A 57438-nucleotide genomic window follows, 5' to 3' on the forward strand; every position below is an offset into this window, starting at 1 on the left:
TTGCGCCATCAATGATGGCCACATAGCGCTTAATCACGCCAGCTTCTTGCAGTAATTTCACACGGCGCAAGCAAGGTGAAGGCGACAATCCCACAAGTTTGGCAAGATCAGTATTCGCTAAGCTTGCATCCTTTTGTAATGCCCTTAAAATGCGGCGATCAATGCTGTCTAATTTTATCGGTGTCATATGCTAATTTTTCATCAATATTTGAAATAAAATGGCAAAATATCATTGATGAATGATAACTACAATCAAAAATTTCAACAATGAAAGACTACAATAGCAGCCGTTTTGTATTGGGGTGGAACTCATGGCTTTTGATAATGTGTTGTTGTTTGGGATCGCGGTTTTTCCTTTGGTGTGTACGCCAGGGCCCGATGTTTTATTCATTGCTTCTCAGGGTTTAACGGCAGGGAAGCGCGCGGTGATGATTGCCAATGCAGGGATTTTAACCGGTTATTGTGTGCATGCCATTTTAAGTGCCCTTGGCGTGGCGGCATTGGTGGCAGCCTCTCCGATTTTATTTAATGTGATCCGTTGGGTGGGTGTTGCATATTTACTATATTTAGCGGCATGCATGATCCGTTCTGCCATGAAGCGCGGGATTTTAGAGATTGCCAAAGATGCTAAAATCACGCAGCACCTTTTTCGTAAGGGCTTTTTAACGAGCTTTTTAAACCCGAAAGGTTTGCTCATTTATTTGGCGATTTTACCGAATTTTATTAAATCCTCAGAGCCTTATGCATTGCAAGCCTTAATGCTTGCGGGCATCTTCATTGTGAGCTGCGCCGTTGTTTATAGTTTAATCGGTTTAAGCTTAGCGAGCCTTGGCAATAAGGGCGCGCCAAGCGATACGCGCCGCAGAGTCGTGGAAGGATTTTCAGGGAGTTTATTGTTAATTGCCGCAGGATACATTGCAGTGAATTAATGCATTGAACAGATTGAAAAAGCCGCAATCCTCAGGGTTGTGGCTTTTTTTTATGATTGACTTTCGAAAAAAGAGGCATAAAATACGAAACTTATTTTTCACTGAATACAGCGCACAAGGAAGAAAATGTTCTATCGCATTTTGATACCCCCAAAGATACCGCGACCGCGGGATCAGCATCGCTGTATCCTCCTCCTTTCTAACATTCGCTAGGCGACGCTAGATTAAATAGGTGAAGGAGGTGACTTAAAGACATACCCATAAGAAAAACAAACTTAAGTTACCTTCTCGCGCATCACACATGATGCAACATCTATTATCTAGGAGTCACCCGTGTTAGCTTTTATTGAGCGATACTTTGAACTAAAGCGCCACAATACATCCCTCAAGCAGGAACTCATCGCTGCTTTCACCACCTTCATTACGATGGTCTATATCGCGTTTGTGAACCCAAAAATCTTGGGCGCCGCCGGTATGGACACACAAGCTGTTTTTGTCACTACGGTGTTAATCACCGCCATTGCCTCTGTGTTGATGGGCGTGGTGGCAAAACTGCCGATTGCGCTCGCGCCCGGTATGGGCATCAATGCTTATTTTGCTTATGTATTAGTGGGGTCAAATGGCCTGACTTGGCAAACCGGCATGACGCTCATTTTCCTAAGCGCCGTCTCTCTTTTTCTATTGTCGCTTTTTAAAATCCGTTATTGGATGGTTTCAAACATTCCTCATTCGCTGCGCATTGGCATCAGTGTGGGTTGTGGGCTATTGATCACGTTGATTGGTCTACACAATGCTCACATCATTGTGGCGAATCCTGACACGATGGTGGCACTTGGTGATCCAAAAAGTTTGTCATTCATTTTGGGATCTTTAGGTTTCTTGATTGTGATTGCCTTAGCGCAGCGCAATGTGTATGCCTCTGTATTGATCTCCTTTGTGGTGATCACAGCCATTGCTTTAGTTGTGGATCCTGAGGTTTCTTATCATGGTTTAGTCAGCATGCCGCCTTCCATTGCGCCAGTCACCGGGCAATTGGAATTTAAAGAGATCGCAAGTTTCTCGATGGTGGGCGTCATTGTATCCGTCATGTTGATTAACTTATTTGAATCATCGGGCACGTTCATTGCCGTGACTACAAAAGCCGGTTTAGCCGATGACAAAGGGCATTATCCGAATCAACAAAAATCCCTATTGATTGACAGTAGTGCTTCTGCCGTGGGCTCATACATGGGCACATCTGCAGTGACGGCATACATTGAAAGCGCCTCAGGCGTTGCAGTCGGTGGGCGCTCAGGTTTGATGTCTTTTGCAGTGGGCATTTTATTTTTAGCGCTCCTCTTTTTCTCACCCCTTGAGAAGATGATTCCCCTTTATGCCACCACAGGGGCATTGCTTTACATTGGTGTTTTGATGATTTCCGAGCTCTCTAAAATTGATTGGGATGATCTCACCGAAGCCACACCCTCTTTTGTCGCAGCTGTTGCGATGCCCTTTACTTTCACCATCACAGAAGGCATTGCCTTAGGTTTCATCACCTATGTGGTGCTGAAATTGTTGGCTGGAAAATTCAAAGACATTACGGTTTGTACCGGTTTAATGGCGCTCTTATTTTTGTTGCGCTACATTTTTTTATAAGTATTGATTGTTAGGAGTTCATAATGAGAAAAGAATCCATTCAAGAAATGATTGATGCAGGTGCTGCAAAAATCCCCGCAGATCGTGTCGTTAAAAACGGTTTATTGGTGAATGTCACATCCAGCGAAATTTATCCCGCGGATGTGGCCATTTACAAAACACAAATTGTTGCCACTGGCAATGTGGATGCTTACATTGGGCAATCCACAGAAATCATCGATGCTAAAGGTAAATATTTGGTGCCAGGCTTAATCGATGGGCATTTGCACATTGAATGCAGCAAATTGTCCATGACCAGTTTTGCTAAAGCGGTGGTTCCACATGGAACCACGAGCATTGTCTCTGGGCTTGATCAATATGTGGTGACCACAGGTTTAGAAGGCATCAAAGAGGTTTTGGCAGAGATTGATGAATTACCACTGCATGTGTTCTGGGGCTTACCTTTTTTCACGCCGTATACATTGCCGCAAAGCAATGTGGCGTTCAATGTGACGGCAGAAGTGCATGAAACGGTACAAAAATGGCCAGAAGTGTATGGCGTTTGGGAAACTGTGTCCGAATTTGTGGAAAATAAGCATCCGGATGTGATGCGTGCTTTAGAGCTCGCACGTGACAATCGCTTGCCCATTTTTGGTTGTGCCCCCATGAATCGCGGTGAGAAACTCAATTCTGTCTTATGCGCCGGCGTGCGCCTTGATCATGAAAGCTATAATCATGAAGAGATGATGGAAAAAGTGCGTAAAGGCATGTTTGTCATCATTCGTGAATCCTCCATTTCTCATTTTTTAGAAGAGAACATGAAGATCGTCACCCATTTAAATCCACGTGTGGCGCGCCGTGTGAGCTTTTGTACGGATGATGTGGTGGCCTCAGAAATCTTGACCAATGGGCACATGGATAAATTGATCCGCATGGCCATTCAAAGCGGCGTTGATCCATTGACTGCCATTCAAATGGGCACCTTGAACTCAGCCGAAGCTTATCGCATTGACCATTTAGTGGGTTCAATCAGCCCAGGGCGCTATGCGGATATTCTCTTGGTGGAAGATTTGGTGAAATTTGAGATCGATGGCGTGATTGCCAAAGGGGAAACCGTGGTCACCGATGGCAAAATGAGTAAAACATTGACGCCGCCCGTGCGTAGTCCTTTATTATTGAACACCATGAAAATGCAGCCTGTTCAGGCTGCTGACATGTGTGTGCGCACAGAAATTGAGAGTGATCGCGTGCATGCTTTATCGCTTGCTGTGGATTTTGATGTGCCCTTTGTGCGTAAAGCCCGCGATGTGGAATTGAATGTCGAAAATGGCATCGTCCTGCCAGACATTGAGCAAGATGTGTTATATGCCACGGTGATTGAGCGCTTTGGTATCACGAATGTGAAGCCTGCGGTGGGCTTTGTGTCTGGTTGGCAATTGAATGCGGGCGCGATGGCAAGCTCGTGTGCCCCGGATGATAACAACGTGGTGTGCATCGGCACAAACAGTGAAGATATGGCATTGGCAGTGAACCATTTAGCCAGCAATGGCGGCGGGCAAGTGATCGTCAAAGATGGCGAGATTTTAGGCTTCTTACCCTTACCGATTGCCGGGATTGTCTCTGATTTAGAGCCTGAAGCGATGGCTAAAGAAGAAGAGAAACTCTTAATGCTTGCCCGTCAATTAGGGTGCAATTTACCGGATCCGCTCTTTTACATGTGTTGTTTACAAATTACGGCGATTCCAGATTTTGCCATTACGGATTTAGGCGTCATTGATTTTGCTGCCCAAGCGGTGACAGAACCTGTTTTAAAATGTAGCTGTAGCCATGGCCGCATCAAAGGTTAAGGAGGAGAATATGTTGGATAAAGAGAATCTCAATGCTGTGATTGACATGGCCGCCGGGCGCATACCGGTTGATACCCTCATCATCAATTGTCAGGTGGTGGATGTGTATAACCAAAGGTTGATGCCAGGACCGCTCGCCATTGGGCGCGGTAAAATTGTCGGCGTTGGCCATGATTATGATGCCAAAAACATTGTGGATGCCAAAGGTGGCATTGTGATGCCAGGGCTCATTGATGGGCACGTGCACATTGAGTCTTCCTCATTAACGCCTGTGCAATTTGCGCGCACCATTTTACCGTTTGGCACCACAACCATCATTGCCGATCCGCATGAGATTGCCAATGTATGCGGCGTGAAGGGCATTCAATATATGCTCGATGCCAGCCGCAATTTGCCGCTGCATGTGAAAATTCAATTACCCTCTTGCGTGCCGGCCACACCTTTTGAATCTGCGGGCGCTGTGTTAGAGGCAGAAGATCTTGAGCCGCTGTTGGCCGATGATGGCGTATTAGGCTTAGGTGAAGTGATGGATTATCCAAGCGTCACGCATCATGAAGATAAAATGATGAACAAAATCATGATGGCAAAGCGTCACAATCGTGTGATTGATGGTCATAGCCCCGGCATGAAAGGGCTGGATTTAACGGCGTATGTGGCAGCGGGCATCATGACGGATCATGAGTGTTCAGACACAGAAGGCATGTTAAAGCGTTTGACGATGGGGCAATACATTTTGCTGCGTGAAGGTTCAACCTGTAAGGATTTATTGAATCTATTGCCTGCAGTGACGCCAAGCAATGCGCGCCGCTGCGTATTTTGTACGGATGACCGTGAGCCCGATGATATTTTGACCACAGGGCACATCAACAAAAGTCTGCGCTTAGCGGTGGAATATGGGGTCGATCCTTTATTGGCTGTGACGATGGCAACCCTCAATGGCGCTGAATGTTTCCGCTTGTATGACAAAGGCGCGATTGCACCGGGTAAGGATGCGGATCTGTTGATCGTCAATGATCTGATAGAATTTGCGCCACGCCATGTGTTTTCCATGGGGCAAGAAGTGGCGCGCGATGGCAAAATGTTGGTGGAGTTGCCGGAATATCATTGTGAAGATGTGCTCAATACCATCAACATCGCGCCCATTTGTGAAGCGGATTTTGCTTTGCCCTTAACGAGTGATCAAGTGCGTGCCATCGGTGTGATTCCTAAAAGTGTGGTGACCAAAAATCTCACATTAACAGTCGCGCGTGATGCAGCCGGGCAATTTCAGGCTGATTTAAATCCCGGGCTCAATAAGTTGGCAGTGATCGAGCGCCATCATGCCACGGGCAATATGGGGCTGGGCATTTTGTCTGGTTATGGCTTGAAAAATGGTGCGATTGCTGTTTCTGTGGCCCATGATTCCCACAATATTGTGGTGGTGGGTGACAATGATGCAGACATGCTTTGCGCGGTGAAAGACATTGAAGCCATGGGCGGCGGTTTTTCTTTAGTACAACATGGAGAAGTGTTGGCGCATTTACCCTTACCGATTGGTGGCTTGATGACAAATCAAAGCGCAGAAGAGGTGGCGACAGTGATTGATCATCTCATTCACACAGCGCGTGAAAAATTTGCCCTCTCAGATGCTTTTCATCCTTTGATGACGCTCGTCTTTATGACATTGCCAGTGATCCCTGAGATTAAACTCACGTCTAATGGTTTATTTGATGTGAAAGCCTTTGAGCTTGTGGATGTGTCCACATCTGTTTAGGTGCAAAAAATTCATCAAAAGCGCTATCGGTGACCATTGATTTCATGGATAATCAATGGTCACTTTTATCGGAATTAAAGTCATGAAATTATTTAAAATCAGTGGTTTAATGTTGTCGATCATGCTTGTGCTGGGTGGATATGCCTCAGCCGTCGCACTGACTGAGTGTGCAAGTCTTAAAGCTGCGGCTGATGCTGGCAATGCAGCCGATCAAGTGCGTTATGGGCAGTGCCTTGCAGACAATACGCCCCGTGAATATGTGGAGTGTGACGCCGATACATTGTGCAGTCATGCGGATTATCGGGCAGGGGAGCAGTGGTTCAGTGCCGCCGCTCAGCAAAACAATGCAGAAGGGTGGATGGGTTTGGCACATGCACACTTTCAGCAAGCCGAAGGCATGGATGATGAGTATCAAGCGGGCATTGCTGCATTGCAGGCGGCGATGGCGTTGGGCTCAACCGATGCTGCGTATGAATGGGCGCGCCAGCAATATTTTAACGGGGAGACTCAGCTTTCTAAAGAAGCGGCTGATGCTATGATCACTGCCTTAACACAAGCGGCACAGGCTGGGAACTATAATGCCGAGCGCATGCTTGGCATCATTTATGCAGAAGGGAAAATTGTGCCAAAGGATATGCATCAAGCTGATGCCTTGTTTGAGTCCTCCGCTAAAATGGGCGGCGCTCCTGCAATTGATCGCTTAATGACACTCTTTGCATGGAGCCCGGATTGGTATTACCTCAATCCTTTAAATGATGGCAGTGAGATGGATGAGGGGCGTTTTTATACGTGGCTTGAGCGGGCAGCCGAAGCGGGTAATGTTGATGCATTAGAGCGCTTATTGACAGAAACCACTACGATCAATGGCACAATCCGAACCGTTGCCCCGAAACATCAAGCATTGTTGGCTACGCATTTAGCCAATATAGTGAACAGCAGTGATCCTTCAGCATTGATGAAAACGTATGAAGCATTGAGTGGTTATGTCTTCAGTCAAAATGATGTGGCAATGCAGCAGCAAATGTTGGGCATTGTGGAGAAGGCGGCGAATCTCAACCATGATCCCGCCCTTTATCATTTAGGCGGATTATATGAAATGGGCACAATTGTGTCGCAAAATGCAGACAAAGCACATGCGCTATATGAACGCATTCAGTCCCCAGAGTGGCAATACAATGTGGCGATTGACGCTTTAATGATTGATGATCCCACCATGCAGCAACAAGGATTGATGTTTTTGAAAAAAGCCGCCGCTGGGCGGCATCCACGAGCCATGATGCGCTTATCAAGACATTACATTAATGGTGAAGGCGTGGCGCAAGATCTGAAACAAGCGCTACATTTGCAGGAAGGGGTTGCAACATCAAATGATGTCACTGTTAAGCATGAGTTGTTGTCTTTCTATTTAGATCAAGAATATGGGGATCATTTTGATGCAGAAAAGGGCATCTATTTTGCCAAACTCATGCAATGTGATCTTGAGGATGATGCATGGTATTGTTATCCATATTATGGGTTTTTGCGTGATCATTAGGGCTTGGGCTTAAAATCACGTAAAATCATCGTCAATATTTAAGGAGAGAGAAATGCACAATCCCACCATTGATCAACGTTTAAACAGCGCTGAAGCTTTATTGCATGAAGAAAAATATCTTGATGCCATTGCACTATTGAGTGATTTAGAGACTGAATTTCCCTTTGATTCGGCGCGCCGTTACATGTTGCTTGGCATGGCGCATGCGAAAGCTCATGATGCTGAATCTGCCTTTGTGGCCTGGCGCATGATCGAGATGAGTTGGAGTTTACCCATTTATGCGGTGGCTCAGCTTTATCTTGGGGATTTGGCAGAATCTGCGGGCGATTTAGAGGGTGCAGAATATTATTGGCAAACCATTGCCCTTGAGTGGGATGCCACTTGTTATGCTCGCGCGCAGCTCAATTTAGGCGAGCTTGCGCTTGATCGCGGTCATGAGGCTGAGGCGATTCACCATTGGCAATCAATTGATGCCGCGTGGGATCGCAATTGTTATGCCAAAGCGCTTTTCCATTTAAGTGAGTTAGAAGAGCAGCGCGGCAACCTAGAGAAAGCAGAACATTATTGGCGCGCCATTCATCGAGAAGATGATGCACAATCCTTTGCTTGGGCGCAACTCTATTTGGCAGATTTGGCAAAATCAAAGGACAATATGGCAGACGCTGTGCGTCATTGGCAAGCGATTGCCCTTGAGGATCAAGCATGGTGCTTTGGGCAGGCACAATTGAATTTAGGTAAACACTATCAAGCGCAAGGTGATTTGGCAGCAGCGCGTGCCCATTTAAGCAGCATCCAACCTGAATGGAACGATACGGCGCACGCATGGGCGGAGCTTTATTTAAAACAATCATCATAGTGTCGGTGTGGTTTTAGGGCGAAAGAAATAGATAATGAATCCAGCTGCAACCATTAGGGTTCCAATCACAGAGTGTTTCCAATCCATTAAAAATAGTTGAGAGGTTGCTGTGATGCCAGCAAGTGTTGGAATGAGAATGCCAAAGGGCAATTTCATTCCAATGTTGCCCCATTTATTCCAAGCGATTTTACCTGCACAAATATTCATCATGACCAATCCCCAAATACCTGCAACACTACAGTAAGCAATAATGCTAGAAATATCACCAGTTAGCATTAAAATCAAAGCAATACAGCCAGATAATAAAACACTCATTTGGGCATGCCCTGATTGACTTTTACGACCTAAAAACTTTGGAATCGAACCTTGTTGAGACATACGTATGATTAACTCGCTGATTCCCAGTAATGATCCATTAGAGCCTGATAAGGTTGATACACAGGCTGTAAAAGCGACAAGTAAACTTCCCCAATTGCCCATTAAAATATTGGCTGCAGATGCAAGGCTTGCATTGTTATTATAATTGCCCCTGGCCATTAAGAGAGCAAAAACGATGCCCATATAAACAATCGTGACAATTGCAATACTGATCATTAAAGCTAAAGGCACAGTTTTTTGTGGATTTTTAACGACATCTGCCATATTGGTAATGACACTGAAACCTAAGTAAGCACTGAAGAGCATTGCTGTTGATGATAGTACAGGTGCTTGTCCATGTGGTAAGAACGGTGTGAGCTTTTGTGATGAAAAAGCTGCCAAGCCAAAACCTATCATGGTAAATAAGACTAAGAGTTTAAAGCCAACCAGTAAATTTTCTACTTTTCCAACGGTTGCGGTCGATGTGAGATTTAAAATAACTAAAAACACCAGTGCAAAAACAGCGAGCAATAAAGCATTGCTTGAGGATAAAAAGTATTGTAGATAATTGCCAAATGAAACGAGCATAAATGCGACGGCAGTCACAGTGGAGATATAAAAAGCCCACATTGTGATGAATTGCCATATTTTTCCAAGTTCAACACCAAGTGTGTAATAACTTGATTGGCCTTTAGGTGCTCGGCTTGCGACGACAGAAAAACTAACCGCGGATAGAGAGACAATAATGCCTGCAAATAAATAGGATAAAAGTGCGCCAGGTCCTGTATCTTTAACCACGACTCCCGCTAGGGCAAATACACCGCCGCCGATCATAGATCCTACTGCAAAGGCGACACAAGAGATTAATCCTAGCTCAGATGTGATGGGACGATGAGCGTTTGACATATTCGTACCTCTAATTTTTAGTTTTATCAGTTTTTAAATTAAAAAAACCGGAGGAATAGATCAATCTATGCCTCCGGATATTTTTAATTAATGTAGGCATTCTTTATGCTTGAGTTTTAGAAAGTGTTGCGCCTGGTTTAGGTGTTGGTAATAAATGCTGTTGGTTTAATGCAGTTAATTGTGCCTCCACTTGGGTTTTCCAAATGGGTTTTCTAATGTGATGCACATATAGCGGGATGAGCACCATAACGGCAGTAATGATGATCACAATCAAAGCATCTACGGCAGAAAACGTGACTAAAGTTAAGATGACAGAGATTGCAATGGTCAAGAGTAATACAACAACAACAAACCAGATCCAAAAGTTACTTTTATTTTTAGAACCACCGATACGAAATGGTCGCGCAGCATCCGCAGCAGTGTAACGCATGCGTAAGATACCAATCGCCATGAGTACATAAACCACACAGTAAATCACTGAGGTTGAGGTGACAAGTAATAAGAACGCAGAGTTAACGGCAGGGATTAATAAATAAACTAAAGCAAAAATGGAGATGATGACAGCTTGTGTAAGGATAATAGAGCGAGAAACACCGTATTTATTTTCACGCCAGAAACCTAAAGAAGGGGGATATAAGCCTCTTCGTGCACTCGCTTGAATGGTTTTAGAAGGACCAGATGCCCAAGCAGACAATTGTACAACCACACCAATGAATACACAGGCAGCAAAGACATTCGCAAGCCATGAAGGAAGACCTAAGACGTGAATCCAAATCACAGGCGCTTGTGCAATATTATTGAGTTCAATTTTGCCAAAAGATACGCTATTTGCTACAAAGAAAGCATTAATGAGGTTGAATAGCAACATAAAGATTAAGGCAATGAAAATACCTTTAATATATGTTTTAATTGGATTATTCAATCGAGTGATATAAACAGATGACATTTCTATGCCACTAAAAATAAAGCAAATGGCAGCTAGATATTGTAATGTCCCTGTGGTTGAGAATGAATCTGGGAATAATTTACTTGCACTGAACTCACCAAGATAATTATTCACTTGAACACCCGTTTTGAATGTTGCAGCAATTCCTAGTATCAATAGGATAATGACAGGAATATAAACGCCAAACCATGCACCCACTTTGCCGCCAATTTTTGCCATATCAAAGAAGATATTGAGAATAGAAATGGCCCAATAAACAATTAGAATACAAGCTAAGGTAAAAATATTACTCTCACTCAATGAGTTATCACCAATAGCGATGGCTAATAAAGGTGCAAGTGCGGAGCCGACCATCACCATGCCAGGGAACATCTGTACCCATAATAACCATGATGTGATGAATCCACAGCGTTCATTTAAGCTATCAGTAACCCATAATTCAGGTCCGCCGGCTTCTGGCTTCATGCCAGCGAATTCTCCCGATATGAGTGTAATGGGCAGTGCAAAAGCAAAAGTAGCAATGCCCATGAATAAAAACATATTCCATCCTGTGGCTGCAAGATCAGGAATATTACGCACGCTGGCGACTAAAGCACAGGTCATACCGATAAAGGTAAGTAAACCTATGGTATTACTTTTAGATTGAGTGACCATCATTCTTCTCCTTCAATTTCTATTTATATGAAGATGAAAGGTACGGACGGCTGACTGAGATGATGTATTAACATCTCAGCCAGTGACCTTCAAAGATTATTTTTGATTGCCAAGAACTTCTGTAATTCTTTGCTCTAAGGCTTGTTTAATAGATGCCGCATAATAATCGAATAAAGCATCATTGGTTAAATATGGTGTCATGATTGCAGCCCTTAAGAGAGTAACAGATTTAACATTTTTCCATTCTTGTGCAGAAAAACCGATAGAGGTTAAGAATGGAAGTGGACTATCTCCATAATCCTCTGTTGAGAAGGCTGTGTGAGATGTCAGGAATCTATTATTGAAGTCATTGCCATGAAGATAAGATGAGTATTTGAAAATCTCTTCATTGAGATTATTTGTTGCCGCTAAGCTCGTTTCGCCTTCAATTTTAAAGACCCAGTCAACCATATTAAGATCAGGATGATTTAAAGGATGTGCTTTAATGGTCATGCCATTAATATTGAATGTTAAGGTCGAGAGGAAATCTCTAAATCGCCAAGCGGCTTCTATAGATGTTGCAGTTAAACGGCCATAACCTGTAATGTCTAAGGGAACGCAGCGATGTGCAGCCCAAACAGCTGCTGCAGTTGCCCCAGCCCTAGAGCCCTCAAGGGTAAATGCCCCCAACATATCTGGCGCTTTAATACCTTTTTCAAATACATAGGGTGCAAAATAAGAAATAATATTTCGCATGGCTTTATATTTGATGGCAATGCCGCCAGCAGCATATGGAACATAGCCCATTTTATGTGGATCAATGGTCACGGATTCTACATCTTTGATGGCTTTGTAGCCGTTATAAATGTCTTCTGAAATTTTAACATCATATGAGAAAACATTATGTTGTTTGTATAATTCAGGCAGCTCATCATATTCAGCGAATTCGCCAGTTTCTTTAATGAATAGAGATCGGCCATAACCACCATAAGCAGCATCACAATGGATATAGAAATAAATGCCTTCTGCTTTTAATTTTTCACGTAATGCAACAACTTTATCCACTTCATCAATGGCGCCTTCTTCTGTTGTACCAACCACCACAACGACACCAAGAATGGGTGTTTTCTGCGCAGCTAAGTCACGAATAATTTTTTCCAGTTCCTCAACATTTTGTCGGTAGTTTGTTTTAACAGGGACTTGTACAATTTGATCTAGACCGACACCAATAATATCGGCTGCTTTGACCCATGAATAGTGTTTTGTTTGTGGCACAATCCATTTTCCAAGTTTAGGAATATTGCGACCACTGCGTGAAGAAGCAGCTTTGACTGCATCGTATTCTTCTGGTGTTAATGACTCACAAATTTCTAAAATTTCTTCGACTGACATATTCAGTAATTGCCACTCAGATTTACCAGCGACTTTCTCTGGTAAGACTTTTTGTAAGGCTAAAGGGATGGATTTAACACAACGAGCATACCAAATGCCCTCTAAGTTAGCGATTGAACCATCAGCAGAGATATGACCCCAGCCCTCATTAAAGTCAAATAATTTTGCGAAATCTGCTCCAATTTCTGCTTCCATTTCTGAAGTTGCCATTGAGGATTCAAGAGCAACGTTGTTAGGATTCCACAACATTGCAAAACTATATGCTGCAATTGCAGGTAATAAAGTTTCAGAGTTCATTTGACCCCAATAACGACCTGCACTATTCCAAGGTACAGAACCTGATCTTAAACGTCTAGAGAGTTCATTCATCACGCCACTCATACGCTCATCTGTGGCAATAAAGTCAGGAGTTTTTTGCTCGGCCTCTGTAATGCCTGGGCGGTCTGTGGGTAAATAATCTTTGCGCCAACTTAAATGATCTTGTACTAGTTGATTAAGAATTTTAGCAAAACGATCACCATTTTCTGCCTGATCACCGATAAATACAGCATGGATATTAGTATTAATAGTCATTTTTTGTACCTCGTAGTGTTATTAATAGGCTTAAGAAATATTATTTAATATAAATAATAATCTTGTATTAATAATACTCCTTTATTTTATTTGTTATCAGTTAAAAATGATTTAATTATTAAATAGTATATTATACTAATATTAGTGTTAATTGTGCGCCACCCCATTCACTCTCACTGACTTCAATGGCGCCTTGATGGGATTTGGCAATGAGTTCCACATAAGCAAGCCCAAGGCCATGGCCGCCGGTTTCTCGTGTGCGGCTGTTGTCTAAACGGGAAAATGGGCGGAAAATCTCATCATAAGCCTCTTTTGGGATGCCTGCGCCATCATCACTGACGGCGATGTGTAATTCATCGTCCACCGTGAAGATGGCGAGTTTCACGCGGCTTGATGTATATTTAAAGGCATTGAGCAGTAAATTATTGACCGCTAATGTGGCCAATTTCGTGTCGAGCATAAAGGACACATCTTCAATGGCAAGCGTCACTTGTACATGACTTGGCTTCATGGGGATTAAGGCATCGCACAGTTGATGCGCCCATGTGACAATGTCTGTGGCATGTTTTTTGGGCAATACATCTTGTTGCTGCATTTTAAAAAAGTTCAGGCTCGTATTGATGAGGGCTTCGAGCTCCTCTAAATCATGATGAATGCCGGGCAATTGGCGGTTAAAATTCTCTTTAGTTTCTGACTCCGCCATCATGGTGAGCCCAAAACGCAGGCGCGCAATCGGGGTGCGTAGTTCATGCGCCATGGCATGGAAAATGATTTTACTGTTGCGCACTTGTTGATCGAGCCGATCTGCCATGGTATTGACCACTTCCGTCAATGTTTTAAATAACCAACTGTGGGCTTTAGGCGCGCGGGCAGAGAGATCGCCAATGGTGAGCTGTTCAGCCGTTGCACGTAGGCGCATGGCATCTCGCCATAAGGGCAGCAGTGCCATAAACAGCAAACAGACAAAGATCAAGGCGCTGACCACAGAACAGACCAAAATAAAAATGAGCAGGGCAGAGGTGTCCGCATCTAAAATGTCATTATTGGCAAGCGGGCCAATTTGCAGCAATTGGTCATTTGGGCCATAACGAAGATAGAGCGTATTTAAGCGATCATCATAGGCTAAATTATCCCCATTGAATTGGGCTAAAACGTCACTTGATAATTCAGTGCCAAGCGGCAGAATCTCCACATTAAAGTTAAAGCGATTGGCGATGGTATTGACCACTTCTTGATCATGAATAGGGTCGCCAGTGAATTGCTCTGCGAGCAGCTTTGCGCTTTCGCCGAGCATTTTTTGATAGAACTCATAATCTTCACTGAGTCCCGTCCATTCGTGGGGCAATGCCACAAAAATATGGAGCGCGCCATACACAATGATGCTTTGCGCCACAAGCATGATGAGCAAATACAAAATGATGCGTGAAGTGAGGGATGGCTGCTGAGAATATTGTTGTGATTTGCCCATGCGATCCTTATGAAACATTTAGTTGTCTAGGGTGAAGAGATAACCTTTACCGCGCACCGTTTTGATCCACGTGGGATTGTCAGGATCTTCCTGTAACTTTTTGCGCACGCGGGAGATTTTTGCATCTATCGAGCGATCATCCCCATCAAATGTAATGCCGCGCAGATCATTGAGCAGATCATCGCGGGTTAAAATGGTGCCCGCTCGGCTCGCGAGTAACCATAAAAGATCAAATTCCGCCGTGGTGAAATCTAAAAGCTCATGCGCGATTTGCACGGTGCGATTGCTGCCATCGATGGTTAAGTCGCCAAACACCAATCGTTGTGGATGATTCGGCGCTTGGCGGCGCAGCAATACACGGATGCGAGCCAATAAGCGGCGCGGTTCTACAGGTTTGGTTAAATAATCATCCGCCCCAAGCTCAAGCCCAATGATTTCGTCAATGTTATCTTCACTCGCCGTTAAGATTAAAATGGGTTGCGTGTAAAAAGGGCGCACATCGCGGCAGATGTCAAAGCCTGATTTACCTGGCAATAGCACATCTAAAATCACCAAATCCGGTGATAAATGTAAAATCGTGGCTTCAGCTGTATCGCCGCGCGCATGGCACGTCACGGTAAAGCCGTGCATTTGTAAGTATTCACTGGTCAATGCAGCAAGCCGTGTATCATCTTCTATAATGAGGATATGTTTAGACATAATGTTTCTCGTACTCGATGATTTATCGTCATGTTATCCATTGAGTATAGCACATCCCCTCTATGCTCTCGCTGATGAATGGTTACACAAACTACACAGAACAGTCACAACAGTTGGCGGATTTTTTAGGATAATACAGCACAATTATTATTCAAATAGGACAATTACTTGTGACAGTCAGCAGCATTTTTTTGTGTGATTTTGATGGCACCATCAGCCTCAAAGATGTCACCGACACATTGATTGAGCATTTTGGGCAAGCGGGATGTGATGAATTAGAAGCCGCTTGGGAAGCTGGTATGATCGGCTCACTTGAGTGCATGAAGGGGCAAATTGCGTTGCTTAAAGCCGATACAGCGGCGCTCAATGCATGTTTAGACACCATTGCGATTGATCCCACATTTGTGGATTTTTTGCAAGCAATGGCAACAGCCGAAGTGCCCGTTGCCATCGTCAGCGATGGTTTAGATTACGCGATTGACTATATTTTACAGCGCCACGGCATCACGAATGTGCCGATCATTGCCAATCACTTGGTGTATGATGGGGATGAAGCTTGGCACTTAGAATTTCCGTATGCCACCACATTTTGTAAGAAACAGAGCGGCAATTGCAAATGTCATCAAGCGGACATTTTGTATCAAACTTATGATCAAGTGCTGTATGTGGGCGATGGCACTTCAGACTTTTGTGTCTCCCATGTGATCGACTTTGTCTATGCAAAAGGCAAACTCATCCATTATTGTGATAAACATGGATTGCCTCATCACGCCATTACAGAATTTGCGGACATTTTGCCCCACGTCGCGCCGCTGCTAAAATGATTAAACATCAATACACAGATAGATAAAGAGAAAAGAGAGTAGAAGTATGATTGAAGATGTGAGCTTTATGCTCGAAGGTGATCGCAACATTGGCGTGTTATTGATTCATGGTTTAACAGGAACGCCGAATGAAATGCGCATCATTGCCAAAGGACTCAATAAAGCAGGGTTTACAGTGTATGCAATGCAACTTGCTGGCCATTGCGGCACAGAAGCCGATTTGTGCAAAACCACGTGGCAAGATTGGTATCAAAGCGTTGAAACTGCCGCAGAATTATTAAATGATAAAGTTGATCATCTATTTGTGGCAGGTTTATCCATGGGTGCAGTGTTATCGCTGAAACTAGCAGAAGAGCGCCCTGATATGATCAAAGGCGTGATGACTTATGCCACCACGTTCCGTTACGATGGTTGGAGCTTGCCATTTTATGCCAAGCATCTGTTTTTCCTTTTAACATGGTTTAAAAAACTCGGCATTTTTCAGCACAAAGCCTTTTTTGAAGAGCCACCTTATGGCTTAAAAGATGAGAAAATCCGAAAAGTGGTGTCAGACAGCATGTTAGGCGGCGATGCTGCATCGGCCGGTTTAGCGAGCAATCCATACCCAGCATTGGCAGAGATGCAATGGTTAGCGAGAGATGTGCGTAAAAATCTGCCTAAAGTCACAGCGCCATGCCTCATCATGCATTCAAGCAATGATGACATTGCGAACATCAATACCAATGCCCGCGTGATTGAGAAAAATGTCAGCGGCCCGACGGTATTCATTCCATTAGATGACAGTTATCACCTCATCACCATTGATCGTGAGCGTAAAGTGGTGATCGAGCAATCAGTGGACTTTGTAGAACGAGTGGTACAAGGAGAATTATGACCGGATTGATCTTTGTTTTATGGATCGCAAATGTTGCCTTTGATACGTTAGGGCAGATTGCTTTTAAATACGCGGCCACCATCGAAACGAAAAACGACACCATGGCGAGCTATTGGCAAGGATTATTGCGTCAAAAATGGCTGTGGATTGGTGTGATTGCCTACATTGTGGAATTCTTTTTATGGTTGGCATTTTTAACGTTGGTGCCCTTATCAAAAGGCGTATTGCTTGCGGCGATGAACATCATCACCATCATGATTGCAGGGCGCTTATTGTTCAATGAAAAACTCATTCCGCTGCGCGTGATTGGCATTGCCTTCATCACAGCTGGCGTTGCCATTGTGGGGATCTTCTGATGAAAAAATTCTATTTGATTGGTTTTGGCATTTTGTTGCTCTTTGACACCTTAGGGCAAACAAGCTTTAAATTGGCGGCAACGGCCGCAGAACCTTTAGCGATGAGCATGGATTGGGTGGTGCGCGTCTTTACGAATGTTTGGGTGTATGTGGCGATCTTTGGTTACATTGTCACTTTTCTAGCATGGATGACATTGCTGCGCCATGCGCCTGTTGGCCCTGCATTTGCGGCTGCCCACATGGAAGTGGTGACGGTGATGATTGTCTCCATTTGGCTCTTTAATGATCACATCACGTTGGGGCGATTTTTAGGGGCGCTTTTGATTGTGATTGGCATCATCTGTTTGGCCTTTGCAGAAAAACAAGCGATGGCGCTCGAAGCGGCTGAGAAAGCAAAAACTTCCGCCGATTAAGGCATTAAGCGATCTAAAATACTTTGGTTAAAGGCGTTTTGGGTCGCTTGCCATGCTGTGAGTTTGTCTAAAGGAATGGGCGCTTGTTGATCTAAACGGCTCAAGAAGCGTTTCCAACCGGTTTGATACGTGTATTCAGACACATCGCCCGTGACATCCGAGCCGATTAAACGGGGTTTGATCGCATCAATCACCGCCATCATGTGGCGCGCCTCTAAAATCCCTTGATCCCAATTGGTTTGCACCACCTGATCACTCAATGCATCTTTGTCAATGGAGAGATAAACAGGGCGTGTGCTGTTTGCTTGCGTTTGTAAAAATGTATTGATCAAATCATCACTTGTCTCAAAGGATTGAAATGCTTTTTTTAGCCCCATCCATTGAGCCCAGCGCGTATTGACCTTCATGGACCAATAAGTGAGTTTATCGCCATAAAGCGGGTGCAAATGATTTTCCCATGAATGGGCAATGCCAATGTCATTTGAGGTGATGCCCAGCACATGAATGTGATGCACTTGGGGCAATTTTGCAATGTGTGCCACCCATGAGCCGCAGTGAATGCCAAAGGGAAAGCGCATGTTGTCAGGGTGATTGTCAAAGATCACCACATCAAAAGGTTCATCGATGGGCATGCGCTCAATCAATAGCGTACTGATGTGATGATAATCGCCGCTGCCCATGAAAACGGTGCCATAGTTCGATGGCAAAATGCGTGCTAAATAGTGGCTCAATTGTTGATATGTTTTCAGGCTTGAGCCAAAGCGGATGGCTTCTTGCCAACTCGATAAATCAATCGTTGTGGCGTGTTCAAGCGATACGCTGTGATCAAAGTCGAGAATCAATGGTGTTTTCATGCGTTCTCCTGATTGAGTTGATCCAAAGTTTTTTGATCACTCTCAAAATAGCGGCTCAAGCGACTCAAAATGGCACGCAACATTGGGTTTTTAATATACACAGCATGTTCTGTGAAGGTGAACTGAGCACCAAGATACGCTTTGATTTGCGGATCCGTCCAACCGGCAATGTAATGGGTCAATTGATGCTGTGCGGCATAATCTAAATTGTGAAACCAGCTGAGGTAATACAAATTGTGTTCGCGCGCCGCAGGATAAACAAAGCCTACATATTTATCCACCAAGCGCTGATTGAGAACATAACAGATGTTATACCCAATTAATTGATCATTGTGATGATAGGTGAAAATGATGCCGCTACTTTGTGCATCTTGCAAAATGGTTTTGAAAAATTCGCGGCTCAGCTGATCAAAATGGATCTCACTTTGATGAAACACATTGAGATACAGATCATAATATTCATTGAGGATGGCGTCATCTTGAAAGATGGCATCCCCAGTTTTGATTTCGCGAATCTCAATGTCCGCAAGGCTTTTGAGTTTGCGGCGCATGTCTTTTCTGCGGGATTTAGAGAGGCGTACGATGTATTCTTCTGAGTTTTTAAAATCAATCGGCACCCATGCTAAGGCTTGGCCAGAGAGTGTGATGAAATTTTCTGCCATCAATGCGGCTTTTAATTCAGCGGCTTTTTGATTGGCCTCATCACTCAATAGGGGCGATTGATTCGGAATGTCTTTGACAATGGTGAGTGCGGTTTTTTGACCATATGCATCACGAATGGTGCGAGCGGTTTGTGTGGCATCGTCATCACCGATTAAGCAATACTCAGACACTGTGGTGCCAATAAACGTGGTTTGCCACGTCAGTGCGTGGTGGATCAGTTTTTGGAGTGGCAGGCGCGCGATTTTTTTAAGGGCATCGGCTTCAAGCGTGGTCAATAGATTAAAGGGTGCGCGAAAGGCAGGCACATTTTGCACCTCCGTTTGCACCACAAAATGGTAGGGCGGAGATTGCTCAAAGGCTTTGATGAGTGAATCAGGTTCTAATTGTGTGAGGTACTGCACTGTCATCCCCCTTGTTGATGGTTCCACAAGGCAAATGGATCATAAGTGACTTATGATCCATCTGAAACGCGTCAATGATTAGCTGTTTTTAGCGCGTGTTAATAATTGATCTAATAAGGCTAAACCTTGATCAATCTCTTCTGTTGAAATGTGAAGCGATGGCGCTAAGGTGATGACGTTTTTATAGTAACCGCCCACATCAAGCACTAAGCCCATTTTCTTACCATTCCAATCTAAGTCGCCAGCTAAACCGATGTCCACCATTTTATCTAACAATGGTTTGTTTGGTGTGAAGCCATCTTCTGTACAGATTTCTGCACGAAGCGCTAAACCTAAACCATCGACATCGCCAATTTCTTTGTGACGTTTTTGTAGATCACGCAAACCTTCTAAGAAGTGTTCCCCTTTCTTCATCACCATGGTTTCATAGTCAGTTTCTTGGGTCATCTTCATCACTTCTAAACCAAGGGCAGTGCCAAGTGGGTTAGAAGCAAAGGTTGAGTGTGTTGAGCCTGGAGGGAAGACATCTGGGTTGATGAGTTCTTCGCGTGCCCATAAGCCGCCAAGTGGATTTAAACCATTGGTTAAGGCTTTGGCAAATACCAAGACATCTGGCGTCACATCAAAGTGCTCGATCGCCCATAATTTACCGGTGCGATAAAAGCCCATTTGGATTTCATCCACCACCAATAAAATGCCATATTGATCCAAGACTTTTTTCAAGCCTTTAAAGAAGTTGCGTGGCGGAATCACATAACCACCAGTGCCTTGAATCGCTTCAACGTAAAACGCCGCATATTCAGCTTCTTTAACTTTAGGGTCCCAAACGCCGTTGTATTCAGTTTCAAAGAGGCGCGCAAAATCATTCACACAATGTTCGCCATACTCTTCTGCCGTCATGCCTTTCGGGCGACGGAATGGGTAAGGGAATGGAATGAATTGTGCACGTTCACCAAAGTGACCATAACGACGGCGATAACGATAGCTTGATGTGATGGAAGATGCACCTAATGTACGACCATGATAGCCGCCTTCAAAGGCAAACATTAAGCTTTTACCATTCGTTGCATTGCGCACCAATTTTAAGGAGTCTTCAATACACTGAGAACCGCCCACGTTAAAATGTACGCGGCCTTCTTTACCAAATTTGCGTTCCATATCGGTGGCAATGGCTTTGGCCAATTCGATTTTCGTTGGGTGCAAATATTGGCTCGCCATTTGTGGCAATGTGTCAATTTGATGTTTTAACACATTGTCTAAGCGTTCGTTTTTATAGCCAAAGTTAACAGCGGAATACCACATTTGAAGGTCAAGGTATTGCACGTCGTTGGCATCATATAAATAGCTGCCGTTACAATCCGTGAAGATTTTTGGGGGATTGACATAGTGAACAGTGTCGCCAAATGAGCAGTATTTCGCTTCATCTTTCAGTAATTGTTGTTCATCGATAGAATGTTTTTCCATGTGCAAAGCTCCATGTTGTCAATGAATGAAATGTTGTTATTGTTGCCAATTGTTGTTCTAAAACCGCACCATTATCGGAAATATGGTGCGGTTTGTGTATTATGATTGTGTGTGACTTTTGTAACATGACCCCAAAATTGGGTTAAAACTCATACGCAACGCCGAGTTGAAATGAGTATAAATCGCTTTTATCCACCATCGGGCTGTGGCGAATGTTTTTATGTAAGTGATCATAACGGCCGGTGGCCATAATTTCCCATTTTGGCGTCACTTGATAGCTTAAATTGAGCTCTAAATAGGGATTAACACCTTGTTTACTGGTGTATTCAGGCAAACCAGAACGCATCGATTCACTGTGATTGATGCCATAATAATAGTTGTTGTAACGCTTATTGTGCCACTCAAGCCCAACCACAGGCATTAAGGTTAAATCTTGCATCGTTAAGGCTGCGGAATAATTGACGGCAAATGTTGTGCCTTTATTGCGGCCAAGTAGATCAGTATTGAGGGTTGCACCAAAACCGCCAAAATCTGTGATCAAAGTATAATCAAGGGTTGCCATCACGCTTTCTTTGCGGCGATTGAGTTGCTTCATGCGCCAATCATCGCTGTCTTTTGGCTTAAAGCCCGTTTGATCATACAGTGCGCCCAATGTCAGTTGCTGCGTATCTGAATGGAGAATATAAACGCCCGCTTCTAAACCATCGATGTAAAAAACCGGACTTTCATAGTTGATGTAGGGCTGCACGCTGTTGTCATGATCGATGCCTTTATAGGGCGAGCGATCAATTTCGCCTAAGACACCGAGTTTAAATGAATCTGCAAGGGCAACGCTGCCGATGCTGCCGATGAGCGCAATTGTGCATAAACGAGAAAGTAACATAATCATTATTCCATTAAAGTGATGAAAATGATGGGTTATGGTTATTGTACTGAATTTTCTCTCTCTTCGCTAAACTCATCGACAATCATCATGTTTGGCAGCTGCAAAAAAGCATCGGGAAACAGATATTGCCCTTGAAAAGGCCCGACATCAATCGATTGCCAAGTGAGCTTAAGCTCAGGTTTTAGGCTCATTAAAGGCTGCTCAATGAGCGTGGTGCAATAAAGATTCTCTTCTGTGCGTGCTTTGAGCACATACGGGCTACCAAGTTGCTTTTTGATGTGATGGCTTAACTGCACGCGTTCAGATTCTGACAAAAAGGCAGGGCGCACGATCACATAATCTTTGGCCATGTGCGCAGCTAAGAAATCTGGCAGTGGCGTTGTGATCACTTGATTGAGATGCTTCGGATCATCATCAGTGGTGGAATGGGTGACCATCACAGGATTGAGATCGGTGATGATGCCAATGTGGGAAAACCTGCCGCCACTTAATTTTTGGATGATCAGGCTATCAACATTATTACCTGTACGCAGCACAATGTCCCCAAGGGCAAGTGTTTTCGCACTGATGCTTGGGCATAAAAAAAGTGCTGTGAGGCTCACAACACTGATTTTAATCCATGATGCAATGATCATCTTAAAGTGCGATTTTCCAGCCTTTTGCTGTTTTCACTGTCGTCATGTCGCCAGCGTCTTCTTCACCTTTTTTGAATGTCACAACAAAATTCACAGAGGCACGTGATTTATCGTCATTAAGATACTTCACATTTTTGATGTCAATTTTAGAGATGCCGCCTTGTGCTTCGCTGTTTGCTTTAGCTTCAGCCGCTGCCATGCCCATTTTACCGACGATCATTTGTTGAACCATAGGATCTTCGCCATCTTTACCTAAATCTAATGCTTTAACCATCGCGTCAGCATCGCCTTTATAGGTGCTTTCGATGAAATGCTTGGTGATGCCTTCAGGCGAATTGTCATCTGAACAGGCAACAATGAAGAATGAAAATAAGATAACCAAAGGATATAAAAGGATTTTTTTCATGTTTTGACACTCGTTGTATATAAAATTAATGACTGAGCGCGCATCATATCACGATTGTTAATTTTATATGCAGCAAATATATCGCTATTCTGTTAAATGGTATATAATTAATGGTTTGTTAAATAGTCAATCCGTGGAGTTTTGAATGGTTGTTATTACCCTGCCAGATGGTAGTCAAAGAGAGTACCCAAATCCTGTTTCAGGTTTTGATATTGTAGAAAGTATTGGCCCAGGTCTTGCAAAAGCCGCTGTGGCAATGGTTGTTGACGGTACCCAAAAAGATCTCTCCACGGTAATAACGGGAAACGCAACGGTCAAAATTCTCACGCCGAAAGATGAGGAAGGTTTAGATGTTGTTCGTCACACATTGGCAGCGCAAGTTTTAGCGCGTGCCGTGAAAACTTTGTATCCAGATGCATTGCTGGCCATTGGCCCAACCATCGATAACGGTTTTTATTACGACATCGATTTTAAAGCGCCCATCACACCTGAAGATTTGCCTGCCATTGAAGCAAAAATGCGCGAAATCATCAAAGAAGGTTTAGATGTAACGCGTGAAATGCACCCACGTGCAGAGGCAATCGAATACTTTGCCGCGCGCGGTGAAACTTATAAAGTGGACATCATTACGCGTGCGCCAGAGGATCAAACAGAAATCTCGTTGTATCGCCAAGGCGACAATGGGGAAGATATTTTCACAGATTTATGTGTGGGTCCGCATTTACCTAGCATTAAAAAAGCGAACATTGCATTTAAATTGATGAATGTTGCGGGCGCTTATTGGCGCGGTGATTCAAACAATAAAATGTTGACGCGTATTTATGCGGTGGCATTTGCCTCTGAAAAAGAGTTGAAAGCACATTTAGCTTTCTTAGAAGAAGTGTCTAAGCGTGATCATCGCCGCATTGGTAAAGCACAAGAGTTGTTCCATTTGCAAGAAGAAGCGCCAGGCATGGTGTTTTGGCACCCTAATGGCTGGCAGCTTTGGCAAATCATCGAGCAATACATGCGTGAACGCCAAAAAGAAGAAGGCTATTTAGAAATTAAAACCCCAATGGTGGTTGATCGTTCCTTGTGGGAAAAATCGGGTCACTGGGAAAACTATCGTGAAAACATGTTCACGACGGCTTCTGAAAACCGCGATTATGCCGTTAAACCAATGAACTGCCCATGTCACGTTCAAGTGTTTAACCACGGTTTGCACTCTTATCGTGATTTGCCTTTACGTTTGGCTGAATTTGGTTCATGTCATCGTAATGAACCTTCGGGCGCATTGCACGGCATTATGCGTGTGCGTGGCTTTGTGCAAGATGATGCGCACATTTTCTGTCGCATTGATCAAGTGGTGAGCGAAGTGGAAAACTTCCACCGTTTTGCCATGAGTGTGTATGATCGCTTTGGCTTTGAAAACATTGCCATCAAGTTGAGCCTTCGCCCTGAAGAGCGCGCAGGTTCTGATGAAGTGTGGGATAAAGCCGAAGAAGGTTTACGCATTGCATTGAAAGCTGCGGGCGTTGAGTGGGAAGAATTGCCGGGTGAAGGCGCATTCTATGGCCCGAAAGTGGAATACCACATCAAAGATGCCATTGGCCGTTCTTGGCAAGTGGGTACAATTCAGTTAGACTTTGTATTACCAGAACGTTTAGACGCAGAATTTGTAGATGAAGATAATACGCGCAAACGTCCTGTTATGCTTCACAGAGCAATTTTAGGCTCATTTGAACGCTTCATTGGCATTTTAATTGAGCATCATGCAGGATCTTTCCCATTCTGGTTAGCGCCAGTCCAAGCATTTGTGGCAGGGATCACAAGTCATCAAGACGACTACGTCAAAGAGATTGAAGCGAAGCTTAAAAAAGCGAACATCCGTACGAAAATTGACTTGAGAAATGAAAAGATTGGATATAAAATCCGTGAAGCTACGATTGGTCGAATCCCTTACCTTTTAGTTGTTGGTAAGCGTGAGGCAGAAGAAGGCTTAGTGTCCGTGAGAACTCGTGAAGGCGAAGATCTTGGCACGATGACTTTAGAAGCTGCCATCGACTTAATGAATAAAGATTAATACTTAATGGAGATAGAGTTATTAGCACACAGAATGAACATAGGTTAAATGACGAGATCACTGCACGTGAGGTTCGTTTGATCGATGCAGAGGGCGAGCAAAAAGGGGTTGTTCCACTTGCGGAAGCCCTCAATATGGCTTATGATAGCGACCTTGATCTTGTGGAGATTTCTCCAAATGCCGCTCCGCCTGTTTGCCGAATTATGAATTATGGTAAATTCAAATTCGAACAACAGAAAAAGCAACACGAAGCGCGTAAAAAGCAGAAACAGATCCAGGTCAAAGAGATCAAGTTCCGTCCAGGAACTGATGAAGGGGATTATCAGGTAAAACTACGCAACCTGATCCGTTTCCTTAGTGATGGTGATAAAACCAAGATCACGCTGCGTTTTCGTGGCCGTGAAATGGCTCACCAAGAGTTGGGAATGAAGCTTCTGAACAGAGTTGAAGAAGATTTGAAAGAATATGGTGTGGTTGAACAGCGTCCTAAATTTGAAGGTCGTCAAATGGTTATGGTTTTAGCACCTGCTAAGAAGTAATCTACCCGTCTATTTTGTTCCTATTTGTTTTAATTATTGATTGAGAAATGCGAGTTAAAAAACTATGCCTAAAATGAAATCAAACAGCGGCGCTAAAAAGCGTTTCCGCAAAAACGGTGGCGGCAACTTTAAGCGTCACGCGTCACACCGTAGCCACATCTTAACTAAGAAATCAACTAAGCGTAAACGCCATTTACGTAATGCTTCTGTTATCAAGAAAGTAGATACAAAAATGGTTAACCGCATGTTGCCTTACGCATAATTGAAGGAGTTTAGATCATGGCAAGAGTAAAACGTGGTGTTATCGCTCACGCGCGTCACAAAAAGGTTTTAAAGAAAGCAAAAGGTTACTACGGTGCACGTTCACGTGTTTATCGCGTTGCTAACCAAGCAGTTATCAAAGCGGGTCAATACGCATACCGCGATCGTCGTCAGAAAAAACGTGATTTCCGTTCTTTATGGATCGTACGTATCAACGCAGCTGCACGTGAGTGTGGTTTGTCTTACAGCCGTTTCATCAATGGTTTGAAAAAAGCAAACGTTGAAATCGATCGTAAAGTATTAGCTGATATTGCTGTATTTGAAAAAGAAGCATTCCGTGCTTTAGCAGAGCAAGCAAAAGCAGCTTTAGCTTAACTGTCAGTATTGATACTGAACCTTCAAGATTGATATTATCAAAGGAAAAGTAAGCATAGCGCTACTTTTCCTTTTTTTATGGATATAAATATGTCACTAGAAAACATTCTTAAGACAGCATTAAGTTCAATTGCTGATGCCAAAAATTTATCAGAGATCGAAGCCGTTCGTGTTGGGCATTTTGGTAAAAAAGGTGTGATCACTGCATTAATGCCTGAGCTTGGAAAGTTAAGCCCAGAAGAGAAAAAGGTCAGAGGGGCTGAAATTAATGCCGTTCGCCAAGAAATCATCAGCGCATTAGAGGCGAAAAAAACAGCATTAGAAGATGCATTGTTGCAAGAAAAATTAGAATCTGAACGTGTGGATGTGACGCAGCCGGGTCGCGGTCAAATGACGGGCGCAGCACACCCGATCACCATTACGCTCAATCGCATCAAATCACTCTTTGGCTCCTTAGGTTTTGAAGCTGTAGAGGGCCCTGAAATTGAATCGGCGTTCTACAACTTTGAAGCTTTGAACATTCCCGCACATCATCCTGCGCGCGCAATGTTTGATACATTCTATTTTAATGAAGATATGTTGCTGCGCACACATACTTCAAACACTCAGATTCATGTGATGCAAGCCCAAAAGCCCCCCATTCAAATGATTGGCTATGGTCGCGTGTATCGCTCTGACTCAGATCAAACACACAGCCCGATGTTCCATCAAGTGGAAGGCTTAGTGATCAATAAAACCGCCACATTCAGTGACTTAAAAGGTTTATTGACTGAGTTCATGCAAAAATTCTTTGAAGAGGATTTAAAACTTCGTTTCCGTCCCTCATTCTTCCCATTCACTGAGCCGTCAGCAGAAGTGGACATTGAATGTGTGATGTGTCATGGCGAAGGTTGCCGTGTTTGTAAACAAACAGGTTGGTTAGAAGTTTTGGGTTGCGGCATGGTTCACCCAAATGTCTTAAAAGCTGTGAATATTGACCCAAATGAATATCAAGGCTTTGCATTTGGTATGGGCGTTGAGCGTTTGGCAATGCTGCGTTATCGCGTGAATGACTTGCGTCTCTTTTATGAGAATGATTTGAGATTCCTCAATCAGTTCAAATAGTCATCCGAATCCTAAATTTTAAACAAAGAATAATCGTATGAAAATATCTATCTCATGGTTAAAAGAGTGGATTGATGAAATTCCACAAAATATTTCCAATCATTTGACGATGCTTGGTTTAGAGGTTGACTCAGAAGCATTGGCAGCCCCTGCTTTCACAAACATTGTGGTGGGTGAAGTGTTAACGGTTGAACCGCATCCAGATGCTGATAAATTGCGCATTGCCACAGTGAATGTGGGAGAAGCTGAGCCATTACAAATCGTATGCGGCGCGCCAAATGTGGCTGCCGGCATTAAAGTGCCAACGGCTGTGATTGGTGCTGTATTGCCGGGTGATTTTAAAATTAAAAAATCCAAATTGCGTGGCGTTGAGTCTTACGGCATGTTGTGTTCTGCCCGTGAGTTGGGCTTAAGTGATGATCACGGCGGCTTGATGATTTTGGCGAAAGATGCGCCAATTGGTGAAGATTTTCGTGAGTATTACAACTTAAATGATGAAATCCTCGAAATCGATTTGACGCCCAACCGCGGTGACTGCTTAAGCATTTATGGTGTTGCGCGCGATTTAGCATTGAGCACCGGGACAGCTTTAAAAGCATGGCCACAGCATCATGTTGATGCTGTGATTGCAGATCAAGTTGCCGTGAATGTTCAAGATACAGAGGCTTGCCCACGCTATTTAGGCCGTAAAATTACCGGCTTAAACATGAGCGCGCCTTCTCCACTTTGGATGACAGAGCGTTTGCGCCGCGCGGGCGTGCGTCCTCATGGCATTTTAGTGGACATCACAAACTATGTGATGTTAGAGCTTGGTCAACCTTTGCATGCGTTTGATGCAGATAAATTGGCGGGTAATATTCATGTTCGTCAATCTGTACAAGGTGAAAGTGTCACATTGTTAAATGGTGACACAGTGACATTAAAAGCGAACACATTGTTGATTGCTGATGATGAAAAAACTGTTGCGCTTGCTGGCATCATGGGTGCGGATAACAGCGTATGTGATGACAACACCAATGCAATTTTCTTAGAATCCGCATGGTTCAATCCATTGGCGATTGCTGGTCGTGCGCGTGAATATGGCTTACATACAGATGCATCGCACCGCTTTGAGCGCGGCGTCGATTTTAATCTACCGATGATTGCCCTTGAATATGCCACCCATTTATTGGTGACATTGGCAGGCGGTCAAGCGGGCGCTGTGACCGTTGCTGAAGATGTGGCGTTATTGCCAAAGCGTGATGCGATCACCGTGCGTTTTGCGCGCATTAGCCAACTTGTGGGTCGTGATTATGCCATCGAGCGCATTACAGAAATTCTAAGCCGCATTGGGGACACTCAAGTGGCAGAGGATCATGCTGTGGTGGTGCCGCCATCTCATCGCTTTGACATTGAAATTGAAAATGATTTGATTGAAGAGATTGCGCGCATCGATGGGTATGACAATATCCATTCGCATTTTAATAACCGCATCTCCACTATGACGCCAATGACAGAGTACACAACGCCTGTGAATGCGTTTAACAATGTGTTGGTGGATCGTGGTTATAACGAAGTGATCACCATGAGTTTTGTGGCGCCAAAATGGCAAGCCATCATTGATAAAATTCAAGCGCCGATTGCGTTGAAAAATCCAATCTCCGCCGATCTTTCTGTGATGAGAACAACGCTTGCAGCAGGACTCATCGCAACGATTGATTACAACTTAAAACGCCAACAAAAACGTGTGCGCATCTTTGAAACAGGTTTAACCTTTAAAGGTGAATTGGCAAACGTAACGCAACAAGCCTATTTAGGCGGTGCGGTTGTGGGCGATGTAGTCTCAGAACAATGGGGTGAAAAAGCGCGTAAAGTGGATTTCTTCGATGTGAAGAATGATGTGGAAGCGTTGTTAGCTCTATCCGCTCACGAGAGCGAAGTGCAATTTGTGGCCAAAGCATTTGATTTATTGCATCCTGGTCAAAGTGCAGAAATTTTTGTACGCGGTGAATCTGTCGGTTACATGGGCAAGATTCATCCGAAAGTGGCAAAAGAGCTCGACGTCAGCGCGGACATTTATTTGTTTGAATTAAATTTAGCTGCCATCAAAACAACACAACCCACAGTCTTTAAACCTTTGTCTAAGTTCCCGCAATCGCGTCGTGACTTAACATTGGTGGTGCCTGAGCACATGACTGTGGCTGCTGTGATTGATGTAATGCGTCAAGTTCAATCGCCACTCCTTCAATCCATTCAATTGTTTGATATTTATCAGTTGGCAAAAGAAGACAAAACAGAAAAATCATTCAGTTTTGGCTTGATTTTCCAAAATGATATGGAAAATATCAAAGATGAAGAGATTGATACTATACTAACCAATATACTCAAGAACCTCGGTGAGGTTCAGGTGTTTTTGCGTCAATAATTCGTAGGGGGTAAAATGGCGACTTTAACAAAAGCTGAGATTGTGGAAAATCTGTATCATGATTTTAATCACATTCAGCGTGAAGAAGCGAAACAATTTGTTGAAGATTTTTTCAATGAAATTCGTGAAGCTTTAACTAAAGGCGAATCTGTCAAATTGTCTGGTTTTGGTAGTTTTGAACTTCGTGACAAAAAGGAACGTCCTGGACGTAACCCAAAAACTGGTGAAGACATTCCAGTTTCTGCGCGTCGTGTGGTGACTTTCCGTGTTGGTCAAAAGTTAAAAACTCGTTTATCTAGCATCAGTGTTGACGAATAAAGATCAGCTGTAAAAAAACCCCGAATTTCGGGGTTTTTTATTGTCTACATTTAGGCCAATTTGACTTGTTCAACAAAGGTTTGAATATCCTCTAGGAAATATTCATCGGTTAAACGCACCATCTCAAGCACTTCAGCGCGTTCACCATGCTCTAAAAACTCATCAGGCAGGCCAAAGGCTTTGAAGGGTTTATAGATGAAGTGTTGGGCTAAAAGCTCTAAAATTGCACTGCCAACGCCACCTGTGACAACGCCATCTTCAATGCTGATGAGGTAATCATGGGTTTTAGCCGCCTCTAAAATCAAGGCTTGATCAAGCGGTTTAACAAAGCGAAGGTCAATCAATGTGGCATTTAACACTTCTGCGGCATGTTTTGCCACATGCAGCAATGTGCCCGTTGCAAAAATGGCAATTGTGTGACCTGCTCGAACCTTGCGCCCTTTACCAAAGGTGATGTCAGAGGTTTCTGTTAAGGCAACGCCTTGAGCACTGCCACGCGGATAGCGCACAGCGGTTGGGTGATCAATCGTCAGCGCTAAATTGAGCATGTGATATTGCTCGTTTTCATCTGAAGGCGCCATCACCACCATATTAGGAATGATGCGTAAATATGCCAAATCAAATGCGCCAATGTGTGTCGGACCATCTGGGCCCACAACGCCTGCGCGATCAATTGCAAACACAATCGGTAAATCTTGTAAAGCCACATCATGAATGAGCTGATCATATCCACGTTGTAAAAAAGTGGAATAGATGGCAACCACAGGCTTTAAGCCTTTCATTTGCATGCCAGCGGCAATGGTGACGGCATGTTGCTCAGCAATCGCCACATCAAAAAAGCGCTTGGGAAAGCGTTGTTCAAACTCCACTAAACCTGAACCTTCACGCATGGCAGGCGTGATGGCGACAACTTTATGGTCACGCGCCGCTGCATCACAAATCCATTGGGAGAAGATTTGCGTGTAGGTTTTGGGTTTCGGTGCTTCAACAGGTTTCGGTGTTGCAGGTGCAGAGACTGCATGGAATTTAATGGGTGCAGATTCAGCGAGCGTGTAGCCTTTGCCTTTTTGAGTGATCAAATGCAGAAGTTTTGGGCCACGCTTTTGTTTTAAATTATTGAGAATGGCGATCAATGAGGGTAAATCATGCCCATTGACGGGTCCAAAATATTGGAAATCTAGGGCTTCAAATAAACCGCCATCACCGGCGACCATGCTTTTGATCTGTTCTTCGGTGCGCTTTGCGAACTCTAAAGCATGTGGCAGCGGCAATTTTTCTATGAGTCGCTTACTCTCTGTGCGCAAAGATTGCAAAATGGGGTTCGATAGTGTCTTAGTGAGCATGTTGCTCAGTGCGCCCACATTCGGGGAAATGGACATATTGTTGTCGTTTAAAATCACCAACATGTCTGCCTTGATGGCGCCAGCATGATTGAGGGCTTCAAATGCCATCCCTGCCGTTAATGCACCATCGCCAATGACTGCCACGGCATGATGGGGATTGTGCAAAAGCTGATTGGCAATGCTCATGCCAAGGGCAGCGCTCACGGATGTTGAAGAGTGCCCAACGGTAAAGGCATCATAACGACTCTCTTTTGGGCAAGGGAAGGGCTTTAAACCATTCTTTTGGCGAATGGTGTTGAGCTGCTCACGGCGCCCTGTCAGAATTTTATGGGGATACGCTTGATGCCCCACATCCCAAATGATGGCATCATTCGGCGCATCAAATACATAATGCAATGCCACCGTCAATTCAATGACGCCAAGGCCAGAGGCAAAGTGTCCACCACTTTTCAACACGCTGTCGATCAAAAATTGGCGCAGCTCAGCCGTCAGCTGTTCAAGCTCTGGCATCGATAAGCGTTTAAGATCTTGCGGTGTTTGAATTTGGTTCAAAAGTGACATATCAATTCTGCCTTTCGATCACATAATGAGTAAGAGTGTTGAGGGCATCAGCCGCGGCATCAAAGGGCGCGAGCATCGACAAGGCTTCTGTCGTTAAGCGATTCATATAATCTTGTGCCGTTTCAATGCCAAGAAGATTCACATATGTGGCTTTTTCTTGCGCCGCATCTTTACCGACACTTTTGCCGAGCACTTCTGCGGTGCTTGTGGCATCTAAAATGTCATCTTGAATTTGGAACATTAAACCCACTTTCGCCGCATAAATTGCCAATTGATCAAAGGCTGCACGGTTAAATTGCGGACCCACTAAATGGCCCATTAAAATGCTCGCTTTGATGAGTGCGCCGGTTTTATGGAGATGAATCTCTTGCAAGCCTTCTAATGTGATCGGTTGATGCTCCGCTTGCATGTCCAAAAATTGACCTTTGATCATGCCAAGAGCGCCGGAGGCTGTGCTCAATAGCTTAAAGAGTTCAACTTTTTGCTCAGCACTGTAAACATCCGCATGGGCAAGGAGGGCAAAGGCTTCTGTCAATAATGCATCACCCACTAAAATGGCGGTGGCTTCATCATAGGCTTTGTGGTTACTGAGTTTGCCGCGGCGATAATCATCATCATCCATTGCAGGGAGATCATCGTGCACTAATGAATAGCAATGGATCATTTCAATGGCCGCTGCAATCGGTAATAGCGCGGCATTGTCTGCACCGCTCAATTGTCCGCCCGCAAAGACGAGCAATGGGCGAATGCGTTTACCACCATCGAGTGCACTGTAGCTCATCGCTTCTTTCAATAAAGGCACGGTGGGCAGTTGATCTAAGTATTGTGCTAGATAGCACTCGAAGGCTTCTCTAAATTCGAACATGGTTATACTCAAAGGCTATCTCATTAAAAGGGAATGTCATCATGATTGGCGGAATCATCAAAGATATCATCGCTAAAAGGTGGCGTGATTTTTGGTGTTTTGTCAGCATCTTTTTGGGTGATGGCTTCAATTTTCTGAGCCGTTTGATCTAATAATGTGCGGCAATCTTGAATGAGCAGTGTGCCATCTGTGAAGAGTTTTAACGACTCATCTAAACTCAACTCGCCAGACTCAAGTTGCTCAATCATCTGTTCGATTGAGGTGAGTTTACTTTCAATGCTTTCATCGCCAGTTTTGCGTTTTGCCACAATATTCCTCGGTTAATTGTAAAGTAATGGAATGGTCAAAAACATATGTCATGACAGAGTTAAACTCTGCAATTTTACTCAAATGAAGTATATAATACTAGCTCTTTGTCTTTTTGCTTTAGAAAAAACGAATAACGCAATCATTATCGGGCGCTCATATTTTGAATAAGGTGGTTATGTGAACAAAAGAATCGTGGCTTTGCTATCCTTGATGTTCTGTGGATTACTCATTGATCTGCCTACGAATATTGCGATGAGCCAAGCATTACCCATCAATACGATTCTCAAAGATGGTTTAGGGGGCGAGAAGAGCGAAACCAAACAACATGAATTGCCAGATCCCTTAAAACTCAGCGCCACATGGTGGGGCTATTTTTCAAGTAAAAATGAAGATGATCTAAAAGGGGCGATTGAGGCGTTCACCAAACATGTGAGTGAGCAAATTGCTCAATTGCCCGCAGAAGAGCAAAAACAGTATCAAACGGTGGTGAATCAAATTTCTGCAAACTTAACGGCCTATGAAGCGTTTAAACGTAAGTCTGTGAAGAAAAGCAGCGTTGCTAAAATCGTCATTGCTCAGCAATACAGCATTAAACAGCTCATTGATTTGATGCATCAGGAACGGGATTTAGAGGGCAATGCCCAGCGCCTTCGCTTAGAAGTGAGCGAATATGAAAAGCAGTTACGCGCCCTAGATCGTCAGCTCAATACCAGTTTAGCCCGTTATTTAGAGATGACGAGCACCGACAGCCACCGTTTTCATGAAGGGCTCAACATCATTCAGTTACAAACAGATGCCGTGTTGATCGATGAGCGCTATAAAGCCATTAAAATTGAGCTAGATGGTATTTTAAAGCAGTTAGATGATGTCAAAATGGTGATGGGCGTTGCGGTCAATAGTTTAGTGACGTCAGAAACGGAGATTCAGCAGCTGCGTGATGCCATCAATCAATCCGAGCAGCGAATGCAGGAGTTGTCAGCTAAATTGTCCCGTGAGCAGCAATTTGCCGCCTTGATGGATTCTTCTGGCACTAAAGAAGATGCTGCCGTTGCTCGTTATCGTGAGCTACGTGTCCTTAATACACAAGTGCATTTGGCCACCATTCAAGCGCAAATTGTGCTGTATAAGATGGAAGAAAATCTCCTGCAATTGCTCTTTGATGGTCATTCAGACAATGAAAAAGCCATGAAAATGGTGCGCCGATATGATAAAGAGCTCAGTGAGCTCAATGCCAAAGCCATCAGCCGTACAGAGCAAAATGAGATTGAGCGCATTCGCTCGACAGAATTGTTGGCAGAATCGCATGCCGATGGTGAACAATCCCTCTTTTTACGCAACATTATTCAAGATCGCTCAAATCTCATTCAAGACACCTCCATCACTTTACAGCGTTTGAATGTGTTGATTGAGGACAGCAATTATGTCTCGCGCCTGACTAAAGAAAAGGTCTTAGCCTTAAGTGGCGGCTGGCGCAATACATATTACAAAGCGCGTTTATTTTTAAGCGATGCTTGGAAAACGGCCAAAGAATCCACCTCCACATCCCTCTTTAAAGTGGGCGAGACACCCGTAACGGCAAGCGGTTTGGTGCGCTTTGTGGTGGTGTTATTCGTCTCTTGGTGGATTGCCTTTTGGCTCAATAAATTGTTACTGCGTGTGGGCAATCGCAATGGCGGTGATAAATTGCCTGCTTTCTATTTAACTGGGCGTTTAACTTATTATTCCATCATTTTGGTGGGGTTTTTAGGTGGGCTCACCATCATTGGGATCGACTTTACAAACTTTGCTTTAGTGGCTGGTGCGCTCGCCATCGGGCTGGGTTTTGGGTTGCAATCGATCGTCAATAACTTTGTGTCAGGCTTGATCATTTTGTTTGAGCGCTCGATTAAAGTGGGTGACTTCATTGAGTTACAAGACCGTAATTTGCGTGGGGAAGTGCGCGCGATTAACGTGCGAGCCACAATTATCGCGGACAATGATAATGTGGAAATTGTGATTCCAAACTCAGAGCTCATCAACACCAAAATGCTCAACTGGACGCTCACAGAGCCCCATCGCCGCATTCGTTATCCATTTAGGGTGGCCTATGGCACGGATAAAGAATTGGTGCGTGAAGCGGTGCTTAAATACGCAGAAGAGGTGCCGCACACTTTAAAAGGGATTCCAGGGCGCAATCCTGCCGTGTGGCTCAATCGCTTTGGGGATTATTATTATGAATTTGAGCTCGTTGTGTGGCTCACCGCGCGTGCAGTTAAACGCCCAAACAGCGTACATGCTGCGTATATGTGGGCGATTGATACTGCATTGAAAGTCAATAACATTGAAGTCCCTGTGCCACAAAGTGAATTGCGCTTTAGAGATAAAAGTGCAATGGCCATTAAGCCCTTTGAAGATGATACAGTGGAGAAGAGTTTTAAAGATGATCTGCGCGAAGTTCAGTTATCATTGTTCAAAAAAAGTGATTAAATGGGGTTGAACTCGCTATAATGTCGTCAATTTTTTAAGGTATAACGGAATTATGTCAAAAGTATTAACATTTCAGGAAATTATCCTCAAACTACAAACATTCTGGGCAGAACATGGCTGTGTGGTGTTACAACCTTACGACATGGAAGTGGGAGCAGGTACGTTCCATTCAGCAACATTCTTGCGCTCATTAGGCCCTGAGCCTTGGGCTTCTGCTTATGTGCAACCCTCTCGTCGCCCAACTGATGGCCGTTATGGTGAAAACCCTAACCGCTTGCAGCATTATTATCAATTCCAAGTGGTGATCAAACCTTCGCCTGCGAATTTCCAAGAGCTCTATTTAGAGTCGTTAAATGTGCTTGGCATCAACACCAAAGTGCATGATGTGCGCTTTGTGGAAGATAACTGGGAATCTCCAACGCTCGGCGCTTGGGGCTTAGGTTGGGAAGTGTGGTTAAACGGCATGGAAGTGACGCAATTTACCTATTTCCAACAAGTGGGCGGCTTAGAGTGTAAACCTGTGATGGGTGAAATCACCTATGGTTTAGAGCGCTTGGCGATGTATCTACAAAATGTCGAGAGCGTTTATGATTTAGTGTGGTCAGAAGGTCCATTTGGCACGATCACTTATGGTGATGTGTTCCATCAAAATGAAGTGGAACAATCGACTTATAACTTTGAATATGCGGATGTGGATTTCTTATTAACGGCATTCAGTTTTTATGAAAAAGAAGCCAAACGCTTGATTGAAGCAAAATTGGCATTGCCAGCATATGAGATGGTGTTAAAAGCATCGCATACTTTTAACTTGTTAGATGCGCGTAAAGCGATCTCTGTGACAGAGCGTCAATCCTACATTTTACGTGTGCGTGAATTGGCCAAATCAGTGGCAGAAGCGTATTACAACAGCCGTGAAGCTTTAGGTTTCCCGATGTTGAAAGATTAAGTATATATGCGTATGAAAAAAGCGATCCATGGATCGCTTTTTTATTGCCGAAGAATATTAGACTTGTAATGCGTAGATCAAATCGATCATAAAGGCAATTTCATCTTTATTTTCAAGGATTTTCCAATCCGTGACGCCAATATCATCTAAAATGGATTGACCATTTGGCAAGTTTTTCATCTCTTTGAGCACTTGTTTGATGGGTTCTGCAAACTCTGCCATTTGTGGTGAGAGCACAAAGCAATGGGCAACGCTTTCGATGTCGCGCGCTTGGGTTGATACCAACGCTTTAAGATCATTGGCAATGGTTTTACTGAGGCCATTGAAGATTTTAGTGGGAATCATCGCAATGTCCGCTTTGCCAGACAATAACGCTTTGATGGCTAAAATATGGTTGCTCACATCTACAAAGGTAAAATCTTCTTTCGTGAGGTTCGCAGGTTCTAATAAAATGGCGCCTAACATGCGAAGATCCGCATTGTCTGCCGCTGCAACATTGACACCTTTTGGAATATTCACCACTTCTTGAATCTCACCATTGACCTTCGTCACGATGGTCACTTCTGCCACATCACTTGTGGGTTGGGCTAAGGCAATGAACTTTTGTTCACGCACAAGCCAGCCTGCATCGTATGGATTGGCATATAAGAAATCTATTTTGCCATCTAATAATGCTTGTTTTTGTTTTTCGAAAGATGAGAAGTCAGTCGTTGTAATGGGGGTGTTGATCTGTTTTGATAGCCATGTCGCAAAGATATACCAACCTGGTAGACGTTGTGGCGCGATGTCTGGTGCTATTGAAAAAGAGATTGTTGACATATAATACTCCATGTAATTTTTATCTTTTTACATTTGTCTGTGAAGAGTTGGTCTCAATTCTAACAGAAAGTAAAAAAATGATCGTTAATTTTGTGCTTAATTGGGCAAGGTAATGTCATTTTGTCATAGTTTACATCTTAATATTGAGGAAAATATGGAACAGTTTTTAAAGGTTGCACTTTTAGCCGCACAAGAGTCTAAAAAAATGATTCGTAAAGCGTACGAAGCACAAGGTTTTAACATTACGATTAAAGGTGATTATACACCAGTTACCGAGGTCGATGTTAATGTGGAAACCCTGATCAGATCAATTATTGTTGAAAATTTTCCTGAGCATGGATTTTGGGGTGAAGAAGGTGGCATGATTAATCCTGAGTCCGATTATCAGTGGCTCATTGATCCGATTGATGGGACTAAAGCCTTTATTCGCCGCCGCCCATTTTTCTCCACACAAATTGCGTTGATGTACAAAGGTGAGATCATTTTAGGTGTGTCATCTGCGCCATGCTTTGGCGAAGGTGAAATGGCCTATGCCACAAAAGGCAATGGCACATTCATCAATGGTGAGCGCGTACATGTGAGTGACATTACTGAATTAAAAGATGCCGTATTTTCCTCAGGCAACATTAAATCATTGGCAAAAGACAGCACAAAATGGCAAAACTATGGCCAATTGCTCTTAGCGATCAATAGCACGCGCGGCTTTGGCGACTTCTTGCATTATCATTACACAGCTGCGGGCAAAGTGGACATTGTGGTTGAATCTGACGTGACAATTTTAGACGTTGCAGCACTTTCCATCATCGTGACAGAAGCGGGCGGAAAAGTGACAGATTTAGCCGGTCAGCCTTTGAGCTTAGAGAGCACAAACATCGTGGCAACAAATGGCGCATTGCACGATGCGGTATTGAGTTATCTTCAATAAATACGCTCGCCATAGGATTGTATGAAGAACATTTTAATTTTGTGCTGTGTGTGGATCATTGCCGCATGCAGCACACCTTCTCGTGCACCGTATATGACGGATGCACCCCTTGAGCAGCGCTTAAAGAGCATTCGTGCGAAAAAGGGCGATCCCATTTTTGTGCGCATTTTTAAAGAAGAACGCATGCTTGAAATTTGGTATGAAAAACATGGCAAATATCAGCAATTGACCAATTATCCCATTTGCTATTACTCAGGTCCTTTAGGGCCAAAGAAACGGCAGGGTGATAAGGTTTCTCCTGAAGGTTTTTATCAGGTGACGCGTCGCGCACTCAATCCCTATAGCCAATATTACAAATCATTTGATTTAGGTTTTCCGAATCAATATGACCGTTTTAAAGGCTATACGGGCGACTATTTGATGGTGCATGGTGATTGTGTCTCTGTGGGGTGCTATGCCATGACCGATCAGCAAATGGATGAGATTTATCAGTTGGTGGCCGCTTCATTGAATCGTGGTCAAAGCTCTGTGCCGGTGCATGTGTTTCCCTTTAAAATGACGGATGCGCGCTTGAGCCGAGAGAAACATTCGCCCCATTATGCTTTTTGGTTAGAGTTGAAAGAAGGGTATGATTATTTTGAGAAATATCATAAGGTTCCGAATGTCGGCATCCGAAGTGGTAAATATACGATCAACCAATAATTTGCTATTTGGTTTTAAATCGGGTATATTTCTGCTCTCAAGCATTAATGGAGAAGTGGCCGAGTGGCTGAAGGCGTTCGCCTGGAAAGCGGATATACGTTAATAGCGTATCGAGGGTTCGAATCCCTCCTTCTCCGCCAGATAATGTAATTAAGCCCTTGTTTCAAGGGCTTTTTTATTGCCTAGTATTTAAATTTCATTGTGACACAATGAGTTCTGTGCCAAATGGACAGATCATCTTAAGGAAAAAAGAATGACAACTGCTGATTTTTATATCTATAAAATTAAAAAAGATGCTCAAGGTAACATTGCAGGCGCGAGAATTCGACGTGTGGATGTTGATCAAACAGGTAAAATCTCTGTGAAAAGTTCACGTTACGCCATCAAATCATTGTTGTGTGATCTCTTGAAAACACAAAAGATTGCCTTTGCCACGGCACATTATGCGAAAAATCAAAAAGTGTGGACGCCAATGCACGCGGTGAATTTAGTGATCCTTGGGGATGCAGAATATTTACGCATTGATGACGCTGAGATTGCTAAAGATGATTTAGGACAATTGCCTGAATTTTTATAATTGAGCGCATATTTGAGATGATAAAAAACCTCAGCATGCTGAGGTTTTTTCATATGGCTTTAAAATTTAGCAATTAATTGAGCTGCAAGGATTTTTTAGATTCCATTAAAAGATCAATCACATCTGGGGCTGTGATGATGAGGGCATCTTTGAGTAAATCCTCTTCTTTGACGCCATTGTGGATCATGCAAGCCTTGCATACCTTCAGTTTGCCACCCGCTTGTAAAAAGGCAGGCAAGAGCTCATGCAGCGCTTTAAAGGGGGCGCCAATGTCAATTTTCTCATCATAGCCTTTTTGTGCTAAAGCCACAGCATCAGAGAGCAGCACAATGTCCACGCTGTAGCCTTTATTTAAGGCTTCATTGCCCATCGTAAAAGCGATGGTGACATTGTTTGCATTTGATTCGTGTTGCGTTAAAGTGATCAATAAATCCGCCATAACATTACTCCTTAGGGGTGATTGCATGGTCGCAGCCATGCGCTAATTGCGTACAAATTAAACGGGTGACATTGTGAACCATCTCATCTTTGGTGATCAAACCATTGAGCAGCATGCCACCTGCGGCATTGGTGGCGCCATAGATCATGATCAAAGTGAGCTTTGGAATTTGGTAGCCTTCGGGTAAAAATGGGGCGAGGGAAGATTGAAGCGTATTGCAATAAAAGTCTTGGACTTCTAGATCAATCTGTTCATATTCAGGATACGCTTTGAGGGCAGAGATGATGGCAGAAAACTCTTTGCCATGATTGTCCATACAATTGATGCAAGTGCCGGCAAAAATGCGCACCGCATCTTTAAGGCAAGTGGCATCTTTGAGGATTTGTTGCTGCATGGTTTCGGCCACTTGTGTATAAGTTTGCTGAAAAAGGATGTGAAGCAGCGTTTTACGATTGCCAAAATGACGATAGGTGATGGGTTTTGTGACGCCTGCTTTATCCGCTAATGTGATCAAAGTGAGGGCTTCGGTGCCTTCTTCACGAATGATCTGATTGGCAACCGACAATAACTGTTCATGGCGTTCATCTTTGTGTAAACGTTGGCTTCTCAACTGCTGTATCCTTATTGATCAATAAATGATGATTCCCTATTATAGGCACAAATACGAGAAGCACATAATTTTGTGGGGATAAATTCTCAAAGATCGCGCAATATGTTAGATTATGAGCATGTTACAGCATTAAAATGTTGAAGGAATGAATTCAATGAGTAAAAAAAGTAAACCTTCGTTCAATCCGCAGATTGCGGCGAATAAAAAGGCTTTTCATGATTATTTCATCGAAGAGAAGATCGAAGCAGGCATCAGCTTAGAAGGTTGGGAAGTCAAAAGCATTCGCGCCGGCAAAGCGCAGATGAAAGAGGCATATGTCACTTTTAAAAATGGTGAGGCGTTTCTCTTTGGGGCGCACATTGCACCGTTGATGTCGGCATCGACCCATGTGCATCCTGATCCGATCCGCACGCGTAAACTGTTACTCCATAAGCATGAGATTGATCGCTTGATGGGTAGCATGGATCGCAAAGGTTACACCATCGTGCCATTGGCAATGTATTGGAAAAAAGGCATGGTGAAGGTGGAAATTGGTTTAGCAAAAGGTAAAAAAGATCATGATAAACGCGCAACCATTAAAGAGCGCGAATGGAACATCGAGAAACAACGTGTGTTAAAAGGAAGTGTGTAATGGTGACGATGTCAAAAAGTCGCTTAGACGAAATTGTGGCAAAAGCAAGAAAAGAAGCGGATCAACGTGCGGCAGGTTATCGTGAGCGTGCCCTTAAAATGTACTCGTGGATTTGTGGTCGCTGTGCGCGTGAGTTTGATCGCAGTAATCTATTTGAATTGACCGTGCATCACCGCGATCATGATCATGACAACAATCCGCCTGATGGCAGCAACTGGGAATTGTTGTGTTTGTATTGTCATGACAATGAGCATCAGCGCCAAGAGGAAGCTTTGCGTGCAAAATATCATGTCAGCGAAGATGAAAAAGTTGAGGTAAAACATAATCCTTTTGCAGGATTGGCGGACATGCTCAAAAAATAGGCGCAATAAAGTTTGACAGCGCCGGAGATTACGCTATAATGAGCCCCTCTTTTGAGACAAGCGCCCATAGCTCAGCTGGATAGAGTACCTGGCTACGAACCAGGCGGTCGGAGGTTCGACTCCTTCTGGGCGCGCCAATTGATAGAAACCCTGCACGAAAGTGTAGGGTTTTTTGGTATTGAGCGGATGAAAAATGATCGAAACATTTGTTTGACAGATTTAAAAATCACGCTATAATGATTGCCTCTTTTGAGAATGCGCCCATAGCTCAGCTGGATAGAGTACCTGGCTACGAACCAGGCGGTCGGAGGTTCGACTCCTTCTGGGCGCGCCAATTGATGAAGCCCCTGCACAATGTGCAGGGTTTTTTCATTTCCGGCATTTAATTTTATTGGCAATAAAAAAGGCTGAAAATTCAGCCTCTGATGATTTAATTGTATTTAATATTAAATACGTTTTGCCAATGCTGCGGCTTGACCAATGTAGTTGTGTGGCGTTAATTTCTTCAATGCCACTTTCACATCTTCTGGTAATTCAAGCGTGTCGATGAAGGCCGTTAATTTTGCTGCATCCACTTTTTGACCACGGGTTAAGGCTTTGAGTTTTTCATACGGTGCTTCGATGCCATAGCGGCGCATTACGGTTTGAATCGGTTCAGCTAGGACTTCCCAGTTGTGATCTAAATCCGCATGAATGTTCGCTTCATTGACTTCTAATTTAGACAAGCCTTTTTGTAGGCTTTTATAAGCGATCATGGTGTAACCAAAGGCTGAGCCTAAGCTTCTTAATACTGTTGAGTCGCTTAAATCACGTTGCCATCTTGAGATTGGTAATTTCTCTGCAAAATGAGTGAATAGGGCGTTTGCAATGCCAAAGTTGCCTTCTGCATTTTCAAAGTCAATTGGATTGACTTTATGCGGCATCGTTGATGAACCCACTTCGCCTGCGATCACTTTTTGTTTGAAGTAAGCAAGGCTGATGTATCCCCAAATGTCACGGGCTAAGTCGATCATGATGGTGTTTGAACGGCTCATGATGTGAGAGAGTTCAGCCACATAATCGTGCGGTTCAATTTGTGTGGAATAGGGCATGAAGCTTAAACCTAAATGTTTTTCCACCAATGTCATGGCGTGGTTTTCCCAATCCACATCCGGATAAGCCACCATGTGTGCATTGTAGTTACCGACAGCACCATTGATTTTGCCAAAGAACTCAAAGTTCTCAAGGGCTTTGTATTGGCGCTCTAAACGATACACCACGTTGGCCATCTCTTTACCAAGCGTTGAGGGTGTGGCCGATTGTCCGTGTGTGCGTGACAACAATGGAATGTCTGCCAATGTGTGTGCCATTGTGCGAAGCGTTGCGATGATGTTGGCCAATTCTGGCATCATTACATCATTGACGCTCTCTTTAAGCATCAAAGCATAGGATAAGTTGTTGATGTCTTCTGAGGTACACGCAAAGTGTAAAAACTCAGAGTATTGCTCCACTTCAGGGACAGAGCGGAACGCATCTTTTAACCAATATTCCACCGCTTTGACGTCATGATTGGTGGTTTTTTCGATCTCTTTGACGGCTTTAGCATCGCTTGGCGCAAAGTTTAGATAGATGTCGCGCAATAACTGCACGGTGTCATTAGAGAATGCTGGCACTTCAGGAATGCCTGCATTTTCAGACAATGCGATGAACCATTCAATTTCTACAGTGATTCTAGCTTTCACTAAGCCATATTCACTCATGAGTTTTTGTAATGGTGAGGTTTGGCGTGAATAACGACCATCGAGTGGAGAAAGTGCAGTAATTGCATCCAACATATTTAAGCCCCTTTAGGAATAACAATGTTTGAAGAAAATTTAAAACAGCCGATCAAAAATAATAACCACGCAATCATCAATGAGATGCCGCCAATGGGGGCAACCATTCCGAATGCGGTGATGCCCGTCAATGCGATGGCGTATAAGCTGCCCGCAAAGCACACAATGCCAAGCGTGAAGAGTGCGCTGGCAATGAAAAAATAACGTTGGGTTTGAAATACATATGCGGCCAATGCGGATAAGAGAATCGCAATGCCATGAATCATTTGATAATAATTGCCGCGCTCCCATAAACTCATTTGATATTCATTGAACATCGGTTTTAACGCATGCGCACCAAATGCGCCAAAGGCAACGGCAAGGGCGCACATCAATCCGCCAATGATGAAAAAACTACGCATGAGCATTCTCCTCAAAAAGTTCTAGGAGGGCTGTGTGATCTGGGCGACCAATTTTCGCACGGTGATCATCCGTCACCACAATCGGGCGCTCTAATAGGGCGATGTTGTTGGCTAAATGGGCAAGTTTTTCAGCATCTGACCAAGTACCCCATTGATCTTTAATGGGGGCAAAAGCATCATCTTTCATGCGCACCATGGCATCAATGTTGTGATCAAGGTAACCGGCAATCTCTGTCAATGTGGCAAGGGTTGGTGGGGTTTTTAAGTAGTTGATGACATTAAACGTCACCCCTTTTTCTGTCAGCAGCGCAAATGCTGCACGAGATTTAGAACAATTGTCATTATGATAAATGGTCCACATTATGGCCTCCCGAGACGATAAAATTCTTGTAAATAATTGACGCGCTGCTTTGGACTCATGACGCGAATGCCAGGCAGCTTAGGAAAATCTTTTGGTAACATTGATTCAGCAATGTATAAAGTATGTTTTGTGCGCGTGATGGCGACATATAAGAGGTTAATCTCTTCAATGATTTTAAGGATTTGGCTGGCATCTGCGCTTTTTGCTAAGCGTTTGACTTCATCTTCTGTAATGAAATCCTCCACTAAATAGACTTCATCATACTCAAGCCCTTTGCTGCGATGAACGGTTGAAAAGACTAAATCTGCCGTGGCTTTGTCCTCTTTCTCCACCAAACGCGCTTTGAGTTTTTTCATGACGTTAAAGATGTTTGCACCATAGAGTCTCACAAGTTCAATCAACATTTTTAGCTGTGCATCATTGGTGGTTTCGGCATATTCCTCAAGAGCCTCAAGGCTTGGGAAGGTTTTAATCATCGGGCTATGGATTTTATCGAATTTGCCCAAATGTAAATTCACCACATCATAAAGGGATGTGCCTTCCTCAGTGTGCGTATAAGCATGAATGCTGCCCTCAAAGTACAAGCTGCCTGTGAGGGATGGATCATGAATATAACGAATGGCTTCACGCAATAAGCCTAAATTGGTGCGCCCGAGGACAATTTTTTGATGTTGGTTTGCACGGTTGCCCATGCCTTCGATTTTGGCATCTTCTTTGATGTGTAGATGGGATTTCCATGCCAAGATTGATTGCGCTAATTGGGCAATGTCTGAAGAAAATCGAAAGCTACAACTTAAAGGGAAGGTGACAAAATCCGTCTCTTCCAAGGCATTGACGGCATAACGCCAACTGTAAATTTGTTGATGACGATCCCCGACGATCATTTTTTTCGCAGGTTGCTTTAAGAAAATGTCCAGCATCACAGGGGAGGCATCTTGTCCTTCATCAAAGCAAATGTAATCAAAGGGCAATTGTGGGCTCAATAATTGAAATTTTTTGAGGTAAAAGTCATGGGTGATGGCAATGTCAGCCTGATTCATTTTGCGCATCCACGTGCGCGTGTGTTCAGTGATTTCATGGTGATTATTATTGACAAAGGCTTTAGCTTTCGCATCGCTCAAAGTGGCTGCGTAATCAAGCTCAGAAGCGCTTCGGATGGCGCTGTTGCAATAGAGCATCATCAGTTGATCAATGTGGTGCGCCATTAAATAAGCGCGCTGCATGGGCATCGATTGCCCAAGCTCTAAAATCTGAACGATTTCAGGTAGGCTATAACCATTATTTTTGATCTGATAACCACCGCGGCGCACAATATAACGATACGCCAATGAGTGGGCTGTTTCCACCGTCACATTGTACAGTTGTGCTTCACGAAAGCGAATCATCGCTTCTTGTTTGACGGTTTGGTTAAAGGCTAAATAGAGGATCCGAGCATCAAGCGGACGGGATTTTGCATAGGCAACGATGGTGGTTGTTTTGCCAGAACCAGCAACCGCATTCACTTTTAAGTTGGCATCAATTGCAAGAATCGCATCTTGCTCGGGGGTCAGCTTCATTATTTAGGCAAAGTCATAAGATCGAGGTGATATTACAAAAGTGCTATTCTAACAAAGATCATAAAAGATTGAGCGACTAAATTGCGGGAGAGTGAATGCAAATTCTGATGGTGGGTTATGGCGCAATGGCAAAAGTGGTGATGCAAGCATTGCCTAAAGAGATGGCCATTCAATGGTTGGTGGTGCGTGAGGGCAAGGTTCAAGCGGTGCAGCATGAAGTGGGTAGCAGTATTCAAGTGGTGTCAAAAATCGATGACATTCAAGGCACGCCCGATGCGGTGATTGAAGTGGCAGGGCAAAGTGCCCTACAAATGCATTTACCGAAAGCCATTGCCTTTGGCGTACCGATTGGCATCATTTCTGTCGGTGCATTTGCGGATGATCAATGGCATCAATCGATGGTGGTATCTGCGCGAAAATTTGGCAGCCGTTTGCATATTTTATCTGGTGCGATTGCAGGTGTTGATGCATTGAGTGCTGCGAGGCATGCAGGCTTAGATGAAGTGATTTATCAAGGCAGAAAGCCGCCTGCCGGTTGGCAAGGCAGCCATGCGGAGCATTTGGTGAATTTATCTGAATTGACAGAAGCGGTCACATTTTATCGGGGGACTGCTCGGGAGGCTGCTCAGCTATTTCCTGCCAACACCAATGTGGCAGCAACCCTTGCATTGGCAGGGATTGGCATGGATCAAACAACGGTGGAGCTCACTGCAGATCCGAATATTGGTCGCAATCAACATCAAGTGAAGGCACGCGGCGCTTTTGGGCAATTAGCATTGGTGATCGAAGGAGATCCCCTTAAGGATAACCCGAAAACCTCGCAATTAGCTGCGATGAGTGTGGTGCGTTTTTGTCATGATTTAATCAATCCCATAATCATCGCATAAATTGATTGATGAAATTTAGACAATAAAAAAGCCGACATTGTCGGCTTTTTTCAATGATGCAGAACTGATTTACACAGATTTAACCGCAGCAATCATGTCATTGACCATCTTCTGAGCATCGCCATACACCATGTTGGTATTGTCGAGGTAGAAGAGGTGGTTTTCAATGCCAGAGAAGCCCGCGCCTTGACCACGCTTAATCACAAACACTTGTTTTGCCATGTCTGCATTTAAGATTGGCATGCCATAAATTGGGCTAGATTTATCTGTACGTGCCACAGGGTTCACAACGTCGTTTGCACCGATTACTAAAACTGCATCCGTGTCTTTAAACTCATCGTTGATTTCATCTAAGTCAAAGATCAAGTCATACGGAATGCCAGCTTCTGCAAGCAATACGTTCATGTGTCCTGGCATACGACCGGCCACAGGATGGATGGCAAATTTCACATCCACGCCTTTATCTTCAAGCAATTTTGTCAATTCAGCCACTTTGTGCTGCGCTTGCGCCACTGCTAAACCATAACCCGGAACGATGATCACTTTTTGTGCATACGCCATGGTCATCGCTGCATCGCCTGCGCCCACTGGCTTTAAGCTGCCCGTGATCTCTTCAGTGCTGGCTTGTGCATCACCAAAGTTAGAGAACAATACGTTAGACAATGAACGGTTCATCGCTTTGGCCATTAAAATGGTCAATAAAGAACCCGCTGCACCCACAACCATACCGGAAACCACTAAGCCGTAGTTATGGGTTGCGATCCCTTCAAATGCCACAGCTAAACCTGTTAACGCATTGAATAAAGAGATGACCACAGGCATGTCCGCACCGCCAATTGGGATGGCGATTAAAATGCCTAATGCAGATGCCACCACAAACAATAAAACCACATAGAAGTAATCTGGGTGTGTGGCATCGGGTGCCACATTAGCCAGCATGATCACAAATAAAATGGCTGCCATCAATAAACCTGCATTGATGAGGTTACGACCTTTGATGCGCACGGTTTTGTTCATGCGACCATCTAATTTCATCCACGCGATGATGGAACCTGTAAAGGAGATCACGCCGATTAAACCACCGATGCCCGCTAACAACAGCATAGGCGGTACGCTTCTAAAGTCCGCGCCACTGTGTAATTCCACCAATGTGCCTGTACGAAGCAATGTGATGGCAGCAATACACGCTGCAGAGGCTGAGCCCACACCGTTATAAATGGCGATCATTTGTGGCATGTCCGTCATTTTGACGCTTTTTGCCGTAATGTTCGCAATGATGCCACCGATTAAAATGGCGATGATGATGAGTAAGTAGTTACTATGCACATCAGGATGAATGAAGGTGATGAGGGTGGCAAAAGCCATTGCGTAACCTGCCCAAACAATCCCTGAACGTGCCGTTGAAGGATGGCTCATGCGTTTGAGCGCAAAAATAAAAGTGATCGCCGTGGCAAAATAGCCAAGATTGACGATAAATTGTAATAATCCACTCATTGTTTATTTCCCCTTTTTATCGCTTGGCTTAAACATTTCGAGCATGCGTTCGGTCACAACGTAACCACCCACAGCATTTGCTGCACCAAAAATCACTGCGATGAAACCTAAAGTTGTTTGCCAAAAGCCCTCAGCTTCGCCAAGTGCGATCATTGCGCCAATCAAAACGACGCCATGAATAAAGTTAGAACCGGACATTAACGGCGTGTGTAAGATTGCAGGCACCCTTGAAATGATTTCAAACCCCACAATCGCCGCAAGTGCGATGACGAAAAGTGTAATCATGATTATTTCTCCAATGTTTGACGAACGCGTTCATGCACGATTTTGCCATCTTTCGTTAAGAGGCATTGCGCGATCACTTCATCGTCATAATCTAAAGTCAATTGTCCCTCGGCCATAAAAGGTGAGAGCAAGTTAAAGATGTTTTTTGCATACATTTCTGATGCGTGAAGGGCTGCGCGAGAAGCAACATTCACAGGGCCAGAGATGGTGACATTGTTGTATTGCACAATTTTACCCACTTGCGTCAATGCACAGTTGCCGCCTGTTTCTGCCGCTAAATCGATGATGACAGAACCCGCTGGCATCTCTTCGACCATATCTTCTGTGATGATTACAGGCGCTTTACGACCCGGAATGGCAGCTGTACTGATCACTGCATGGGCTTTACTTAAGTGTTTTTTAAGGGCAGCCGCTTGCATGGCCACTTCTTCTTCTGTCAGTTCACGGGCATAACCGCCTTCACCGGCTGCATTGACGCCTGTATCAATGAGTTTAGCGCCCAAAGATTCCACTTGTTCTTTCGCATCAGGACGAATGTCATAGGCTTCCACTTGTGCACCTAAGCGGCGTGCGGTACCAATGGCTTGTAAGCCTGCAACACCTGCGCCAATGACCACAACTTTTGCAGGGCGAATGGTGCCTGCCGCTGTGGTTAACATTGGGAATAAACGTGGTGACAAGGAAGCGGCCATCAATACACCTTCATAGCCCACAATGGTGGCTTGAGAGGAGAGGGCATCCATGCTTTGAGCACGCGTGATTCTTGGAATCAATTCCATCGCAAATGATGTGATGTTTTTCGCTTGTAACGCTTTGACCACATCTGCATTTTGATAAGGGTTGAGTAAACCCACTAAAATGGAGTTTGGCGCAAGGGCTTCGATGGTTTCTAAGCTTGGGGATTGCACACAAAGGACAATATCATTTTCACTAAATGTTGGGGCTTTGACCGCAACATCTTGGTAACTTTCATCGGGGAAGAAAGCTTGCTTGCCAGCATTTGGCGTGACAGTTACAGAGAATCCGAGATCACTGAAACGTTTGGCAACTAAAGGATCAAGCGCAACACGCTTCTCCTGAGCTGCACATTCCTTGAGGACAATAATATTTTGTGTCATGTGTACACCTTAAAATTGCAGTTAATATATTAAGTCGGGTCATCCTATCATATTTTTTTAATTATCCGTATTTGCACGAAGTAATTAATTAATTTTGCTCAATATTTGTCGGTTTTTCACCCTGTAAATTCGAGGATGTAATGCGCTGTCTGAAGGTACTGAGTTTGATGGATTGATCCGGCTCTTTTTGAAGCTCATAAATCACCTCATAGACGATGGAGGGATTCTCAACTTCTGTGGGGATATTTGGCCCTTCCACTTTATATTGCGCAAGCACGCCACACAAGCGTTTATTGCGATTAGGATCAAAGTAAAGCTCTTGATTATACGCATAATTTTGAATGGTTAAGGTGGCATTTGGCGATGAGCTTTTAACGAGTTCAGGAATGCCTTGGGCTAAAATTTTTTCAAGTAAAGCTGTGCTGCTGTCATCGGTGCATTCTTCAATGATGTTGATGTCATCAGTCTCAATGCCTGTCACCGTGGATTCTGCTTCTAGAGCATTGGCTGAACGAAACTCTATGGCGCCCATTTTCCATGCCACGCCTGCCCCTGCAAGCAATAACACCACGAGGGACCATGCATAAACTGCCGAAGAACGCTGTGTAGATGTTTGTTTTAATTCTTGATTATCTGACATAAAAAGTGCTCCATAAAGTTAAGTGATTGACATTGTTATTCGTCTGTACCCGCCATATTGTTATAGTCGATGGTGGTCAAATTTGCAAAGCGAGAGTATTTGCCTTGGAATGCCAATTTAACGGTGCCAATCGGGCCGTTACGTTGTTTACCAATGATCACTTCCGCGACGCCTTTGTCGGGACTCTCAGGATTGTATACTTCATCGCGATAAATAAAGCAAATTAAGTCGGCATCCTGCTCGATCGCTCCGGATTCACGTAAGTCACTCATAATCGGACGTTTATTAGGACGTTGCTCAAGGCTTCGGTTGAGCTGCGAGAGCACAATCACGGGCACTTCTAATTCACGCGCCATGAGTTTGAGTGAACGGGAAATTTCAGACACCTCCGCAACACGTTGCTCGCCTAAACCGGGGACTTTCATCAATTGCAGGTAATCCACCATGATGAGCCCTAAATCTTTCTCTTCACGTTTAAGACGACGGGCACGGGCACGCATTTCAGAGGGGCTTAAGCCGCCTTGATCATCAATAAAAATGCGGGTTTGATTGAGCTGCTTTGTGGCAGAAACTAAACGCTGCATTTCATGGGCATCTAAACGGCCAGAGCGCAAATTGGTTTGTTCAATGCGCCCAAGGGATGAGAACATCCGCATCACGAGTTGCTCTGCGGGCATCTCCATACTGAAAACGGCAATCGGTTTTTTAGTGGATAAGGCAACCGCCTCAACAATGTTCATGGCAAACGTGGTTTTACCCATCGAAGGACGACCTGCCACTACGATCATATCGCCGTTTTGTAAGCCGGATGTCATATTGTCAAACTCAGTCCAGCCTGTGGGCGCACCGGTGATACCATCTTCAATTTTACCTAGTTCATCTAAACGCTGAAGGGAGGCTTGCAAAACAGTATTGATGCCCACTAAACCTTCACCGGCTTTTGAGCCTTGCTCTGCAATGGCGAACACACTTTTTTCGGCATCTTCGAGCATCTCTGCGGTGGTTTTACCATCTGGATTAAAACCTGTGTCCACAATTTTGGAACCAGCACCTATGAGCTGACGAACAATGGAGCGATCACGAATGATGTCAGCGTAGGCCGTGATGTTTGTCGCGCCGGTTGTTTCAGCGGCGAGCATGGCTAAATAAGTACGGCCGCCCGCATCTTCTAATTTATTTTGCTGCGCTAAGTGATCGGCCACCGTTAAAATGTCAATCGGTTTGCCATCTTCAGCCAATGCTTGAATGGTGGTGAAAATTAAACGATGATCCCCACGATAGAAGTCAATGGCACTGATGCGTCCATCAATGCGTTGCCAACCTTCTGCATCATAAAGCAGGGCGCCAAGCAAGGCTTGCTCTGCTTCTATGGAGTGCGGTGGGATTTTAAGTTGCTGAATTTGTTGATCATCCATGGTGCTGACAGGTTTCCTAATGATGGACTGAATAAAGGGCGATAATTCTAACATAGATCATGAAATTTTAATTATGTAGGCATCGATTGCGAATTTTTACTTGCAACTATGAATCGTTCTCGTTAGAATCTTCGTAATTTGTTGAATTTATAGCGAAGTCATCTTGTCATTTTTGACATCATTCAACACGTGTGACACATTCAAAATTAGAAAAGAGGTAGCATGAATACTCTCAACGACAACCAGCCATCGATCATTGAAACGGTTGATGACACCTTGTTCTATGAGCAATACATTACTGCACATAATGAATTAGTGTGTGAAAATCGCCGTAATTTATTAAAACTCACCACAGGCGCATTGGCCGCAACATCTCTTATGGGCGTGTTTGCGATGCAACCTTCGCTTGCGAAAGAAGCAGTGACAAAAGAACGCGAGTTGAGAATTTATACGCCTGCTTTAGGGGAAACCACCCGTGTGATCTACTGGATCCCTGGTGAAGGTTACATCCGTGAATCCTTAGATGAAATTTCTTGGGCATTGCGTGATCGCCGCACAAAGAGCGCAAAACTCTATGACCCACACGTGTTAGATCAATTGTATGCCCTTCGCTTGCAACTAGGTTATCACAAGCCGACACATGCACTCAGCGGTTACCGCTCACCACAAACAAATGCGATGCTCAGCCGTCAGCAAGGTGGCGTGGCGAAAAACAGCTTCCACATGCGTGGTCGTGCCATTGACATCAGAATGCCAGGCACAGCAACTTCAAACATCAGACGCGCAGCGCTTTCATTGAAAGCAGGCGGCGTCGGTTACTATAGCCGCTCTAACTTTGTCCACATTGACAGCGGACAAGTGAGAACTTGGGGTCGCTAATCCGTTAAAAAATTTGTAAGCCATGGGTTCATGGCTTTTTTTTCGTGTATCAGTTGAGTTAGGATTTATTATGAAGGATCATCAAAAAGCATTCATCGAATTAGCGATTCAATACAATGCGTTAAAGTTCGGCGAGTTCACTTTAAAATCAGGCCGCGTCAGCCCGTATTTTTTCAATGCAGGCGCATTCAATACAGGTGAAGCATTGGCAAAGCTTGGTGAATTCTATGCCACGATGATCAACGAAGCGGGTTTATCATTTGACATGATGTTTGGCCCTGCATACAAAGGCATTCCATTGGTCTCATCTGCCGTGTCTGCATTGTATAACAAATTTGGTCAAAATTATCCTTGGAGCTTTAACCGCAAAGAGGCGAAAGATCATGGCGAAGGCGGCATGATTGTGGGTTCTGCATTAACAGGCAATGTGTTGTTGATTGATGATGTGATGACGGCAGGCACTGCCATCCGTGAATCGATTGAATTGATCGAAAAAGCAGGGGCAAAGCCAACGGCGGTTGTGTTGATGCTTGATCGTGAAGAGCGCGGTAAAACAGAATTGTCTGCCGTCCAAGAGATGCGTGAAACTTTTGGCTTACATGTGAGCGCATTGATCACCATGAGCGATTTGATCCAATATTTAGAACAAAGCGGTGAGCATGCCGAAACATTGGCAAACATGAAAGCATACCGCGCACAATACGGAGTATAAAATGTCAGCGCCAGATCGAGCTAAGATTCACGTTAAATCTCACCAACGTTTGTTTGATGGCTTTTATAAAGTGGATGAGCTCATTTTTGATCATCCAACCTTTAAAGGCGAGATGATTGAGGATGTGCGCCGCGAGATCTTTGTGCGTAAAGATGCCGTTGCGGTGTTGCCGTATGATCCTGTGACGGATCAAGTGTTATTGATTCGTCAGCTTCGCATCGCAGCGATCGGGCACACTGAGCATCCGTGGGTGGTTGAATTGATTGCCGGGCTCATTGATAAAGCAGGCGAAGATGTGAAAGATGTTGCAGTGCGTGAAGCGTATGAAGAAGCCGGCTTATCGCTGACACATTTGCGTCACATTGGTGAATTTTTCCCATCTGTGGGTGGCAGCAATGAGTATATGTATCTTTTTGCGGCGGTGTGTGATTTATCCGCAGCAGGCGGTTATTATGGGCTTTGTGAGGAGAAAGAGGACATCGAAGCTTTTGTCATCAGCCGCATCGAAGCCATGAATCGTCTCAATAATGGAGAAATTCAAACCGCTTCCACCATTATTGCGTTACAATGGTTGGCGCTGAATTATCAGTCGTATCAAAAATAGACACAATAATTTTGAGGTTATTATGATTTTGCACATTCATCCTGACAATCCCCAAGCGCGTTTGATCAATCAAGCGGTGGAGATTTTGCGTGCGGGTGGAATTGTGATTTATCCGACCGATTCTAGTTACAGCTTTTGTTGTATGCTTGGAAATCAAAGTGGTATGGAACGCATTCGCCAAATTCGTGAGGTGGATGATGACCATTTTTTCTCTTTGGTGTGTCGTGATTTATCAGAATTGGCCACGTATGCCATGGTGGATAACAGTCAATATCGTTTGTTGCGCGCGGTGTTACCGGGGGCGTATACATTCATTTTAAAGGGGTCGAAAGACATTCCGAAAAAACTATTGACGCCCAAACGTAAAACCATTGGTTTACGCGTGCCAAAGCATAAGATCACTCAGGATTTGTTAGAAGCGTTAGGCGAGCCTTTGTTGAGCACAACAGTGACATTGCCTAACTATTCGGCGGAAGATTTACGGGAAATTTATCAGATCGAGGATTTGTTAGAAAAACGCGTCGATGCAATCATTGATGCCGGTGACTGTAGTCACTTGCCCACGACAGTGATTGATTTAACATCTGGTGTGCCAGAAATTATCCGCGAAGGTGAGGGAGCGATTGATCTATTTGTTTAAATTTTATTGCGTATGATGTAAAAAATATGCAATTTAATTTTAAATGGTATACAATGCTTTCCTTTTTATGGTTACCAAATAGTTGGTTTTGAGTAATAGGTTTATCAATTATGAATATCGTACAGCAATTAGAGCAAGAGATGATGAACCGTGAACTTCCTGAGTTTTCAACAGGGGATACGGTTATCGTTAATGTAAAAGTTAAAGAAGGAAACCGTGAACGTGTTCAAGCATTCGAAGGCGTAGTGATCGCTAAGCGTAATCGCGGTATGGGTTCTGCTTTCACAGTTCGTAAAATTTCTCATGGTGTTGGTGTAGAACGTACGTTCCAAACATACAGCCCATTGATCGCATCATTAAGCGTTAAACGTCGCGGTGATGTTCGTAAAGCGAAGATTTACTATCTTCGTAATCTTGAAGGTAAGGCAGCTCGTATTAAAGAGAAACTTACAATCAAAGCGAAATAATTTTCGAATCATCTCAGCAAAAACCCTAGCTTGTTCTAGGGTTTTTGTTTATGGGGCGAAAAAACATGGTCAAACAAATTTATTGCATCACAGATGGCAAAATGGGGCATCAGCGCCAAACGGAAGGTTTAGCCACAGCATTGCAAATGCTCGTGCCTGCAAACATTACATGGTTGCCTGCGTTTTCCTTATGGCAATGTCTATTGAGCGGCGGAAAATGTGCATCATCCATTGATAAAAATGCCATCGTCATTGGGGCAGGGCATCGCACACATTTTGCATTGCTCTATTATCGCTTGCGTTATCATGCTAAAAGCATTGTCATCATGAAACCCTCATTGCCAAAATCATGGTTTGATCATTGCATTGTGCCGCGCCATGATCATGTGACCGGTTCAAATGTATTGGTGACAGAAGGCGCGATGAATGTGCTTTCCCTTCAAACAGTCGAGAAAATCCCACAAACGGTGATTTTAATTGGCGGCCCGAGTGAACATTGCGCATGGCGTAATGAAGACATTTATCAGCAGCTCAGCGATTGGGTGAAAACAACGGATGGGCGGATGATTTTATCCACATCAAGGCGTACACCTGCGGACTTTTTAAACAAGATGCCAGATGCGTTAAAAGCCGCGATTGAGTACCATGATGTGGCAAATTTACCAAGTGATTGGCTGCCTAAAGCGTTGCTTGAAAGTCAACATGCATGGGTAACGGCAGATTCTGTCTCCATGGTGTTTGAGGCTTTAAGTGCAGGTTGTGACACAAAAGTGATTGCAGTGGCAGGTTTAACCGGTAAAATGGCGGAAAATTTACAGCAATTACCACATTTAATGAGCACGCGCTTAAACGAATCGGGGCGTGTGGCACAACAATTATTAGCAATGGGGCTTTTTGAATGACATCAGAGAAATCGTGCGGCTTACCACAAAAGGTGGCCATTTTTTTCTTCTCCGCCATGTTTTGGCTATACATTGCCAAGATGGGGATTTTTAATGGCGTTGTGATTGCCACGGCCGTATGGGGCATTTATGTATTGATTCGCCATCGCTGTGAAGTGATCAGCTATTTAAAATCATCCCAATTTTTATGGCTGTTTTTACTGCTCTTTGTGCCGGTGGTGATTTCTGCCATTGGTAGTTTAACCCCGAAAGATAGTTGGCGCACTGTGCTCAATATCAGCCGATTTTTCTTCATTGGTGGGTTGGCGATTGTCTTAACACAAAGTTCAGTGGAGAAAATTCGCTGGGCAGTGTTGGGCTTCATTGCCTTGATCTCTGTGGATGCTGTGATTGAATGGCTCACCGGTTATCATTTAACGGGCGTGAGTCGTGATCGCGTGCGCATTATGGGGCTCTTTCAGTTTTACCATTTAGGCTATGTGCTCGGCACATTGACGCCCATCATTTTCTATCAAACCTATCAGAGCTTTGCGGCTAAAAATCGCGGACGCTTTGCATGGTTAGTCATTACGGCTTGTGCTTTGATTGCCATTTTTGTGGCCGGTGCACGCGCAGGTTGGGTCTCTTTATTGGTCAGCGGTGGCTTGTTATTATTGTGGTTGTTGATCCATCGAAAGATCTCTTGGAAGCGCGTCATTGTGGCATTAGGATTGTGTATCGTCGTTGCAGGGAGCATCACACAAATTCCGATGGTGAAAAATCGCTTGGTGAATCCAAATGGTGCGGCCACTGTGGAATTTGGCAGTTATGAATGGTTTGATAAACTATCTTCTGCACGCTTAGTGTTGTGGGAATTTGCTTGGAAACATTATCAAGAATATCCTGTGATTGGCGCAGGCACAGGCAGCTTTCATCAAACCTTTACAGAGCAGCCCCAAGAGTTAAAAGGTGCGCATGATGAAGCTTTCTTCCCACATTTTCATGGTTTAGAAGTATTGTCAGAAACAGGTACTGTGGGCTTTATTTGTTACCTCATTGTGGTGTTCAGTGTATTGTGGCTGTTGTTGTCTGCCCCCTATTTTTCAGTATGGTTGGCGGTGGCATTCATTGCCATGATGCCGATCAATACCCATGTGGCATTTTATGGCAGTTTTTGGGCAGTATTGATTTGGGTGCCTTTGATCTTGGGCTTACGCGAAAGATTTTTACGCCGTAAGGCTGACGCAGCACTTGAAAATAGACTAAACTGATAGCATTCATGAATCCATTGAGTTTTTAAGAGGGAGTTTTATGTTTAAACGTATTTTATTATGGACAGTGACGAACGTTGCGGTGATTGCAGTCATCACAGTGATTTTATCC

The 57438-nt window shown here is 44.0% G+C and carries 60 protein-coding genes and 3 tRNA genes (2 of these 63 cut by a window edge); 36 read left to right on the forward strand and 27 right to left on the reverse strand.

Going from position 1 to position 57438, the window contains the following annotated elements; genetic code table 11:
• Positions 1 to 187, reverse strand: the 5' end (the start) of a protein-coding gene (locus tag B9T10_RS08750) for an Lrp/AsnC family transcriptional regulator (protein ID WP_008315449.1). Its footprint begins 281 nt before the window's first position; 187 of the gene's 468 nt are visible here — the first part of the coding sequence; the start codon lies at positions 185 to 187; its stop codon lies off the left edge, out of view.
• Between the two features lie 124 nt (positions 188 to 311).
• Between B9T10_RS08750 and B9T10_RS08755 the strand changes: the two genes are divergently transcribed.
• From B9T10_RS08755 to B9T10_RS08780, 6 genes are all read left to right on the forward strand, one after another.
• Positions 312 to 929: a LysE family translocator gene (locus B9T10_RS08755; protein ID WP_063503238.1), complete on the forward strand. Its 618-nt coding sequence runs from the start codon at positions 312 to 314 to the stop codon at positions 927 to 929.
• A gap of 333 nt (positions 930 to 1262) precedes the next feature.
• Positions 1263 to 2564 carry an NCS2 family permease gene (locus B9T10_RS08760; protein WP_094491783.1) on the forward strand — a complete coding sequence of 434 codons (1302 nt, stop codon included), beginning with the start codon at positions 1263 to 1265 and terminating at the stop codon, positions 2562 to 2564.
• Positions 2565 to 2587: 23 nt separating this feature from the next.
• Entirely contained in the window at positions 2588 to 4390 is a 1803-nt protein-coding gene (locus tag B9T10_RS08765) for an adenine deaminase C-terminal domain-containing protein (protein ID WP_094538288.1), read from the forward strand.
• Positions 4391 to 4400: 10 nt separating this feature from the next.
• Positions 4401 to 6143, forward strand: coding sequence for an adenine deaminase (gene ade / locus B9T10_RS08770; RefSeq protein WP_094538289.1), 1743 nt, complete (start codon positions 4401 to 4403; stop codon positions 6141 to 6143).
• An 82-nt stretch (positions 6144 to 6225) separates the two neighbouring features.
• Positions 6226 to 7677 carry a tetratricopeptide repeat protein gene (locus B9T10_RS08775; protein ID WP_094538331.1) on the forward strand — a complete coding sequence of 484 codons (1452 nt, stop codon included), beginning with the start codon at positions 6226 to 6228 and terminating at the stop codon, positions 7675 to 7677.
• Positions 7678 to 7729: 52 nt separating this feature from the next.
• A complete protein-coding gene (locus tag B9T10_RS08780) occupies positions 7730 to 8533 on the forward strand; it encodes a tetratricopeptide repeat protein (RefSeq protein WP_094538290.1) in 804 nt (267 codons plus the stop codon).
• On the opposite strand, the gene B9T10_RS08785 is transcribed toward B9T10_RS08780, so the two are convergent.
• The 5 genes from B9T10_RS08785 to B9T10_RS08805 form a co-directional block, all read right to left on the reverse strand.
• Positions 8528 to 9796, reverse strand: a complete 1269-nt coding sequence (locus tag B9T10_RS08785) for an APC family permease (protein WP_094538291.1) — start codon at positions 9794 to 9796, stop codon at positions 8528 to 8530. The two genes, B9T10_RS08780 and B9T10_RS08785, sit on opposite strands and share 6 nt — an antisense overlap.
• 103 nt (positions 9797 to 9899) lie before the next feature.
• Positions 9900 to 11399, reverse strand: coding sequence for an amino acid permease (locus tag B9T10_RS08790; protein WP_246782071.1), 1500 nt, complete (start codon positions 11397 to 11399; stop codon positions 9900 to 9902).
• 93 nt (positions 11400 to 11492) lie between these two features.
• The gene (gene tdc / locus B9T10_RS08795) at positions 11493 to 13340 is read right to left on the reverse strand and encodes a tyrosine decarboxylase (protein WP_094538292.1); all 1848 of its coding nucleotides are present in this window, start codon (positions 13338 to 13340) and stop codon (positions 11493 to 11495) included.
• A gap of 130 nt (positions 13341 to 13470) precedes the next feature.
• Complete coding sequence (locus tag B9T10_RS08800) at positions 13471 to 14808, reverse strand: ATP-binding protein (protein WP_094538293.1); 1338 nt, start codon at positions 14806 to 14808, stop codon at positions 13471 to 13473.
• 18 nt (positions 14809 to 14826) lie between these two features.
• Positions 14827 to 15507, reverse strand: coding sequence for a winged helix-turn-helix domain-containing protein (locus tag B9T10_RS08805; protein WP_008315439.1), 681 nt, complete (start codon positions 15505 to 15507; stop codon positions 14827 to 14829).
• A gap of 170 nt (positions 15508 to 15677) precedes the next feature.
• Between B9T10_RS08805 and B9T10_RS08810 the strand changes: the two genes are divergently transcribed.
• From B9T10_RS08810 to B9T10_RS08825, 4 genes are read left to right on the forward strand one after another with little or no spacing between them, the layout of a single operon-like run.
• Entirely contained in the window at positions 15678 to 16331 is a 654-nt protein-coding gene (locus tag B9T10_RS08810; RefSeq protein ID WP_094493791.1) for an MtnX-like HAD-IB family phosphatase, read from the forward strand.
• A 46-nt stretch (positions 16332 to 16377) separates the two neighbouring features.
• Entirely contained in the window at positions 16378 to 17205 is an 828-nt protein-coding gene (locus B9T10_RS08815; protein WP_008315437.1) for an alpha/beta hydrolase, read from the forward strand.
• Positions 17202 to 17561: a DMT family transporter gene (locus tag B9T10_RS08820; RefSeq protein WP_008315435.1), complete on the forward strand. Its 360-nt coding sequence runs from the start codon at positions 17202 to 17204 to the stop codon at positions 17559 to 17561. The genes B9T10_RS08815 and B9T10_RS08820 overlap by 4 nt, the downstream gene beginning before the upstream one ends.
• Complete coding sequence (locus B9T10_RS08825) at positions 17561 to 17974, forward strand: DMT family transporter (protein ID WP_008315434.1); 414 nt, start codon at positions 17561 to 17563, stop codon at positions 17972 to 17974. Before B9T10_RS08820 ends, B9T10_RS08825 begins: the two co-directional genes overlap by 1 nt.
• On the opposite strand, the gene B9T10_RS08830 is transcribed toward B9T10_RS08825, so the two are convergent.
• The 6 genes from B9T10_RS08830 to B9T10_RS08855 all read right to left on the reverse strand — a co-directional run bounded on the left by B9T10_RS08830 (position 17971) and on the right by B9T10_RS08855 (position 23283).
• Entirely contained in the window at positions 17971 to 18828 is an 858-nt protein-coding gene (locus tag B9T10_RS08830) for an arginase family protein (protein ID WP_094538294.1), read from the reverse strand. The genes B9T10_RS08825 and B9T10_RS08830 overlap by 4 nt on opposite strands.
• A complete protein-coding gene (locus tag B9T10_RS08835) occupies positions 18825 to 19898 on the reverse strand; it encodes a GNAT family N-acetyltransferase (protein ID WP_094538295.1) in 1074 nt (357 codons plus the stop codon). The genes B9T10_RS08830 and B9T10_RS08835 overlap by 4 nt, the downstream gene beginning before the upstream one ends.
• Before the next feature lie 72 nt (positions 19899 to 19970).
• Positions 19971 to 21356, reverse strand: a complete 1386-nt coding sequence (locus B9T10_RS08840; RefSeq protein WP_008315427.1) for an aspartate aminotransferase family protein — start codon at positions 21354 to 21356, stop codon at positions 19971 to 19973.
• A 142-nt stretch (positions 21357 to 21498) separates the two neighbouring features.
• Positions 21499 to 22239, reverse strand: coding sequence for a MipA/OmpV family protein (locus B9T10_RS08845; protein ID WP_008315426.1), 741 nt, complete (start codon positions 22237 to 22239; stop codon positions 21499 to 21501).
• Between the two features lie 41 nt (positions 22240 to 22280).
• The gene (locus B9T10_RS08850) at positions 22281 to 22877 is read right to left on the reverse strand and encodes a C40 family peptidase (RefSeq protein WP_094538296.1); all 597 of its coding nucleotides are present in this window, start codon (positions 22875 to 22877) and stop codon (positions 22281 to 22283) included.
• A gap of 1 nt (position 22878) precedes the next feature.
• Entirely contained in the window at positions 22879 to 23283 is a 405-nt protein-coding gene (locus tag B9T10_RS08855) for a DUF4878 domain-containing protein (protein ID WP_094538297.1), read from the reverse strand.
• A 145-nt stretch (positions 23284 to 23428) separates the two neighbouring features.
• Here B9T10_RS08855 and thrS point away from each other — a divergent pair, with 145 nt between their 5' ends.
• The 7 genes from thrS to B9T10_RS08890 all read left to right on the forward strand — a co-directional run bounded on the left by thrS (position 23429) and on the right by B9T10_RS08890 (position 30346).
• On the forward strand, positions 23429 to 25345 hold the full coding sequence (gene thrS / locus B9T10_RS08860; RefSeq protein ID WP_094538298.1) for a threonine--tRNA ligase: 1917 nt from the start codon (positions 23429 to 23431) through the stop codon (positions 25343 to 25345).
• 20 nt (positions 25346 to 25365) lie between these two features.
• Positions 25366 to 25884 (forward strand): translation initiation factor IF-3, encoded by a 519-nt coding sequence (gene infC / locus B9T10_RS08865; protein WP_213398296.1) that lies wholly within the window; start codon positions 25366 to 25368, stop codon positions 25882 to 25884.
• A gap of 64 nt (positions 25885 to 25948) precedes the next feature.
• Positions 25949 to 26146: a 50S ribosomal protein L35 gene (gene rpmI, locus B9T10_RS08870; protein ID WP_081600416.1), complete on the forward strand. Its 198-nt coding sequence runs from the start codon at positions 25949 to 25951 to the stop codon at positions 26144 to 26146.
• Between the two features lie 17 nt (positions 26147 to 26163).
• Positions 26164 to 26520, forward strand: coding sequence for a 50S ribosomal protein L20 (gene rplT / locus B9T10_RS08875; RefSeq protein ID WP_008315421.1), 357 nt, complete (start codon positions 26164 to 26166; stop codon positions 26518 to 26520).
• 90 nt (positions 26521 to 26610) lie between these two features.
• A complete protein-coding gene (gene pheS / locus B9T10_RS08880; RefSeq protein ID WP_063455263.1) occupies positions 26611 to 27624 on the forward strand; it encodes a phenylalanine--tRNA ligase subunit alpha in 1014 nt (337 codons plus the stop codon).
• A gap of 37 nt (positions 27625 to 27661) precedes the next feature.
• Positions 27662 to 30028 (forward strand): phenylalanine--tRNA ligase subunit beta, encoded by a 2367-nt coding sequence (gene pheT / locus B9T10_RS08885; RefSeq protein WP_094538299.1) that lies wholly within the window; start codon positions 27662 to 27664, stop codon positions 30026 to 30028.
• A gap of 15 nt (positions 30029 to 30043) precedes the next feature.
• Positions 30044 to 30346, forward strand: coding sequence for an integration host factor subunit alpha (locus B9T10_RS08890; RefSeq protein ID WP_008315417.1), 303 nt, complete (start codon positions 30044 to 30046; stop codon positions 30344 to 30346).
• 50 nt (positions 30347 to 30396) lie between these two features.
• On the opposite strand, the gene dxs is transcribed toward B9T10_RS08890, so the two are convergent.
• From dxs to xseB, 3 genes are read right to left on the reverse strand one after another with little or no spacing between them, the layout of a single operon-like run.
• Complete coding sequence (gene dxs, locus B9T10_RS08895; RefSeq protein ID WP_094538300.1) at positions 30397 to 32250, reverse strand: 1-deoxy-D-xylulose-5-phosphate synthase; 1854 nt, start codon at positions 32248 to 32250, stop codon at positions 30397 to 30399.
• Position 32251: 1 nt separating this feature from the next.
• Entirely contained in the window at positions 32252 to 33115 is an 864-nt protein-coding gene (locus tag B9T10_RS08900) for a polyprenyl synthetase family protein (protein ID WP_063455260.1), read from the reverse strand.
• 23 nt (positions 33116 to 33138) lie between these two features.
• On the reverse strand, positions 33139 to 33423 hold the full coding sequence (xseB, locus tag B9T10_RS08905) for an exodeoxyribonuclease VII small subunit (RefSeq protein WP_018122715.1): 285 nt from the start codon (positions 33421 to 33423) through the stop codon (positions 33139 to 33141).
• Between the two features lie 178 nt (positions 33424 to 33601).
• Here xseB and B9T10_RS08910 point away from each other — a divergent pair, with 178 nt between their 5' ends.
• A complete protein-coding gene (locus B9T10_RS08910) occupies positions 33602 to 35890 on the forward strand; it encodes a mechanosensitive ion channel domain-containing protein (RefSeq protein ID WP_094538301.1) in 2289 nt (762 codons plus the stop codon).
• A 52-nt stretch (positions 35891 to 35942) separates the two neighbouring features.
• A complete protein-coding gene (gene glyQ, locus B9T10_RS08915; RefSeq protein WP_008315411.1) occupies positions 35943 to 36836 on the forward strand; it encodes a glycine--tRNA ligase subunit alpha in 894 nt (297 codons plus the stop codon).
• A gap of 57 nt (positions 36837 to 36893) precedes the next feature.
• Here the strand turns inward: glyQ and B9T10_RS08920 are convergent, their stop codons facing one another.
• Entirely contained in the window at positions 36894 to 37655 is a 762-nt protein-coding gene (locus B9T10_RS08920) for a PhnD/SsuA/transferrin family substrate-binding protein (protein WP_063455257.1), read from the reverse strand.
• Positions 37656 to 37809: 154 nt separating this feature from the next.
• Here B9T10_RS08920 and B9T10_RS08925 point away from each other — a divergent pair, with 154 nt between their 5' ends.
• The 4 genes from B9T10_RS08925 (at position 37810) to B9T10_RS08940 (ending at position 39859) form a co-directional block, all read left to right on the forward strand.
• Complete coding sequence (locus tag B9T10_RS08925) at positions 37810 to 38580, forward strand: inositol monophosphatase family protein (protein WP_008315405.1); 771 nt, start codon at positions 37810 to 37812, stop codon at positions 38578 to 38580.
• Positions 38581 to 38601: 21 nt separating this feature from the next.
• On the forward strand, positions 38602 to 39282 hold the full coding sequence (locus tag B9T10_RS08930; RefSeq protein ID WP_008315404.1) for a L,D-transpeptidase family protein: 681 nt from the start codon (positions 38602 to 38604) through the stop codon (positions 39280 to 39282).
• Between the two features lie 49 nt (positions 39283 to 39331).
• Positions 39332 to 39422: transfer RNA gene (locus B9T10_RS08935), tRNA-Ser, on the forward strand.
• 113 nt (positions 39423 to 39535) lie between these two features.
• Complete coding sequence (locus tag B9T10_RS08940; RefSeq protein ID WP_008315403.1) at positions 39536 to 39859, forward strand: hypothetical protein; 324 nt, start codon at positions 39536 to 39538, stop codon at positions 39857 to 39859.
• A 73-nt stretch (positions 39860 to 39932) separates the two neighbouring features.
• On the opposite strand, the gene B9T10_RS08945 is transcribed toward B9T10_RS08940, so the two are convergent.
• Both B9T10_RS08945 and B9T10_RS08950 read right to left on the reverse strand, forming a co-directional pair.
• On the reverse strand, positions 39933 to 40298 hold the full coding sequence (locus B9T10_RS08945) for a DsrE family protein (RefSeq protein ID WP_063455254.1): 366 nt from the start codon (positions 40296 to 40298) through the stop codon (positions 39933 to 39935).
• Positions 40299 to 40302: 4 nt separating this feature from the next.
• Positions 40303 to 40908, reverse strand: a complete 606-nt coding sequence (locus tag B9T10_RS08950) for a TetR/AcrR family transcriptional regulator (protein WP_094538302.1) — start codon at positions 40906 to 40908, stop codon at positions 40303 to 40305.
• Between the two features lie 154 nt (positions 40909 to 41062).
• Here B9T10_RS08950 and smpB point away from each other — a divergent pair, with 154 nt between their 5' ends.
• The 4 genes from smpB to B9T10_RS08970 all read left to right on the forward strand — a co-directional run bounded on the left by smpB (position 41063) and on the right by B9T10_RS08970 (position 42235).
• Complete coding sequence (gene smpB / locus B9T10_RS08955) at positions 41063 to 41539, forward strand: SsrA-binding protein SmpB (RefSeq protein WP_008315400.1); 477 nt, start codon at positions 41063 to 41065, stop codon at positions 41537 to 41539.
• Positions 41539 to 41901 carry a YajD family HNH nuclease gene (locus B9T10_RS08960; RefSeq protein ID WP_008315399.1) on the forward strand — a complete coding sequence of 121 codons (363 nt, stop codon included), beginning with the start codon at positions 41539 to 41541 and terminating at the stop codon, positions 41899 to 41901. Before smpB ends, B9T10_RS08960 begins: the two co-directional genes overlap by 1 nt.
• A gap of 60 nt (positions 41902 to 41961) precedes the next feature.
• A tRNA-Arg gene (locus B9T10_RS08965) sits at positions 41962 to 42038 on the forward strand.
• A 120-nt stretch (positions 42039 to 42158) separates the two neighbouring features.
• Positions 42159 to 42235: transfer RNA gene (locus tag B9T10_RS08970), tRNA-Arg, on the forward strand.
• Between the two features lie 112 nt (positions 42236 to 42347).
• Here B9T10_RS08970 and purB read toward each other — a convergent pair.
• From purB to B9T10_RS08990, 4 genes are read right to left on the reverse strand one after another with little or no spacing between them, the layout of a single operon-like run.
• The gene (gene purB / locus B9T10_RS08975) at positions 42348 to 43715 is read right to left on the reverse strand and encodes an adenylosuccinate lyase (protein ID WP_063503252.1); all 1368 of its coding nucleotides are present in this window, start codon (positions 43713 to 43715) and stop codon (positions 42348 to 42350) included.
• A gap of 2 nt (positions 43716 to 43717) precedes the next feature.
• Complete coding sequence (locus B9T10_RS08980) at positions 43718 to 44116, reverse strand: DUF423 domain-containing protein (RefSeq protein WP_094491798.1); 399 nt, start codon at positions 44114 to 44116, stop codon at positions 43718 to 43720.
• Positions 44109 to 44477, reverse strand: a complete 369-nt coding sequence (locus B9T10_RS08985; protein ID WP_094493077.1) for an ArsC/Spx/MgsR family protein — start codon at positions 44475 to 44477, stop codon at positions 44109 to 44111. The genes B9T10_RS08980 and B9T10_RS08985 overlap by 8 nt, the downstream gene beginning before the upstream one ends.
• On the reverse strand, positions 44477 to 46033 hold the full coding sequence (locus B9T10_RS08990) for a UvrD-helicase domain-containing protein (protein WP_094538303.1): 1557 nt from the start codon (positions 46031 to 46033) through the stop codon (positions 44477 to 44479). Before B9T10_RS08990 ends, B9T10_RS08985 begins: the two co-directional genes overlap by 1 nt.
• Positions 46034 to 46128: 95 nt before the next feature.
• On the opposite strand from B9T10_RS08990, the gene B9T10_RS08995 reads away from it, so the two are divergent.
• Positions 46129 to 46920 carry an aspartate dehydrogenase gene (locus B9T10_RS08995; RefSeq protein ID WP_094538304.1) on the forward strand — a complete coding sequence of 264 codons (792 nt, stop codon included), beginning with the start codon at positions 46129 to 46131 and terminating at the stop codon, positions 46918 to 46920.
• A 69-nt stretch (positions 46921 to 46989) separates the two neighbouring features.
• Here B9T10_RS08995 and B9T10_RS09000 read toward each other — a convergent pair whose 3' ends face one another.
• The 5 genes from B9T10_RS09000 to dnaB all read right to left on the reverse strand — a co-directional run bounded on the left by B9T10_RS09000 (position 46990) and on the right by dnaB (position 51872).
• Positions 46990 to 48414, reverse strand: coding sequence for an NAD(P)(+) transhydrogenase (Re/Si-specific) subunit beta (locus tag B9T10_RS09000; protein ID WP_094493807.1), 1425 nt, complete (start codon positions 48412 to 48414; stop codon positions 46990 to 46992).
• Between the two features lie 3 nt (positions 48415 to 48417).
• Entirely contained in the window at positions 48418 to 48699 is a 282-nt protein-coding gene (locus tag B9T10_RS09005) for an NAD(P) transhydrogenase subunit alpha part 2 (RefSeq protein ID WP_008315384.1), read from the reverse strand.
• 2 nt (positions 48700 to 48701) lie between these two features.
• Positions 48702 to 49817, reverse strand: coding sequence for an NAD(P) transhydrogenase subunit alpha (locus B9T10_RS09010; RefSeq protein WP_008315383.1), 1116 nt, complete (start codon positions 49815 to 49817; stop codon positions 48702 to 48704).
• Positions 49818 to 49905: 88 nt separating this feature from the next.
• Positions 49906 to 50457, reverse strand: a complete 552-nt coding sequence (locus tag B9T10_RS09015; RefSeq protein WP_063455251.1) for a hypothetical protein — start codon at positions 50455 to 50457, stop codon at positions 49906 to 49908.
• 35 nt (positions 50458 to 50492) lie between these two features.
• Positions 50493 to 51872, reverse strand: a complete 1380-nt coding sequence (gene dnaB, locus B9T10_RS09020; protein ID WP_008315381.1) for a replicative DNA helicase — start codon at positions 51870 to 51872, stop codon at positions 50493 to 50495.
• A 222-nt stretch (positions 51873 to 52094) separates the two neighbouring features.
• Here dnaB and mepK point away from each other — a divergent pair, with 222 nt between their 5' ends.
• From mepK to htpX, 8 genes are all read left to right on the forward strand, one after another.
• Positions 52095 to 52751 carry a peptidoglycan L,D-endopeptidase MepK gene (gene mepK, locus B9T10_RS09025; RefSeq protein ID WP_008315379.1) on the forward strand — a complete coding sequence of 219 codons (657 nt, stop codon included), beginning with the start codon at positions 52095 to 52097 and terminating at the stop codon, positions 52749 to 52751.
• Between the two features lie 70 nt (positions 52752 to 52821).
• Positions 52822 to 53463: an orotate phosphoribosyltransferase gene (gene pyrE / locus B9T10_RS09030; RefSeq protein WP_063503259.1), complete on the forward strand. Its 642-nt coding sequence runs from the start codon at positions 52822 to 52824 to the stop codon at positions 53461 to 53463.
• 1 nt (position 53464) lies between these two features.
• Entirely contained in the window at positions 53465 to 54067 is a 603-nt protein-coding gene (locus B9T10_RS09035) for an NUDIX domain-containing protein (protein WP_094538305.1), read from the forward strand.
• A gap of 22 nt (positions 54068 to 54089) precedes the next feature.
• Positions 54090 to 54707, forward strand: a complete 618-nt coding sequence (locus B9T10_RS09040) for an L-threonylcarbamoyladenylate synthase (protein WP_008315376.1) — start codon at positions 54090 to 54092, stop codon at positions 54705 to 54707.
• 110 nt (positions 54708 to 54817) lie between these two features.
• Entirely contained in the window at positions 54818 to 55174 is a 357-nt protein-coding gene (gene rplS / locus B9T10_RS09045; RefSeq protein ID WP_008315375.1) for a 50S ribosomal protein L19, read from the forward strand.
• Positions 55175 to 55239: 65 nt separating this feature from the next.
• The gene (locus B9T10_RS09050; RefSeq protein ID WP_246782187.1) at positions 55240 to 56076 is read left to right on the forward strand and encodes a mitochondrial fission ELM1 family protein; all 837 of its coding nucleotides are present in this window, start codon (positions 55240 to 55242) and stop codon (positions 56074 to 56076) included.
• Positions 56073 to 57326, forward strand: coding sequence for an O-antigen ligase family protein (locus B9T10_RS09055; protein ID WP_094538307.1), 1254 nt, complete (start codon positions 56073 to 56075; stop codon positions 57324 to 57326). The genes B9T10_RS09050 and B9T10_RS09055 overlap by 4 nt, the downstream gene beginning before the upstream one ends.
• Before the next feature lie 40 nt (positions 57327 to 57366).
• Positions 57367 to 57438 carry the 5' end (the start) of a protease HtpX gene (gene htpX, locus B9T10_RS09060; protein ID WP_008315367.1) on the forward strand. It continues 813 nt past the right edge of the window, so only the first 72 of its 885 coding nucleotides appear in the window; the start codon lies at positions 57367 to 57369; the stop codon falls past the right edge of the window.

The sequence above is a fragment of the Wohlfahrtiimonas chitiniclastica genome (genome assembly GCF_002252325.1).
GTDB lineage: Bacteria > Pseudomonadota > Gammaproteobacteria > Cardiobacteriales > Wohlfahrtiimonadaceae > Wohlfahrtiimonas > Wohlfahrtiimonas chitiniclastica.

Excerpts from the sequence above, each read along its gene's own strand:
- B9T10_RS08755 (WP_063503238.1), top strand. The coding sequence starts at position 312 with ATGGCTTTTGATAATGTGTTGTTGTTTGGGATCGCGGTTTTTCCTTTG.
- B9T10_RS08765 (WP_094538288.1), top strand. The coding sequence starts at position 2,588 with ATGAGAAAAGAATCCATTCAAGAAATGATTGATGCAGGTGCTGCAAAA.
- ade (WP_094538289.1), top strand. The coding sequence starts at position 4,401 with ATGTTGGATAAAGAGAATCTCAATGCTGTGATTGACATGGCCGCCGGG.
- B9T10_RS08775 (WP_094538331.1), top strand. The coding sequence starts at position 6,226 with ATGAAATTATTTAAAATCAGTGGTTTAATGTTGTCGATCATGCTTGTG.
- B9T10_RS08780 (WP_094538290.1), top strand. The coding sequence starts at position 7,730 with ATGCACAATCCCACCATTGATCAACGTTTAAACAGCGCTGAAGCTTTA.
- B9T10_RS08785 (WP_094538291.1), bottom strand. The coding sequence starts at position 9,796 with ATGTCAAACGCTCATCGTCCCATCACATCTGAGCTAGGATTAATCTCT.
- B9T10_RS08790 (WP_246782071.1), bottom strand. The coding sequence starts at position 11,399 with ATGATGGTCACTCAATCTAAAAGTAATACCATAGGTTTACTTACCTTT.
- tdc (WP_094538292.1), bottom strand. The coding sequence starts at position 13,340 with ATGACTATTAATACTAATATCCATGCTGTATTTATCGGTGATCAGGCA.
- B9T10_RS08800 (WP_094538293.1), bottom strand. The coding sequence starts at position 14,808 with ATGGGCAAATCACAACAATATTCTCAGCAGCCATCCCTCACTTCACGC.
- B9T10_RS08805 (WP_008315439.1), bottom strand. The coding sequence starts at position 15,507 with ATGTCTAAACATATCCTCATTATAGAAGATGATACACGGCTTGCTGCA.
- B9T10_RS08815 (WP_008315437.1), top strand. The coding sequence starts at position 16,378 with ATGATTGAAGATGTGAGCTTTATGCTCGAAGGTGATCGCAACATTGGC.
- B9T10_RS08820 (WP_008315435.1), top strand. The coding sequence starts at position 17,202 with ATGACCGGATTGATCTTTGTTTTATGGATCGCAAATGTTGCCTTTGAT.
- B9T10_RS08825 (WP_008315434.1), top strand. The coding sequence starts at position 17,561 with ATGAAAAAATTCTATTTGATTGGTTTTGGCATTTTGTTGCTCTTTGAC.
- B9T10_RS08830 (WP_094538294.1), bottom strand. The coding sequence starts at position 18,828 with ATGAAAACACCATTGATTCTCGACTTTGATCACAGCGTATCGCTTGAA.
- B9T10_RS08835 (WP_094538295.1), bottom strand. The coding sequence starts at position 19,898 with ATGACAGTGCAGTACCTCACACAATTAGAACCTGATTCACTCATCAAA.
- B9T10_RS08840 (WP_008315427.1), bottom strand. The coding sequence starts at position 21,356 with ATGGAAAAACATTCTATCGATGAACAACAATTACTGAAAGATGAAGCG.
- B9T10_RS08845 (WP_008315426.1), bottom strand. The coding sequence starts at position 22,239 with ATGTTACTTTCTCGTTTATGCACAATTGCGCTCATCGGCAGCATCGGC.
- B9T10_RS08850 (WP_094538296.1), bottom strand. The coding sequence starts at position 22,877 with ATGATCATTGCATCATGGATTAAAATCAGTGTTGTGAGCCTCACAGCA.
- B9T10_RS08855 (WP_094538297.1), bottom strand. The coding sequence starts at position 23,283 with ATGAAAAAAATCCTTTTATATCCTTTGGTTATCTTATTTTCATTCTTC.
- thrS (WP_094538298.1), top strand. The coding sequence starts at position 23,429 with ATGGTTGTTATTACCCTGCCAGATGGTAGTCAAAGAGAGTACCCAAAT.
- rpmI (WP_081600416.1), top strand. The coding sequence starts at position 25,949 with ATGCCTAAAATGAAATCAAACAGCGGCGCTAAAAAGCGTTTCCGCAAA.
- rplT (WP_008315421.1), top strand. The coding sequence starts at position 26,164 with ATGGCAAGAGTAAAACGTGGTGTTATCGCTCACGCGCGTCACAAAAAG.
- pheS (WP_063455263.1), top strand. The coding sequence starts at position 26,611 with ATGTCACTAGAAAACATTCTTAAGACAGCATTAAGTTCAATTGCTGAT.
- pheT (WP_094538299.1), top strand. The coding sequence starts at position 27,662 with ATGAAAATATCTATCTCATGGTTAAAAGAGTGGATTGATGAAATTCCA.
- B9T10_RS08890 (WP_008315417.1), top strand. The coding sequence starts at position 30,044 with ATGGCGACTTTAACAAAAGCTGAGATTGTGGAAAATCTGTATCATGAT.
- dxs (WP_094538300.1), bottom strand. The coding sequence starts at position 32,250 with ATGTCACTTTTGAACCAAATTCAAACACCGCAAGATCTTAAACGCTTA.
- B9T10_RS08900 (WP_063455260.1), bottom strand. The coding sequence starts at position 33,115 with ATGTTCGAATTTAGAGAAGCCTTCGAGTGCTATCTAGCACAATACTTA.
- glyQ (WP_008315411.1), top strand. The coding sequence starts at position 35,943 with ATGTCAAAAGTATTAACATTTCAGGAAATTATCCTCAAACTACAAACA.
- B9T10_RS08920 (WP_063455257.1), bottom strand. The coding sequence starts at position 37,655 with ATGTCAACAATCTCTTTTTCAATAGCACCAGACATCGCGCCACAACGT.
- B9T10_RS08925 (WP_008315405.1), top strand. The coding sequence starts at position 37,810 with ATGGAACAGTTTTTAAAGGTTGCACTTTTAGCCGCACAAGAGTCTAAA.
- B9T10_RS08930 (WP_008315404.1), top strand. The coding sequence starts at position 38,602 with ATGAAGAACATTTTAATTTTGTGCTGTGTGTGGATCATTGCCGCATGC.
- B9T10_RS08940 (WP_008315403.1), top strand. The coding sequence starts at position 39,536 with ATGACAACTGCTGATTTTTATATCTATAAAATTAAAAAAGATGCTCAA.
- B9T10_RS08945 (WP_063455254.1), bottom strand. The coding sequence starts at position 40,298 with ATGGCGGATTTATTGATCACTTTAACGCAACACGAATCAAATGCAAAC.
- smpB (WP_008315400.1), top strand. The coding sequence starts at position 41,063 with ATGAGTAAAAAAAGTAAACCTTCGTTCAATCCGCAGATTGCGGCGAAT.
- B9T10_RS08960 (WP_008315399.1), top strand. The coding sequence starts at position 41,539 with ATGGTGACGATGTCAAAAAGTCGCTTAGACGAAATTGTGGCAAAAGCA.
- purB (WP_063503252.1), bottom strand. The coding sequence starts at position 43,715 with ATGTTGGATGCAATTACTGCACTTTCTCCACTCGATGGTCGTTATTCA.
- B9T10_RS08980 (WP_094491798.1), bottom strand. The coding sequence starts at position 44,116 with ATGCGTAGTTTTTTCATCATTGGCGGATTGATGTGCGCCCTTGCCGTT.
- B9T10_RS08985 (WP_094493077.1), bottom strand. The coding sequence starts at position 44,477 with ATGTGGACCATTTATCATAATGACAATTGTTCTAAATCTCGTGCAGCA.
- B9T10_RS08990 (WP_094538303.1), bottom strand. The coding sequence starts at position 46,033 with ATGAAGCTGACCCCCGAGCAAGATGCGATTCTTGCAATTGATGCCAAC.
- B9T10_RS08995 (WP_094538304.1), top strand. The coding sequence starts at position 46,129 with ATGCAAATTCTGATGGTGGGTTATGGCGCAATGGCAAAAGTGGTGATG.
- B9T10_RS09000 (WP_094493807.1), bottom strand. The coding sequence starts at position 48,414 with ATGAGTGGATTATTACAATTTATCGTCAATCTTGGCTATTTTGCCACG.
- B9T10_RS09005 (WP_008315384.1), bottom strand. The coding sequence starts at position 48,699 with ATGATTACACTTTTCGTCATCGCACTTGCGGCGATTGTGGGGTTTGAA.
- B9T10_RS09010 (WP_008315383.1), bottom strand. The coding sequence starts at position 49,817 with ATGACACAAAATATTATTGTCCTCAAGGAATGTGCAGCTCAGGAGAAG.
- B9T10_RS09015 (WP_063455251.1), bottom strand. The coding sequence starts at position 50,457 with ATGTCAGATAATCAAGAATTAAAACAAACATCTACACAGCGTTCTTCG.
- dnaB (WP_008315381.1), bottom strand. The coding sequence starts at position 51,872 with ATGGATGATCAACAAATTCAGCAACTTAAAATCCCACCGCACTCCATA.
- mepK (WP_008315379.1), top strand. The coding sequence starts at position 52,095 with ATGAATACTCTCAACGACAACCAGCCATCGATCATTGAAACGGTTGAT.
- pyrE (WP_063503259.1), top strand. The coding sequence starts at position 52,822 with ATGAAGGATCATCAAAAAGCATTCATCGAATTAGCGATTCAATACAAT.
- B9T10_RS09035 (WP_094538305.1), top strand. The coding sequence starts at position 53,465 with ATGTCAGCGCCAGATCGAGCTAAGATTCACGTTAAATCTCACCAACGT.
- B9T10_RS09040 (WP_008315376.1), top strand. The coding sequence starts at position 54,090 with ATGATTTTGCACATTCATCCTGACAATCCCCAAGCGCGTTTGATCAAT.
- rplS (WP_008315375.1), top strand. The coding sequence starts at position 54,818 with ATGAATATCGTACAGCAATTAGAGCAAGAGATGATGAACCGTGAACTT.
- B9T10_RS09050 (WP_246782187.1), top strand. The coding sequence starts at position 55,240 with ATGGTCAAACAAATTTATTGCATCACAGATGGCAAAATGGGGCATCAG.
- B9T10_RS09055 (WP_094538307.1), top strand. The coding sequence starts at position 56,073 with ATGACATCAGAGAAATCGTGCGGCTTACCACAAAAGGTGGCCATTTTT.